The 57671-nt window shown below is 63.4% G+C and carries 48 protein-coding genes and 1 pseudogene; 23 read left to right on the plus strand and 26 right to left on the minus strand.

Annotated features, from left to right (window positions below):
• Window positions 1-215: 215 nt before the first annotated feature.
• Window positions 216-3020 (minus strand): DNA gyrase subunit A, encoded by a 2805-nt coding sequence (gene gyrA / locus AC788_RS12810; RefSeq protein ID WP_049860977.1) that lies wholly within the window; start codon window positions 3018-3020, stop codon window positions 216-218.
• Window positions 3021-3333: 313 nt separating this feature from the next.
• Window positions 3334-4410 carry an S-methyl-5-thioribose-1-phosphate isomerase gene (mtnA, locus tag AC788_RS12815; RefSeq protein ID WP_049860978.1) on the minus strand — a complete coding sequence of 359 codons (1077 nt, stop codon included), beginning with the start codon at window positions 4408-4410 and terminating at the stop codon, window positions 3334-3336.
• Between the two features lie 105 nt (window positions 4411-4515).
• Here mtnA and AC788_RS12820 point away from each other — a divergent pair, with 105 nt between their 5' ends.
• Genes AC788_RS12820 through AC788_RS12835 form a run of 4 tightly spaced genes read left to right on the plus strand, consistent with a single transcriptional unit; the run spans window position 4516 to window position 8039 of the window.
• Window positions 4516-5844 carry a TRZ/ATZ family hydrolase gene (locus AC788_RS12820; protein ID WP_049860979.1) on the plus strand — a complete coding sequence of 443 codons (1329 nt, stop codon included), beginning with the start codon at window positions 4516-4518 and terminating at the stop codon, window positions 5842-5844.
• 58 nt (window positions 5845-5902) lie between these two features.
• A complete protein-coding gene (ubiG, locus tag AC788_RS12825; RefSeq protein ID WP_049860980.1) occupies window positions 5903-6601 on the plus strand; it encodes a bifunctional 2-polyprenyl-6-hydroxyphenol methylase/3-demethylubiquinol 3-O-methyltransferase UbiG in 699 nt (232 codons plus the stop codon).
• Between the two features lie 2 nt (window positions 6602-6603).
• Window positions 6604-7275: an N-acetylmuramic acid 6-phosphate phosphatase MupP gene (mupP, locus tag AC788_RS12830; protein WP_049860981.1), complete on the plus strand. Its 672-nt coding sequence runs from the start codon at window positions 6604-6606 to the stop codon at window positions 7273-7275.
• 23 nt (window positions 7276-7298) lie between these two features.
• The gene (locus tag AC788_RS12835; RefSeq protein WP_049860982.1) at window positions 7299-8039 is read left to right on the plus strand and encodes a YciK family oxidoreductase; all 741 of its coding nucleotides are present in this window, start codon (window positions 7299-7301) and stop codon (window positions 8037-8039) included.
• A 115-nt stretch (window positions 8040-8154) separates the two neighbouring features.
• Here AC788_RS12835 and AC788_RS12840 read toward each other — a convergent pair whose 3' ends face one another.
• The 7 genes from AC788_RS12840 to AC788_RS12870 all read right to left on the minus strand — a co-directional run bounded on the left by AC788_RS12840 (window position 8155) and on the right by AC788_RS12870 (window position 16021).
• A complete protein-coding gene (locus AC788_RS12840) occupies window positions 8155-8937 on the minus strand; it encodes a TenA family transcriptional regulator (RefSeq protein ID WP_043187704.1) in 783 nt (260 codons plus the stop codon).
• 46 nt (window positions 8938-8983) lie between these two features.
• Complete coding sequence (locus AC788_RS12845; protein ID WP_049860983.1) at window positions 8984-11446, minus strand: EAL domain-containing protein; 2463 nt, start codon at window positions 11444-11446, stop codon at window positions 8984-8986.
• A 149-nt stretch (window positions 11447-11595) separates the two neighbouring features.
• A complete protein-coding gene (locus AC788_RS12850) occupies window positions 11596-13422 on the minus strand; it encodes an ABC transporter ATP-binding protein (RefSeq protein WP_049860984.1) in 1827 nt (608 codons plus the stop codon).
• The gene (locus tag AC788_RS12855) at window positions 13415-14050 is read right to left on the minus strand and encodes a DsbA family protein (RefSeq protein ID WP_049860985.1); all 636 of its coding nucleotides are present in this window, start codon (window positions 14048-14050) and stop codon (window positions 13415-13417) included. The genes AC788_RS12850 and AC788_RS12855 overlap by 8 nt, the downstream gene beginning before the upstream one ends.
• 3 nt (window positions 14051-14053) lie before the next feature.
• Window positions 14054-14992, minus strand: a complete 939-nt coding sequence (gene trhO, locus AC788_RS12860; protein WP_049860986.1) for an oxygen-dependent tRNA uridine(34) hydroxylase TrhO — start codon at window positions 14990-14992, stop codon at window positions 14054-14056.
• Window positions 14993-15170: 178 nt separating this feature from the next.
• The gene (locus tag AC788_RS12865) at window positions 15171-15467 is read right to left on the minus strand and encodes a BolA family protein (RefSeq protein ID WP_049860987.1); all 297 of its coding nucleotides are present in this window, start codon (window positions 15465-15467) and stop codon (window positions 15171-15173) included.
• Between the two features lie 14 nt (window positions 15468-15481).
• On the minus strand, window positions 15482-16021 hold the full coding sequence (locus tag AC788_RS12870) for a DUF2059 domain-containing protein (RefSeq protein WP_049860988.1): 540 nt from the start codon (window positions 16019-16021) through the stop codon (window positions 15482-15484).
• Between the two features lie 223 nt (window positions 16022-16244).
• Here AC788_RS12870 and AC788_RS12875 point away from each other — a divergent pair, with 223 nt between their 5' ends.
• On the plus strand, window positions 16245-17621 hold the full coding sequence (locus AC788_RS12875) for a class II fumarate hydratase (RefSeq protein ID WP_049861130.1): 1377 nt from the start codon (window positions 16245-16247) through the stop codon (window positions 17619-17621).
• Window positions 17622-17717: 96 nt separating this feature from the next.
• Window positions 17718-17912, plus strand: coding sequence for a DUF6316 family protein (locus tag AC788_RS12880; RefSeq protein WP_049860989.1), 195 nt, complete (start codon window positions 17718-17720; stop codon window positions 17910-17912).
• Between the two features lie 7 nt (window positions 17913-17919).
• Here AC788_RS12880 and AC788_RS12885 read toward each other — a convergent pair whose 3' ends face one another.
• Complete coding sequence (locus AC788_RS12885; protein ID WP_236690519.1) at window positions 17920-18747, minus strand: substrate-binding periplasmic protein; 828 nt, start codon at window positions 18745-18747, stop codon at window positions 17920-17922.
• 204 nt (window positions 18748-18951) lie between these two features.
• Here AC788_RS12885 and AC788_RS12890 point away from each other — a divergent pair, with 204 nt between their 5' ends.
• Entirely contained in the window at window positions 18952-19494 is a 543-nt protein-coding gene (locus AC788_RS12890; protein WP_049860990.1) for an exonuclease domain-containing protein, read from the plus strand.
• Between the two features lie 72 nt (window positions 19495-19566).
• Window positions 19567-19848, plus strand: a complete 282-nt coding sequence (gene ppnP / locus AC788_RS12895) for a pyrimidine/purine nucleoside phosphorylase (RefSeq protein ID WP_049860991.1) — start codon at window positions 19567-19569, stop codon at window positions 19846-19848.
• A 34-nt stretch (window positions 19849-19882) separates the two neighbouring features.
• Here ppnP and AC788_RS12900 read toward each other — a convergent pair whose 3' ends face one another.
• On the minus strand, window positions 19883-21640 hold the full coding sequence (locus AC788_RS12900) for an ABC transporter transmembrane domain-containing protein (protein ID WP_049860992.1): 1758 nt from the start codon (window positions 21638-21640) through the stop codon (window positions 19883-19885).
• 141 nt (window positions 21641-21781) lie between these two features.
• Here AC788_RS12900 and AC788_RS12905 point away from each other — a divergent pair, with 141 nt between their 5' ends.
• The gene (locus tag AC788_RS12905; RefSeq protein ID WP_049860993.1) at window positions 21782-21961 is read left to right on the plus strand and encodes a PA1571 family protein; all 180 of its coding nucleotides are present in this window, start codon (window positions 21782-21784) and stop codon (window positions 21959-21961) included.
• Window positions 21962-22042: 81 nt separating this feature from the next.
• On the opposite strand, the gene pdxB is transcribed toward AC788_RS12905, so the two are convergent.
• Together pdxB and AC788_RS12915 are read right to left on the minus strand one after the other, a co-directional pair.
• Window positions 22043-23185, minus strand: a complete 1143-nt coding sequence (gene pdxB, locus AC788_RS12910) for a 4-phosphoerythronate dehydrogenase PdxB (RefSeq protein WP_049860994.1) — start codon at window positions 23183-23185, stop codon at window positions 22043-22045.
• Window positions 23186-23314: 129 nt separating this feature from the next.
• On the minus strand, window positions 23315-23794 hold the full coding sequence (locus tag AC788_RS12915) for a DUF1289 domain-containing protein (protein ID WP_049860995.1): 480 nt from the start codon (window positions 23792-23794) through the stop codon (window positions 23315-23317).
• Between the two features lie 381 nt (window positions 23795-24175).
• Between AC788_RS12915 and acnB the strand changes: the two genes are divergently transcribed.
• A complete protein-coding gene (gene acnB, locus AC788_RS12920; RefSeq protein WP_049860996.1) occupies window positions 24176-26785 on the plus strand; it encodes a bifunctional aconitate hydratase 2/2-methylisocitrate dehydratase in 2610 nt (869 codons plus the stop codon).
• 144 nt (window positions 26786-26929) lie between these two features.
• Here the strand turns inward: acnB and AC788_RS12925 are convergent, their stop codons facing one another.
• Window positions 26930-31789 carry an NAD-glutamate dehydrogenase gene (locus tag AC788_RS12925; RefSeq protein WP_049860997.1) on the minus strand — a complete coding sequence of 1620 codons (4860 nt, stop codon included), beginning with the start codon at window positions 31787-31789 and terminating at the stop codon, window positions 26930-26932.
• 267 nt (window positions 31790-32056) lie between these two features.
• On the opposite strand from AC788_RS12925, the gene AC788_RS12930 reads away from it, so the two are divergent.
• From AC788_RS12930 to AC788_RS12960, 7 genes are all read left to right on the plus strand, one after another.
• Window positions 32057-32407 (plus strand): hypothetical protein, encoded by a 351-nt coding sequence (locus tag AC788_RS12930; RefSeq protein ID WP_049860998.1) that lies wholly within the window; start codon window positions 32057-32059, stop codon window positions 32405-32407.
• A gap of 251 nt (window positions 32408-32658) precedes the next feature.
• Window positions 32659-33618: an AAA family ATPase gene (locus AC788_RS12935; protein WP_043187645.1), complete on the plus strand. Its 960-nt coding sequence runs from the start codon at window positions 32659-32661 to the stop codon at window positions 33616-33618.
• Window positions 33619-33622: 4 nt separating this feature from the next.
• Window positions 33623-34567, plus strand: a complete 945-nt coding sequence (locus tag AC788_RS12940) for a DUF58 domain-containing protein (RefSeq protein ID WP_049861000.1) — start codon at window positions 33623-33625, stop codon at window positions 34565-34567.
• A complete protein-coding gene (locus tag AC788_RS12945; protein WP_049861001.1) occupies window positions 34564-35061 on the plus strand; it encodes a DUF4381 domain-containing protein in 498 nt (165 codons plus the stop codon). The genes AC788_RS12940 and AC788_RS12945 overlap by 4 nt, the downstream gene beginning before the upstream one ends.
• Window positions 35054-36130, plus strand: a complete 1077-nt coding sequence (locus tag AC788_RS12950; protein ID WP_049861002.1) for a vWA domain-containing protein — start codon at window positions 35054-35056, stop codon at window positions 36128-36130. The genes AC788_RS12945 and AC788_RS12950 overlap by 8 nt, the downstream gene beginning before the upstream one ends.
• Window positions 36127-37869 (plus strand): VWA domain-containing protein, encoded by a 1743-nt coding sequence (locus AC788_RS12955; RefSeq protein WP_049861003.1) that lies wholly within the window; start codon window positions 36127-36129, stop codon window positions 37867-37869. The genes AC788_RS12950 and AC788_RS12955 overlap by 4 nt, the downstream gene beginning before the upstream one ends.
• Window positions 37866-39500 (plus strand): BatD family protein, encoded by a 1635-nt coding sequence (locus AC788_RS12960; RefSeq protein ID WP_049861004.1) that lies wholly within the window; start codon window positions 37866-37868, stop codon window positions 39498-39500. Before AC788_RS12955 ends, AC788_RS12960 begins: the two co-directional genes overlap by 4 nt.
• A 161-nt stretch (window positions 39501-39661) precedes the next feature.
• On the opposite strand, the gene AC788_RS12965 is transcribed toward AC788_RS12960, so the two are convergent.
• The 7 genes from AC788_RS12965 to AC788_RS12995 all read right to left on the minus strand — a co-directional run bounded on the left by AC788_RS12965 (window position 39662) and on the right by AC788_RS12995 (window position 44809).
• On the minus strand, window positions 39662-40705 hold the full coding sequence (locus AC788_RS12965; protein ID WP_049861005.1) for an AI-2E family transporter: 1044 nt from the start codon (window positions 40703-40705) through the stop codon (window positions 39662-39664).
• A 25-nt stretch (window positions 40706-40730) separates the two neighbouring features.
• Complete coding sequence (locus AC788_RS12970) at window positions 40731-41543, minus strand: DUF4892 domain-containing protein (protein WP_049861006.1); 813 nt, start codon at window positions 41541-41543, stop codon at window positions 40731-40733.
• Window positions 41544-41656: 113 nt separating this feature from the next.
• A complete protein-coding gene (locus tag AC788_RS12975; protein ID WP_049861007.1) occupies window positions 41657-42511 on the minus strand; it encodes an alpha/beta fold hydrolase in 855 nt (284 codons plus the stop codon).
• A 3-nt stretch (window positions 42512-42514) separates the two neighbouring features.
• Window positions 42515-42958: a hotdog fold thioesterase gene (locus tag AC788_RS12980; protein WP_049861008.1), complete on the minus strand. Its 444-nt coding sequence runs from the start codon at window positions 42956-42958 to the stop codon at window positions 42515-42517.
• Window positions 42959-42976: 18 nt separating this feature from the next.
• A complete protein-coding gene (sixA, locus tag AC788_RS12985; RefSeq protein ID WP_049861009.1) occupies window positions 42977-43432 on the minus strand; it encodes a phosphohistidine phosphatase SixA in 456 nt (151 codons plus the stop codon).
• Window positions 43429-43773 carry a DUF4389 domain-containing protein gene (locus AC788_RS12990; protein ID WP_049861010.1) on the minus strand — a complete coding sequence of 115 codons (345 nt, stop codon included), beginning with the start codon at window positions 43771-43773 and terminating at the stop codon, window positions 43429-43431. The genes sixA and AC788_RS12990 overlap by 4 nt, the downstream gene beginning before the upstream one ends.
• A 10-nt stretch (window positions 43774-43783) precedes the next feature.
• Window positions 43784-44809, minus strand: coding sequence for an NAD(P)H-dependent glycerol-3-phosphate dehydrogenase (locus AC788_RS12995; RefSeq protein ID WP_049861011.1), 1026 nt, complete (start codon window positions 44807-44809; stop codon window positions 43784-43786).
• A 192-nt stretch (window positions 44810-45001) separates the two neighbouring features.
• Between AC788_RS12995 and AC788_RS13000 the strand changes: the two genes are divergently transcribed.
• The 4 genes from AC788_RS13000 to AC788_RS13015 all read left to right on the plus strand — a co-directional run bounded on the left by AC788_RS13000 (window position 45002) and on the right by AC788_RS13015 (window position 49474).
• Window positions 45002-46906 carry an ATP-binding protein gene (locus tag AC788_RS13000; RefSeq protein ID WP_049861012.1) on the plus strand — a complete coding sequence of 635 codons (1905 nt, stop codon included), beginning with the start codon at window positions 45002-45004 and terminating at the stop codon, window positions 46904-46906.
• A gap of 271 nt (window positions 46907-47177) precedes the next feature.
• On the plus strand, window positions 47178-47693 hold the full coding sequence (gene fabA, locus AC788_RS13005; RefSeq protein ID WP_049861013.1) for a 3-hydroxyacyl-[acyl-carrier-protein] dehydratase FabA: 516 nt from the start codon (window positions 47178-47180) through the stop codon (window positions 47691-47693).
• Window positions 47694-47704: 11 nt separating this feature from the next.
• Window positions 47705-48925 (plus strand): beta-ketoacyl-ACP synthase I, encoded by a 1221-nt coding sequence (gene fabB, locus AC788_RS13010; protein ID WP_049861014.1) that lies wholly within the window; start codon window positions 47705-47707, stop codon window positions 48923-48925.
• Window positions 48926-49066: 141 nt separating this feature from the next.
• Window positions 49067-49474, plus strand: a complete 408-nt coding sequence (locus AC788_RS13015) for an OsmC family protein (protein WP_049861015.1) — start codon at window positions 49067-49069, stop codon at window positions 49472-49474.
• A 92-nt stretch (window positions 49475-49566) separates the two neighbouring features.
• On the opposite strand, the gene AC788_RS13020 is transcribed toward AC788_RS13015, so the two are convergent.
• The gene (locus AC788_RS13020; protein ID WP_049861016.1) at window positions 49567-50295 is read right to left on the minus strand and encodes a dienelactone hydrolase family protein; all 729 of its coding nucleotides are present in this window, start codon (window positions 50293-50295) and stop codon (window positions 49567-49569) included.
• Between the two features lie 69 nt (window positions 50296-50364).
• Entirely contained in the window at window positions 50365-52269 is a 1905-nt protein-coding gene (gene htpG, locus AC788_RS13025) for a molecular chaperone HtpG (RefSeq protein ID WP_049861132.1), read from the minus strand.
• A gap of 293 nt (window positions 52270-52562) precedes the next feature.
• Between htpG and AC788_RS13030 the strand changes: the two genes are divergently transcribed.
• The gene (locus AC788_RS13030; protein WP_049861017.1) at window positions 52563-52859 is read left to right on the plus strand and encodes a hypothetical protein; all 297 of its coding nucleotides are present in this window, start codon (window positions 52563-52565) and stop codon (window positions 52857-52859) included.
• A gap of 139 nt (window positions 52860-52998) precedes the next feature.
• Here AC788_RS13030 and AC788_RS13035 read toward each other — a convergent pair.
• A pseudogene (locus tag AC788_RS13035) lies at window positions 52999-54697 on the minus strand (DEAD/DEAH box helicase).
• Window positions 54698-55050: 353 nt separating this feature from the next.
• Here AC788_RS13035 and AC788_RS13040 point away from each other — a divergent pair.
• Entirely contained in the window at window positions 55051-55842 is a 792-nt protein-coding gene (locus tag AC788_RS13040) for a crotonase/enoyl-CoA hydratase family protein (RefSeq protein WP_049861019.1), read from the plus strand.
• 27 nt (window positions 55843-55869) lie between these two features.
• On the opposite strand, the gene AC788_RS13045 is transcribed toward AC788_RS13040, so the two are convergent.
• Window positions 55870-56571 carry a spermidine synthase gene (locus AC788_RS13045; protein WP_049861133.1) on the minus strand — a complete coding sequence of 234 codons (702 nt, stop codon included), beginning with the start codon at window positions 56569-56571 and terminating at the stop codon, window positions 55870-55872.
• A gap of 171 nt (window positions 56572-56742) precedes the next feature.
• Window positions 56743-57492: a sulfite exporter TauE/SafE family protein gene (locus tag AC788_RS13050; RefSeq protein WP_049861020.1), complete on the minus strand. Its 750-nt coding sequence runs from the start codon at window positions 57490-57492 to the stop codon at window positions 56743-56745.
• Window positions 57493-57671: the final 179 nt, after the last annotated feature.

Consider the following 57671-nt stretch of genomic DNA (forward strand, 5'->3'; position numbering starts at 1 on the left):
GGGGACTCGCGGGCGGGGGTGCACTCGTAGTGTGAGGCTTCACTCTGCCCAGCGTCCCACGTCTTCGCGTGGTGCGGTGACCCGGCGGGGGGTGCTCGGCGGACAGGCGCCGTCGGTCCCCGGCCGCGCCCCCCCCCCCCCAAGGGTCCGCCATATGTTGGGGGCGTGCGGGCGCGCCCCGCGAAGGGCGCACCGCCGATCTACTGCCCTACAGCTTACTCCTCGGGCGTTTCGTCCGCGGCATCTGGCTCGACGTCACCCTGAGCCAATTCGGAATCGTCCGGCTCTACAGCTTCGACACCTTCAACGCCTTCGACACCTTCTTCCAGCTCATCTTCCTCGACTTCCGATGGCTCCTGAACCCGCTCCAGGCCCACCAGCTTCTCGTCGGTGATCAGCTTGATCAGGGTCACACCCTGGGTGTTTCGGCCAAGGCTCGACACTTCACCGACGCGGGTACGCACCAGCGTGCCCTGGTCGGAAATGAGCATGATCTCTTCGCCTTCCTGGGACTGGATGGCACCGATCAGCTTGCCGTTACGTTCCTTGGTGACCATGGCGATCACGCCCTGGCCGCCGCGACCGCGACGAGGGAACTTGCTCAGCGGCGTGCGCTTGCCGAAGCCGCGCTCCGAAGCGGTGAGGATCTGTGCACCGGATTCGGGGATCAGCATGGAGATCAGTTGCTGACCCTTGCCCAGACGCATGCCACGAATACCGCGAGCGCCACGGCCCATCTGGCGCACGACGCCTTCGGCGAAGCGGATCACCTTGCCGGCATCGGAGAACAGCATGACTTCCTTGGCGCCGTCGGTGATGGCAGCGGCGATCAGGGTGTCGCCTTCCTTGAGCTTGAGCGCGATCAGACCGCTGGAGCGCGGACGGGCGAACTGGGCCAATGGGGTCTTCTTGACGGTACCGAATGCGGTCGCCATGAAGATGTAGGCACCAGTCGGCTCGGCCACCAGCTCGGGGGTGTCGCCGTCTTCGCCTTCGGCGGCCTCGACGACTTCCTCCGGCTCGACGATCTCGCCTTCGAGCACGGTGTCGTCGGCGTCATCCAGCTCTTCGTCGGCACCGGCGGTGGCCTGCAGGGCCTCGAGGTCGATCTGCAGCATGGTGGTGATGTACTCGCCATCATCCAGCGGCAGCAGGTTGACCAGCGGACGGCCGCGGGCGGCACGGGAGGCCTCGGGAATTTCGTAGGTCTTGAGCCAGTACACCTTGCCCTTGCTGGAGAACAGCAGCAGCGTGGCGTGGCTGTTGGCGACCAGCAGGTGCGAGATGTAGTCCTCGTCCTTGACGCCGGTGGCCGACTTGCCCTTGCCCCCACGGCGCTGGGCCTGGTAGGCGGACAGTGGCTGGGTCTTGGCATAGCCGCTGTGAGAAATGGTCACCACGCGCTCTTCTTCCGGGATCATGTCACCCAGGGTCAGGTCCAGACGCGAATCGAGAATCTCGGTACGGCGCACGTCGCCGTATTCGGCGCGGATCAGTTCCAGCTCCTCGCGGATCACTTCCATCAGGCGCTCGGCGCTGTTGAGGATGCGGATCAGCTCGGCGATCTGGTTGAGGATCTCCTGATACTCGGCCAGCAGCTTCTCGTGCTCCAGACCAGTCAGGCGATGCAGGCGCAGCTCGAGGATGGCCTGGGCCTGTTCCGGCGAGAGGAAATACTTGCCGTCGCGCAGACCGTACTGCGGATCGAGGTTTTCCGGACGCGAGGACTCGGCGCCGGCACGCTCGACCATCGCCACCACGGCGCTGGATTCCCACGGCGTGCTGACCAGCGCTTCCTTGGCTTCGGATGGGGTCGGCGAGGCCTTGATCAGGGCGATGACCGGATCGATGTTGGACAGCGCGACCGCCTGGCCTTCGAGAATGTGCCCACGCTCGCGCGCCTTGCGCAGCTCGAACACGGTGCGACGGGTGACGACTTCGCGGCGGTGGCGCACGAAGGCTTCGAGCAGGTCTTTCAGGTTGAGGATGCGCGGACGGTTGTCGATCAGGGCGACGATGTTGATACCGAACACGGCCTGCAGCTGGGTCTGTGCATAGAGGTTGTTGAGGATCACCTCCGGCACTTCACCGCGGCGCAGTTCGATGACGATACGCATGCCGTCCTTGTCGGACTCGTCGCGCAGCTCGGAGATGCCTTCGAGCTTCTTCTCTTTCACCAGTTCGGCAATCTTCTCGATCAGGCGGGCCTTGTTCAACTGGTACGGCAGCTCGGTGACGACGATCTGCTGGCGACCACCGACCTTGTCGATGTCCTCGACGTGCGATCGGGCACGCATGTAGATGCGGCCGCGGCCGGTGCGGTAGGCCTCGATGATGCCCTGGCGACCGTTGATGATGGCGGCGGTCGGGAAGTCGGGGCCCGGGATGAACTGCATCAGCTCATCGATGGTGACGTCCGGGTTGTCGATGACCGCCAGGCAGCCGTCGAGCACTTCGCCCAGGTTGTGCGGCGGAATGTTGGTCGCCATGCCCACGGCGATACCGCTGGAGCCGTTGACCAGCAGGTTGGGGATACGCGTAGGCATGACCGCCGGGATCAGCTCGGTGCCGTCGTAGTTGGGCACCCAGTCGACGGTTTCCTTGTGCAGGTCGGCCAGCAGCTCATGGGCCAGCTTGGTCATGCGCACTTCGGTGTATCGCATGGCCGCGGCGTTGTCGCCGTCCACGGAACCGAAGTTGCCCTGGCCGTCGACCAGCAGATAGCGCAGGGAGAATGGCTGGGCCATGCGCACGATGGTGTCGTAGACCGCGGTATCACCGTGCGGGTGGTACTTACCGATCACGTCACCGACCACACGGGCCGACTTCTTGTAGGGTTTGTTCCAATCGTTGCCCAGTTCACTCATCGCAAACAGAACGCGGCGATGCACGGGCTTCAAGCCATCACGTGCATCAGGCAGTGCACGACCCACGATCACGCTCATGGCGTAGTCGAGGTAGGACTGTCTCAGCTCGTCTTCGATATTGACCGGGAGGATTTCTTTGGCCAGTTCGCCCATGAGAAGCCTGATTCCTTTTTCTGGTGAAACTCCGTTGCCTCCCTGTGAGAAGAACGAAGCTTGCCACCGCTGGCCGATGCCAACGGCGACTTACGACAAATCAACGAGTTACGCCTTGGACCGACGGCGCTGGGGGAGCACCTCGATGCACCCCCGAAAACCGCCGGATGTTAGCACAATCGCCGTCAGACACCTATCCCCTTAAACCCTGACAGGACCCTTGATCGAGTCGTATCGAGCCTCTGGCATGGCGCTGCGGCGCTTGCAGACCTTTTTGGAGGAAAAAAGTGAGCGTTTTGCCACTGCGGCGAATTCAATGCAGGCGCCGACGGCACATCAATTGCGCCAGCTTCGCCGCATCGGGTCGTTCGACGATGCCTTTTTCGGTGACGATCACGTCGATCAGATCGGCTGGGGTCACGTCGTGGATCGGATTGAATGCATCGACGTCCGCGCCGACGCGCGTTCCGGCCACTTCCAGCAATTCGCGACCATCGCGTTCGAGCAAGGGAATGTCCTCGCCGCTTTCCAGGGCCAGGTCGATCGCCGCGCTGCTGGCCACGACCATGAAACGAACGCCGTGATGCATGGCGCAGACCGCCAGCTGATAGGTGCCGATGGGGCCGGCGATATCGCCATTGGCGGCAATCCGCTCGGCGCCGACGATCACCCAGGTGATGCCCTTGCTCTTCATCAGGTGCGCCGCCGCCGCGTCCGCGCTCACGGTCACTGGAATGCCTTCGCTGGACAACTCCCAGGCCGACAGGCGCGAACCCTGCAGACCCGGCCGGGTTTCATCGGCATAGACGCGTTCGAGCATGCCTTCATGGAACGCCCCGCGCACCACACCGAGGGCCGTGCCGAAGCCGCCGCTGGCCAGCGCGCCGGCACTGGCGTGGGTCAGCACGGTCTGCAGATTGCCCTGGTGCCGGCGGATCACGTCGACGCCCAGCTGGGCCATGGTCAGGTTGGCTTCGCGATCGCTCTGGTGAATGGCCAGGGCTTCGGCTTCCAGGGCCGGCACCGGGTCTTCGTCGGCGCGCACTCGGCCCAGACGTTCGCGCATGCGCTCCAGCGCCCAGAACAGATGGGCCGTGGCCGGGCGGATCGCCGCCAGCAGGCGCAAATCCTGGTCCAGCGCGGCACGCCAGTCGGCTGCGGCGGTGCGGTGCAGTCGCGCGGCGAGCACCACGGCATAGGCAGCGCAGATGGCGACCGCCGAAGCTCCGGACACCACGCCTGAGCGGATCGCGCCGGCGACGCCGGGCGCATCGACGAAAGCGCGCCAGACTTCCTGACCTGGAAGCGCACGCTGGTCGATCAGGTGCAACGCGTCACCTCGCCAATCAACGGCTTTGACCCGTTCCGCCGCCAACAATCGATCACGCATGCCCCAACTCCGTACTCAGACGCCAAAAGCGCTCGATTATAGCGAGCCCCCGTCCAAGACGCTCGGGTATACTTCGCCACCACCTGCACAAGCCCGGAACTTGCCATGCTCGACGTCGATACCGCCCTGGACCTGCTGCTGCTGCCAACCTGGCTGGTACCGGTCGAGCCCGCCGGTGTCGTGCTTCAGGAGCATGCCTTGGGCATCCGTGATGGGCAGATCGTCTTCATTGGCCCGCGCAGCGCGGCTGCCCGGCTGCAGGCACGGGAAATCCGCGAGTTGCCTGGGCAACTGCTCGCGCCGGGGCTGGTCAATGCCCATGGTCACGCGGCCATGACCTTGTTCCGCGGCCTGGCCGACGATCTGCCACTGATGACCTGGCTCGAACGCCACATCTGGCCCGCCGAGGCCCGCTGGGTCAGCGAGGCGTTCGTGCGCGACGGTACCGACCTGGCCATCGCCGAGCAGCTGCAGGGCGGCATCACCTGTTTTTCGGACATGTACTTCTTTCCCGAAGTGGCCGCCGAGCGGGTGCACGCCAGCGGCATGCGCGCCCAGATCAGCGTGCCGGTGCTGAATTTCCCCATCCCCGGCGCGCGGGATGCCGACGAGGCGCTGCACAAGGGCGTCGAGCTGTTCAACGATCTCAAGCACCATGCCCGCGTGAGCATTGCCTTCGGCCCCCATGCGCCCTACACGGTGAGCGACGAGAACCTGGAGAAGATCCGCGTGCTGGCCGATGAGCTGGACGCCGCCATCCAGATGCACGTCCACGAAACTGCCGGCGAAGTGCACGATGCCCTGCAAAAAAGCGGCGAACGCCCGCTGGCCAGGCTGGCCCGCCTCGGCTTGCTCGGCCCGCGGTTCCAGGCGGTGCACATGACCCAGGTGGATGACGACGACCTCGCCCTGCTGGTGGAAAGCAACAGCAACGTCGTGCATTGCCCGCTGTCCAACCTCAAGTTGGCCAGTGGCTTCTGCCCAGTGGAAAAACTCTGGCAGGCCGGGGTCAATGTGGCAGTGGGCACCGATGGTGCCGCCAGCAACAACAGCCTCGACCTGCTTGGCGACACGCGCACCGCAGCGCTGCTGGCCAAGGCCGTGGCGGGTTCGGCGACTGCGCTGGATGCCCATCGCGCGCTGCGCATGGCCACCCTCAACGGCGCCCGCGCGCTGGGCATGGAAGCGAACATCGGTTCGCTGGAAATTGGCAAGGCGGCGGACCTGACGTCCTTCGACCTGTCCGGACTGGCCCAGCAACCGGTGTACGACCCGGTGTCGCAATTGATCTATGCCAGCGGCCGCAATTGCGTCCGCCATGTGTGGGTGGCGGGCAAACACCTGCTTGACGAAGGCCGACTGACGCGCCTGGACGAAAACAGGCTGTGCGACATGGCCGGCGCCTGGGGCGAGCGCATTGCCGCAGGGCAATGAAGACTGAAGACCCCCGGCACTCTCGAATTCTGGAATCACAACGTTTAGAGGACACCCAATGAGCAACGTCGACCACGCTGAAATCGCCAAGTTCGAAGCCCTGGCGCACCGCTGGTGGGATCGCAACAGCGAGTTCAAGCCGCTGCACGACATCAATCCATTGCGCGTCAACTGGATCGACGAGCGCGTCAACCTGGCGGGCAAGCAGGTGCTGGACGTCGGTTGCGGCGGCGGCATCCTCAGCGAGGCCATGGCCCTGCGCGGCGCCAAGGTGACCGGCATCGACATGGGCGAGGCGCCACTGGCGGTCGCTCGCCTGCACCAGCTCGAATCCGGCGTGGAAGTGGAATACCGCCAGATCACTGCCGAAGCCCTGTCAGCCGAGTGCCCGCAAAAATTCGACGTGGTCACCTGCCTGGAAATGCTCGAGCACGTGCCGGACCCTTCGTCGGTCATCCGCGCCTGTTTCCGCATGGTCAAACCCGGTGGCCAGGTGTTTTTCTCGACCATCAACCGCAACCCCAAGGCGTACCTGTTCGCGATCATCGGCGCCGAATACATCATGAAGCTGCTGCCGCGCGGCACCCATGACTTCAAGAAATTCATCCGCCCTTCCGAGCTCGGTGCCTGGAGCCGCGAGGCCGGACTGACCGTCAAGGACATCATCGGCCTGACCTACAACCCGCTGACCAAGCACTACAAGTTGGCCGCGGACGTCGACGTCAACTACATGATCCAGACCCTTCGCGAGGAATGAGCATGCGCCTTCGAGCGGTACTCTTCGACATGGACGGCACGTTGCTCGACACCGCGCCGGACTTCATCGCCATCTGCCAGGCCATGCGCGCTGCGCGCCAGCTGCCGCCCATCGACGAGCAACGGGTACGCGACGTGATTTCCGGCGGCGCCAAGGCCATGGTCCAGGCTGCGTTCGACCTGTCGCCGCAGGCGCCGGAGTTCGAAACGCTGCGCCTGGAATTCCTCGAACGCTATCAGGACGGCTGCGCGGTGCACAGCCACCTGTACGACGGCATGGCGCAACTGCTCGCCGACATCGAGCAGGCCAGGCTGATCTGGGGCGTAGTGACCAACAAGCCGCTGCGCTTCGCCGAACCCATCATGCAGCAACTGGGCCTGGCACAACGTTCGGCAATACTCATCTGCCCCGACCATGTGACCCGCAGCAAGCCGGACCCCGAACCGCTGCTGCTGGCCTGCAGCAAGCTCGAGCTGGACCCGGCCAGCGTGCTGTTCGTTGGTGACGATCTGCGCGATATCGAATCAGGCCGCGATGCCGGGACCAAGACTGCAGCGGTGCGCTACGGCTACATTCACCCCAACGACAACCCCGATCACTGGGGTGCCGATGTGGTGGTGGACCACCCGTCCGACCTGCGCCGCGTGCTGGACCAGGCCCTCTGCGGCTGCTGAGCCACCTTATTTCAGGAGATCCCATGTTCGATTACTCAGCCCGCCCCGACCTGCTGGCCGGGCGCGTCATCCTGGTCACCGGTGCCGGCCGCGGCATCGGCGCCGCCGCCGCGAAAACCTATGCTGCCCACGGCGCTATCGTGCTGTTGCTGGGCAAGACCGAGTCCAACCTGACGGCCGTGTATGACGAGATCGAAGCGGCCGGGCATCCCCAGCCGGTGGTTATCCCGTTCGATCTGCACAGCGCACACACCCCGCAGTACGCCGAACTGGCGCAGATGATCGAGAAAACATTCGGCCGCCTCGACGGGCTGCTGCACAACGCCTCGATCATCGGCCCGCGAACGCCCCTCGACGTGCTACCCGACGATGAATTCATCCAGGTGATGCAGGTCAACGTGAATGCGACCTTCATGCTCACTCGCGCACTGCTGCCCCTGCTCAAGCAGGCCGAAGATGGCTCGGTGGTGTTCACCTCGAGCAGCGTCGGTCGCAAGGGACGTGCGCACTGGGGCGCCTATGGCGTGTCGAAGTTCGCCACTGAGGGCTTGATGCAGACCCTGGCCGACGAATTGGAAGGTGTCAGCGCCGCACGCGCCAATAGCATCAACCCCGGCGGAACACGCACGGCGATGCGCGCGCAGGCCTACCCGGCCGAGGACCCAGGCCGCAATCCGCTACCCGAACAGATCATGCCGGTGTACCTGTATCTGATGGGACCCGACAGTGCCGGGATCAATGGCCAGGCGTTCGACGCCCAGTGAAATGTGTCCTCAGGACAGGCGCCATCCTGTGCCACGACCGGCCAGCCAGCCTGTCGCGTAACCATGGCGCCGCCTGAGGCGGCCCTGCGAGTGCTGCATCAGGCCGCTACGAGCCTTACGCCACCACTCTGTTGTCCAGTGTGGTGGTACGTTGCTGCTCCAGCGCCATGCAGCGTTCCAAGAACAGGAACATGAAGTCGTAGCTCTTGCAGATGGCGTTGCGCAGTTCGGTCTGCTGCGCTTCGGTGGCGTGGTTGCCGATCAGCGTGCAGATGATTTCCAGGGCTTCCCATGGATGCTCATCGTCGTACTGGGCGTGCAGGCTCAACCAGCGCATGGCGCGCTTGCGGTTCTGCTCGGGAAACGCCTGGGCATAGGTGTCGTCGGCACAGACCACCGCCGACCACTCGCCGGTGGCCCCTTCGATAGCATAGTTGGTCGCCGCCATGGCAACCGCCAGCGAATCGGTGGCGCAGCTCTGCCAGCACCAATGGCTGAGCGCATGCAGCTCGGCCGGCACATCCTGGGCGATGAGGTCCTGCAGGCTGACGCCATGGGCCTGGCTCCAGTGTACCCAGTAATCGGCATGGTTGAGCTCGACGCGAATATTGCGCATCAACCAGCGCCGCGCCATGTCCTCGCCCGGATGCCGGGCGAAGCGGGTCTTGGTCAGGTTCTGCGCCATGTACAGCGAGAATTGCTCCACCACCGGCCAGCCGCCGATCAGGTAGTGGCGCATGGTGCGCGAGCTCAGCTGGTTGTCGCGCATTCGTGCATAGACTTCATGCTCGACAACCCGCCGCTTGTTCGGCGCACAGTCTTCGATGAGTTTCTGTGCCCATTCGGGATAACTCTTTGCGTCCATCAGCGGACCCAGTCGAATAAAAGGATCGTTCACTGGCAAACCTCCATTTAATTGAGTGAAGAACAGCGGCAAATTGCCCTTATCGGAAAGTGTCGGGAACCCCGAATCGCGACGGCCGCAGTCTGCCCAGATGCCGGCGCAGACTGTCACAGGTAAATACCTGCGGTCGCTCGATCAAGTATCCCTGTGCGTAGTCCACACCAATTTCCAGCAAGGCCTGTTCTATCAGAGGCGTCTCGACAAACTCGGCAATGGTGCGCTTGCCCATGACGTGGCCAATATGGTTGATCACTTCCACCATCGCCCGATTGATCGGGTCGTCCAACATATCTTTAACGAAGCTGCCATCGATTTTCAAATAATCGACAGGTAAATGTTTCAAATAGGCAAAAGAGGACATACCGGCACAGAAGTCATCGAGGGCAAAATGACATCCTAAGCTCTTCAATTCATTGATAAATCGGATCGCGCTACCAAGATTTGCGATCGCGCTGGTCTCGGTGATCTCGAAACATATTAATTCGGCTGGAATCGCGTACAGGCGAAATTGTTCTCGCAGGAACTCGAGAAACTCCTCGTCGCCTATGCTGATCCCCGACAAGTTGATGGCGCAGACCGCCAAGGGGCCCTGATCGGGCTGATCCAGGGTCTGGCGTACCACCTTGAATACATTCTGCACCACCCACCGGTCGAGGGCGGTCATCAAGCCGTAGCGCTCGGCGGCTGGAATGAACACGTCGGGCATGATGATGCGACCGGTTTCATCGCTCAGGCGCAGGAGAATCTCGATGTGTCCACCCGGTGGGCCGTCCTGTATGCCCAGCGCGGCGATTTCCTGTGCATAGAGACAGAAGCGGTTTTCTTCCAGGGCCATGTGCAGGCGCTGAACCCAGGCCATTTCGTCGACCCGCACGGTCAGCTCGCTATCGGCGGCATGGTAGACCTGGACCCGATTACGGCCCCGTTCCTTGGCCAGGTAGCAGGCCATGTCGGCGGCGCGCATCGAAGCTTCGAGGGTGATCGGTGCCTGGGTCAGGTGCACCATGCCGACGCTTACGGTGGTCACGAAAGGCCGACCTTTCCACACGAAATGCAGGTTTTGCACGGTCTGGCGCAGCGTTTCGGCGAGCTTCTCCGATTCACTGGTGGAGCAGTTCTCGATGAGAATGCCAAATTCGTCCCCGCCCAGACGCGCCAGGGTATCGCCCTCGCGCAGCCCGGATTGCAGCAACGCGCAGATGTGGCGGAGCAGTTCGTCGCCTGCGGCATGGCCACAGGTGTCGTTGACCAGCTTGAACTGGTCCAGGTCCAGGAACATCAGGGAGTGACAACCCGGATAGCGTTGCAGCGCGGTAAGGGCCTGTTCGAGGCGGAACTCGAATTCGCGGCGATTGGCCAATCCGGTCAGTGCATCGTGGGTGGCCTGCCAGGAAAGGTTGGCGATGTACTGACGTTCCTGGGTCATGTCGTGCAGGACCAGCACGGTCCCGCTGATGTGCTGGTCGGTCTGGATGGGGGCGCCTACCAGCGTCACCGAGACCGTGCTGCCGTCCAGACGCTGGATCAACTTGGCGTGCTCGCTGCCGCCGCGCAGGTCGCCGCTGACGATGTGGTCGATAAGGGTGAAGCTGTCCTTCTCGGCGTTCTCGTCGAGCAGATTGAACAGCGCCGCCAGCGGCAGCCCGACGGCCTGGTCGGCACTCCAATGGGTGAGACGCTCGGCGGCCGGGTTCATGTAGAGAATCGCGCCTTCGACATCGGTAGTGATCACCCCATCGCCGATGGACGCCAAGGTCACTTGGGCACGGTCCTTTTCCAGCTGAAGCGCATAGGCGAAAGCATGGCGCTGATTGAGCAGCTTGTGCGTGCGCCACAGCGCGAGCACGATCAGCAGCAAGGCGACCAGCAGATTGCTCACCACCAACAGGTATTGCACCGCACGCGAGCCTTCGCCCAGGGCCACACTGAAGGCCATGGCGGCGGGTGTGACCGCGTCGTTGATGGTCATGATCTGGTGTTTCCAGCGCGCCATGTCCGCTTCGGTTGCGGTGCCGGCCTGCTGTGCGGCGTGCATGCGCTGCGCCAGTTCGTCGAGCTGGACCAGGTAGGTGTCACCGGTCTTCCAGTGCGCAATGGCCCTGGACATGTAGCTGACATCGCTGAAGTGACGGTATAGCCAGATGATGTTCTGCATGTCGTCGGGGTGATTGTTACCCTTCAGAATGCCCGCCCGCGCCGCTGCCAGATCGGGCTCGGGCTGATCCAGGGCCAGGCGCAGTTGATGACCGCCCTGGGGAATGGCGATGGCCCGCAGGTATTTCTGGAATACGTCCTCGTCACGGCTGTCGGCATACAGGTTGAGGTAATAGATCGCGTCTTTCTGACCCTTGGACCAGAAACTTTCGCCCGCGACATAACTACGCACTGCGGACAGTGCGTAAAGGCTGATGCAACCCAGCATTGCCATCAATCCCACCACGGCGATAAATGGCCAGACGATCCCCAGTAATCTCGGCGTATCGAGAGTCTGCGTGTGCTTCATGAGGTTCCTTGCTTCAGCAATCCAGGCAACGTCCAAGTCAGAACTTCAATCAAGGCTGGCACACTTTAGGCTAGTTTAGGAAAGGACCGGCACCGTTTTCTTCGGTGCCGAATGTTTTTTCCATAGCTCGTCGTGACGCCAGGGGCGAACTAAACCTGTTGCAGATAACCGTACAGACGCGCATACAACCCGCCCTCCGCGATGAGTTGCTGGTGGTCGCCATCTTCGGCGATCCGGCCGCCGTCGAATACGAGTACGCGGTCGGCCTGTTTCACCGCAGACAGCCGGTGGGCAATGATCACTGTAGTGCGTCCTCTCAGGAAGCGCCCGAGGGCCTGATGCAGGTTGTACTCGGTGGCCGCATCGAGTGCCGAAGTGGCCTCGTCGAGGATGACCACCTTGGGCTCGGCGAGCACCATCCGCGCAATCGCAAGACGCTGTCGCTGACCTCCGGAAAGACGCACGCCCGAGCGGCCGACGACGCTGTCCAGCCCCTGCGGCATGTCCCGCACCGTGCCGTCCAACTGGGCGATCCGCAAGGCGTCCCAACACGCCTGGTCACCGGCGTCGCGCCCCATGGTCAGGTTGGCGCGAATGGTGTCGTTGAACAGTGCCGGATGCTGCAGCACCACCGCGACATTATCGCGCAGGGTCTCAAGGCCAATGGCCTGCTGCAGCGCACCACCGAAACGCACTTCTCCTGCCTGCGGCGTGTAAAGCCCGAGCAGCAACTGCACCAGAGTGCTCTTGCCGCCTCCGCTGGCGCCGACGATGGCGACCTTTTCCCCGGCCGCTATGGACAGGTCCAAGCGGTCCAGTACCTTGTCTTCGGCGTAGGCGAAGCTCAGGCCACGAATGTCGATACCCACCGTCTCGCGGTCGCGGAACGGATCGCTGCCGCCCTCATACCTGGGTTCATCGGCACGGGCGAGCAATTCATTAATCCGGTTCAGTGCCCCGCCTGCCGCGTAGTAGGCGTATTGCAGGTTCAGCAGTTGTTCGACTGGCGTGATCATGAACCAGAGGTAGCTGAACACCGCCAGCATCTGACCGATGCTCAGGTCGGAGAACAGCACCGTGAGCATCGCAGCGGCGCGGAAAATGTCGATGCCGAACTGGAACAACAACGCACTGGCACGCCCCGATGCGTCGCTTTTCCACATGGAGGCAACGGCGAAGTCGCGAACTTCGCGAGCGCGCAGACCCAGCCGCCCCAGGAAATAACCCTGGCGATTGCTGGCCCGCACTTCCTGGATGGCGTCAAGGGTTTCGCTGAGTGCCTGGGTAAAGCGCGCCGTGCTGTCGTTCTCGAGTTTTTTCAGGTGCTTGACGCGCTTGCCCAGTACTACTGTGGCGTACACCACCAAGGGGTTGAACAGCAGGATCAGCAGCGCCAGTTTCCAATGCATCCACATCAGGATGCCCGCAGTGCCTGCCAGGGTCAGCATGGCGACCAGAAAGCGACTCAAGGTTTCGCCGACGAATTTGTCGAGGGTGTCCAGGTCGGTGACCAAGTGCGTGGTGACGGTACCGCTGCCCAGACTTTCGTATTCGCTGAGCGAGATGCGCTTGAGCCGCTCGATCAGGCGCAATCGCAAGCGATAGACCACGTCCTTGGCCAGTCCGGCGAACAGCCTCGCCTGCACGACGTTGAACAGCAACGCGCCGCAGCGCAGGGTGAAACTGACCACCAGCATGAGGCCGATGAAGCCGACGGGGATCTGCCAGGCGCTGGGCAGCACCTGGCTCATCCACCGTGTGGCACTGCCGGCGTGGCCGAGCAGCACTTCATCGACCAGCAACGGCAACAGCAGCGGAATCGGCACGCTGCACAGGGTAGCCAGCACCGCCACCCCATTGGCGGTCCATAGTGCCCGCTTGTGCTGCAGGGCCAGGCGGCGAATTTCACCCCAGCTCAGGCGGTCTGCCGCCCCGTGCAATCCTGTCTCCCCGACGGGGCCGGGGCGGTCATGCATGGGCAGCACGTTCCAGCCAGCGGGCCAACAGCGGCGACAGCTCGGCCAGCGGTCGATAACCATTGGTCAGCAAGGCCAGCTGACCCTCCCGCTCGGCGAGCAGCGTCGGGAAACCTGCAATGCCCAACCCCTGCGCCCAGGCGAAATCCGCTTGGGTGGCCCGCACCCTGTGATCGCTGTCGAATGCCTCGACGAATTCGATGCGCGGCACCCCTGCCCGCTCGGCCAGGCTGGCCAGTTGCGCTGGCTGGGTTACGTCCAGGCGCTCGGTGTAGAACGCCTGCTGGATCAGCTGGACCAGCGGCCACACCAGGTCGGGCGCCAGCTCGCGGACCGCCACGATCGCTCGGCACGCCGGCTCAGTGTCGTAGACGAAGCCTGCTGGCAAGGCCCCTTCGAACGTGAAGGGTTGACCGGTGGCCTCATGCACGGCGTGCCAGTGCTCGAGGATGTAATCGCGAGTGGTGGGTTCCAACGCCGCGCCGCCGCTGCGCAGTCCGCCTACCACGATGTGGGTCTTGACCCCTGCGGCCTCGGCCTGATCGATCAGGGCCTGAGCCACGGGGGCGAAGCCCCAGCACCAGGAGCACATCGGGTCCATCACGTAGATCAGGCGGTTGCGCGACATGACTCAGTCCTGAGCGGCTTTGCGGTAATTGTGCCCGATAGGGTGCGGCAGATTGCGCGCGCGAGCCAGTTCGATCTGTTTCTGACGATCAATGGCGCTCTTGCGGGTCTTCTCGCTCAGGCTGTTCCAGCAATGCGGACAACTGACGCCGGGTACATAGTGCTCGCTGGCACGGTCTTCGACACTGATCGGTGTGCGGCAGGCGTGGCATTGGTCGTAGTCGCCTTCGCTGAGGTCGTGACGTACGGTAACGCGATTGTCGAAGACGAAGCAGTCGCCTTCCCACTTGCTTTCCTGCTGGGGCACCTCTTCCAGGTATTTGAGAATGCCGCCCTTGAGGTGATAGACCTCTTCGAACCCTTCGCCCAGCATGTAGCTGGAGGCTTTTTCGCAGCGGATGCCGCCGGTGCAGAACATCGCGACTTTCTTGTGCACGGCAGGGTCGTAGTGGGCCTTGATGTAGTCGGGGAACTCACGGAACGACGCGGTCCTGGGGTCCACGGCGCCCTGAAAGGTGCCGATGGCGACCTCGTAGTCGTTGCGGGTATCGATCAGCAGGACCTCAGGATCGTCGAGCAACGCATTCCAGTCCTGTGGCTCGACGTAGGTACCCACCGTACGATTGGGATCCACACCGGGTACGCCGAGGGTGACGATTTCTTTCTTCAACTTGACCTTGGTGCGATAGAAGGGCTGTTCGTCGCAGTAGGACTCCTTGTGGTCGATGTCGTCCATACGCGGATCGAGCTTGAGCCAGGCCAGCAGCCCGTCGATACCCGCGCGGGTGCCGGACACCGTGCCGTTGATGCCTTCTTCGGCAATCAACAGGGTGCCCTTGATGCCGTTGTCGAGCATGGCCTGCAGCAGCGGCTCACGCATCTCGACGTAGTTTTCCAAGGTGACGAACTTGTACAGTGCCGCCACGACGATAGCTTGGGTCATGGGTAAAACGCTCCAGGTGGTCGACCGCGCAAGGGCCGGACCGGTATGTTTTCAGGGGACAAGCCACGAGACAGGTCGGGGAACTGGTTTCAGGGGTCCCTGAATAAAAAACCCCGCCAGCGGCATGCCGCTGGCGGGGTCTGGGTTCTAGCAAGTTTCGAAGCCCGGTGCTCAGGGCTCAGCGCCCACCGCCGGCGCAGGTGGGCGACGCCGGTGCAGCACCGACCTGCGCCCATTCCTGCGGCGTGTAGGTATGCAACGCCAGGGCATGGAACTCGCCCATCAGCTCGCCGAGCGTGCCATACACTAGTTGGTGGCGCTTGACACTGTTCAGGCCGGCGAAACGTTCGCTGACCAGAACCGCCTTGTAGTGCGTCTCGGTGCCACGGCTGTGCATATGGCTCTCGTCGAGCACGTCAAGATGCTCGGGTTGCAGCATCTGCAGCGTGGACACGATGCGTTCCTTCATCGACATCGCCAGCGACTCCGTTATGGCTTCGCAGGCTTGGCCGCACCGGCAGCAGCCTTGGCAGCGCCCTGTGGGTCCAGTTCCTTGGTCATGTCAGCCAGCAGGTTGTTGACCACGGGTACCGCGCTTTCCAGCTTCTGCTGGGTCAGCTGGGCGGACTGCTGGGTCACGGCCGGCATTTTTTCCAGGACTTTCTTGCCCAGTGGCGACTGGTAGAACTTGACCAGGTCCTTGAGCTCCTGCTCGGAGAAGTTGCTGGTGTACAGCTTGACCATGTCGGGCTTGAGCTTCGGCCAGCCGATGGCTTGATCCAGCGCGGCGTTGGCCTTGGCCTGGTAGGTTTCCAGCGTAGCCTGCTTACTGGCCGGTGCCCTGGTCTGCTCGAAGCGCTGGGCGAACATTTGCTGTACTTGCATGTACACCGGGGTGCCCAGCTTGTCCGCATGAGCCATCATCAGGAAGGCTTCGGCGCTGGCGTTGTGGCTGGCGGTGTCGGCAAGGACCTGGCCACTGGCACAGACGAGAACAGCCGCGGTGCAGATGGCGCGAAAACGAGTCATCGAGTTTCCTTATCTAGCAGGCGAGGTAGAACCCCAGAAACGATCATTCTGCGCTCATGTTCGTGCGTCACTCAACCCCGGGCTACGAACGGCAAGTACAGTTTCATGGAACCTGAAGCTGGGCGCGTACCCTAACAGCCAAGGCTGCCGGTGAACCGCAGCGAGACCCGCCCGTGCATCGTCGGGGTGTGACGCGAGATCGACAACAAGGAGCATGAACAGCATGAGTCGTATCGAAACAGACAGCCTGGGACAGGTCGAAGTTCCTGAAGAGGCCTACTGGGGCGCCCAGACCCAGCGTTCGCTGGTGAATTTCGCCATCGGCGAGGAACGCATGCCGCTGCCGGTTTCGCACGCCCTGGCGCTGGTCAAGAAGGCCGCCGCGCGGGTCAACGATCGCAACGGCGATCTGCCGGCCGATATCGCTCGATTGATCGAACAGGCCGCCAACGAAGTGCTCGCCGGCGAGCATGACGATCAGTTCCCTCTGGTGGTCTGGCAGACGGGCAGCGGCACCCAGAGCAACATGAACGTCAACGAAGTGATCGCCGGGCGGGCCAACGAACTGGCCGGCAAGGGACGTGGCGGCAAGTCGCCAGTGCATCCCAACGACCACGTCAACCGCTCGCAAAGTTCCAACGACTGCTTCCCGACCGCCATGCACATCGCTGCCGCCCAGGCCGTGCACGCCGATCTATTGCCGGCAATCTCCGTGCTGGGTGAGGGCCTGGCCGAACTGGCCGGACGACATATGCAACTGGTCAAGACCGGTCGCACGCACATGATGGACGCCACGCCGATCACCTTCGGCCAGGAAGTCTCGGCCTATGTGGCACAGCTGGAGTACGCACAGAAGGCCATCCGCAACGCCCTCCCCGCGGTATGCGAGCTGGCCCAGGGCGGTACGGCGGTGGGTACCGGGCTCAATGCACCCAAAGGTTTCGGCGAAGCGATCGCCGCCGAACTGGCGGCGCTCTCCGGGCTGCCCTTCGTCACCGCGCCGAACAAGTTCGCGGCATTGGCTGGCCATGAGGCCCTGACCAGCTTGTCGGGCGCACTCAAGACCCTCGCCGTGGCCTTGATGAAACTGGCCAATGACTTCCGTCTGCTGGGCTCCGGACCCCGTGCAGGACTGGCCGAGATCAAGTTGCCTGCCAATGAACCAGGCAGTTCCATCATGCCCGGCAAGGTCAATCCAACCCAGTGCGAGGCGCTGTCCATGCTGGCCTGCCAGGTCATGGGCAATGACGTGGTGATCGGCATCGCCGCAAGCCAGGGTCACCTGCAGCTCAACGTCTACAAGCCGGTGATCATCCATAACCTGCTGCAATCGATCAAGCTGCTTGCCGATGGCTGCCGCAATTTCCAGGAGCACTGCGTGGCAGGCCTGGTACCGGATGCGCAGCAGATGGGCGAGCACCTCGAGCGCGGGCTGATGCTGGTCACGGCGCTCAATCCGCACATTGGCTACGATAAAGCCGCCGAGATTGCCAAGAAGGCCTACGCTGAAGGCCTTACCCTGCGCGAATCCGCATTGTCGCTGGGTTACCTGAGCGAATCCGAGTTCGATCAGTGGGTGCGACCCGAAGAAATGCTTTAAGCTCTCGCCGCCAGCGCCTTCGTACTTCCTCGATGGCGCCAGCGGTGGACACACCTGATCTACGTCAAAGATCGAACCCTACACAGGATTCCCATCATGTTCGGCAAGCGTGCGCAGGACCTCGTTGAAACCACGCACTTTCGTGCCGAACGGTTCAGTACGGTCAACGGCTTCTACTTTTTCAGCACGCGTGAGAACACCCTCGAGGGTCCGTTCGCGACTCGCGAAGAGGCCGAACGCGAGAGCCGGGCTTACGTCATTCGCGTATCAGGGCGTCAATCCTACCGCTAGCCCCCCTTCAGCGCTTGGCTGCCGGATGGCGCACGGCGACTCGAGGGGCGGGTTGCTCCAGCACCGCTACCTTGGCGGGTGTGAAGATGGGCTGCAACCTGCCGCTGGCGTGCATCTGCTGCATCAGCGCGGCGAACTCCTCGGCTGTGATGGGCGCACCGGGGCGCAATAGCGCATAGTGCCGATAGATCTGATCGACTCGTTGGGAGACCAGCAACTGCGCGCCGACCTCCGGATTGTGAGCGATGAAATCCGCCAGGAACGACCGCGTCACCAAGGCGATGTCGGCACGCTTGCGCACGATCATCATCAGGTTGCTTTCATGTGAATACGTCAATACGGCGTTGAAGCGGCGCAACAGGTACTGCGGGTTGGCGTCGAAATCCGCGAACGCATAGTGATAGCCGTAGAACAACGCCATGCGCTTGCCATTCAGGTCGGCGAAGACCTCCTGATCATTGCCGTCCTTGAGTGCCACGAAGACCTCGGCATCCTCCAGCCCCAGATCGACCGCGCTGTGTTTGATGCGCTGCCAGCCCCACAGTGGGTTCTCGAACATCGCCATGTCGACCCTGCCCTTCTCGAAGTCCTGATAACGTCGAGCGATCGAGGTAGGCACCAGAACGAAGTGCCAGTTGGTCTGCACCTGGTTGAGCTGATCGATGAGCAGCGGCAGCAGGCCTTGGTCGCTCCCTTGTTCGGGGTGCACGACATAGGGTGGAAAATGGGCGGCGCCGACACGCACTTCCTGGGCCGCCTGCGCGCCCGGAACCCAAAAGGCCCATCCGGCCAGCAACAGACGTAGCAGGGCCGCCTTAAGATAACCGTACTTCAAGACAGAGAACCCTCACCAGCCGTTTTGCGAAGCACGTACGCTAGGGGTTTTACGTCGGGCTGACAACTGCTAAACCCTGTATATGCGCCTGACACCCTCGACCCCGCCTGCGGCGGCCTGCCCCGCTCTCCTGTTCCCGGATCTCGGAACTCTTTGCATCAAGTTGGGCTCTAGCCTCTAAGCGCATGTGCCTGGGAGCCTGGTATGCCGCATTGGCTGGTCATCGACCTGGAAGCCACCACCGACGAAGGTGGTTGGCCGGTCACTGAAATGGAAATCATCGAGATCGGTGCGAGCCTGGTCAATCGCGACGGGCACGAGGTCGACCATTTCCAGCGCTTCGTCAAACCGGTGCGCCGCCCCAGTCTGACGCCGTTCTGCCGCGAGCTGACGCACATCGGCCAGGCGGACGTGGACACTGCAGCGGTCCTGACCCAGGTCTGGAGAAGCTTCGAGCAGTGGCTGGCGCCTCATCGGGGGCAGCTGCAGGGTTGGGTCAGTTGGGGCGACTATGACCGCCTGCAGTTGCTGCAGGACTGGCAGCAGCACAACCTGGAGAGCGTGCTGGCGCGGGTGCCGCACATCAATCTCAAGCAGCGCTTCGCCAAGTCTCGGCAATTGCCGCGCCCGCTAGGCCTGACCAGCGCCTTGCAACTGGCCGGCCTGCAGTTCAGCGGCCAGCAGCACCGGGCCCTGGAAGACGCGCGCAATACCGCGCGCCTGCTGCCCTTGGTGCTGGCGCCCTAAAGCGGATGACGACCTGCCAGGGCTTGGGCATACTGGCCAGCCCTTTCCACCCCCTTCGCAAGGAACCGACTCATGTTCAAGGTCAACGAATACTTCGACGGCACCGTCAAGTCCATCGCTTTCACCGAAGCTGACGGCCCCGCCACCATTGGCGTCATGGCGCCGGGCGAGTATGAATTCGGTACGGCCCAGAGCGAAGTCATGCACGTGGTATCCGGCGCCCTGACGGTCAAGCTGCCCGATGCCAGCGACTGGCAGACCTTCGCCGCCGGCAGCCAGTTCGATGTACCGGCCAACAGCAAGTTTCAGCTGACCGTGGAAGTGGAAACCGCCTACCTCTGCCAGTACCGTTGATGATTCCGGCCCCCAGCCCTGGGGGCCGTCCGCTCTAACGCCCGAACTGCAGGTGCGCAAGGCGCGCGTACAGAGTATTGCTGGCCACCAGCTCGGCGTGGGTTCCCAGCGCCACCAGACACCCTTGATCAATCACTGCAATGCGGTCGGCGTTCTGCACCGTGGCCAGACGGTGGGCGATGACCAGCGTCGTGCGGCCCTGCATCAACGTAGGCAAGGCCTGCTGGATCAGGTGTTCGCTCTGCGCATCCAGGGCGCTGGTGGCTTCGTCCAGCAACAGGATGGGCGCGTCGACCAGCAAGGCCCGAGCAATCGCCAGGCGTTGGCGCTGTCCGCCTGAAAGTCCCATGCCGGCGTCGCCCAGCGGTGTCTGATAGCCCTGCGGCAGCTGCACGATGAAGTCATGGGCATGGGCAATGCGCGCAGCCGTCTCGACCTGCTCGGCGGTGGCGTCGGCGCGACCATAGCGGATATTGTCCTCGACGCTGCCGAAGAACAACGCCGGCGTCTGCGAAACGATGGCGAAATGTCGACGCAGGTCCTGCGGGTCAAGCTGGCGCAGGTCGATACCGTCGATGAGCAGGCGGCCCTGCTGCGGATCGTAGAACCGCAGCAACAGTTCGAACAGCGTCGACTTGCCGGCGCCGGAGGGCCCGACCAGGGCCAGGGTCTCGCCCGGTCGAACCGTCAGGCTCATGCCCCGGATGGCCGGTGCATCCTCCCGCGTCGGGTAGGCAAAGACCACCTCCTCGAGAGCCAACGCGCCGGTCACTCGCGACGGCAACTGCTGCAAGCCCTCGGTGGGCGGCTGAATCGCGCTGCGCGCCTGCAACAGTTCGGCGATCCGTTGCGCAGCGCCAGCAGCGCGTTGCAGTTCACCGACCACCTCACTGAGGGTGCCGAAGGCGCTACCGACGATCAGGCTGTAGAACACGAACGCAGCGAGTTCGCCGGCCGAAATGCGTCCGCCGATCACGTCCATGCCACCCACCCACAGCATCACTGCCACTGCGCCCAGCACCAGCACGATCACCAGCGCGATCAACCAGGCGCGCTGGACGATGCGCCGCCTGGCCGTGTCGAACGCCTGCTCCACGGTCACGGCGAAGCGTCGCTGGTCCTCGCCCTGGTGGTTGTAGGCCTGCACCGTCTTGATCTGAGTCAGGGTTTCGGCGACGTAGCTGCCGACGTTGGCGATGCGATCCTGGCTCTGTCGCGACAGACGCCGCACCTGGCGACCGAACATCAGGATCGGCGCCAGCACCAGCGGCAAGGCGACCACCACGATACTGGTGAGCTTGGGATTGGTGATGAACAGCAGCACCACGCCGCCGATCACCATCAGCAGGTTGCGCAGAAACATCGACAGCGACGAGCCGATGACCGATTGCAGCAAGGCCGTGTCAGTGGTCAGCCGCGACTGGATTTCTGAGCTGCGGTTGTTCTCGTAGAACGCCGGGTGCAGGTGGACCAGATGATCGAAGACCTGCTTGCGGATATCGGCGACACAGCGCTCGCCGATCCAGGACACCAGGTAGAACCGCGCAAAGGTCCCCGTCGCCAGGGCCAGTACCAACACCATGAACACCGCGATGGAGCGGTTGAGCAGGTGCGTGGACTGGGTCATGAAGCCCTGGTCGACCAGCATCCGAATGCCCTGCCCCATGGACAGGGTGATACCGGCGGTGACCAGCAACGCCAGCAGCGCGCCGATGGCCTGCCATCGATAAGGGCGTACAAAACGCCACGCCAGGCGCAGGCCACGACGTTGACTTGAAGACAATAGCTGCAAGGGGGATGATCCGTATTCAGAGGGTCCACAAGCCTACACCCGGACGCGGGATCGACTACAGTGGAACTCCATGAATCGCACAAAGTCAGCTAGGAAGCAGGCCGTAACAAACGGCGCAAACACCTGAAGAGGAGACAGGCCATGAGCTCGCATGACGACACGCAGAAAAGCATCGAAGTGGTACGGGTGCATCCCCATGAGCCCGTCGGTGGTTCGATCATCGACGAGCAGGGCCGCGAAGTGCCCATTACCGAAGACATGGTGCAGGAAGCCTGTCGCGAGCTGGAAGAGCACGTGGTCAAACCCGCTGGCAACGTCTGATCGAACCACTCGCTTCACTGCCTTTCAAACCCGGCCCTGACAGAAATGACAGACGGCCGGGTTCGTGTTTCTCGGGCTCGGCTAAACCAGGACCGCACCCAGGGCGGCGACGATGCGCTCGAGCACAGGTGCCGGGCCGTCGATACGCACGCGCAGGCCTTCGATCTCGCGGCGTGGCGGGTACTGCTTGCGCAACTGGTCGAAGGCAAGTCGCTGTCGATCGGTATCTGCATCCAGGCTGCGGCGGAAATCGGCATCATCACGACGGGGGTCGTAGACACCGCGGCACAGCATGGCCAGCGCCCAGTCCGGATCGGTGTCGGCGCTCAGGTTCACCTCTCCCAGCCAGGGTTTGGGCAACAGGTCTTGTAACTGCACGTCGGCATTGCGCCCGAGGAACTCGCACAAGGCTTGATAGATCTGCGCCGTGCCACGGCGGCGACCGTCGAGGCTGTAGCCGGCGATGTGTGGCGTGCCGATCACGCAGCAGTCGGCCAGTTCGCGATCGACCGCAGGCTCCCACTCCCAGACGTCGAGTACCGCTTGCAGGTCTTCGCGCGCCAGCAGGACGTGACGCAGTGCGACGTTGTCGATCACCGGGCCGCGCGCGGCATTGATCAGCCAGGTGCCCGGTTTGAGGGCGCGCAGACGCGCTTCGTCGAACAGGTGCCAGGTCGGATGAGCGCCGCTGCGGGTCAGCGGCGTGTGCAGGCTGATCACGTCGCAGTGTTCGACGATGTGCTCCAGGCTGACGAAGTCACCGCCTTCGCTGGTCTCGCGAAAGGGATCACATACCCGCACATCCCAGCCCAACCCGCGCAGTACCTGGACCAGTCGCCCGCCGACCTGCCCGGCACCGACGATGCCGTAGCAACGCCCGTTCAGCGGCAGGCCTTCGACCTCGGCCAGGGTCAGCAGGCTGCCCAGCACGTAGTCGACTACACCACGGGCATTGCAGCCCGGGGCGCTGGCCCAACGGATGCCGGCCTCGGCGAAGTGGTCGAGGTCCAGATGGTCGGTGCCGATGGTGCAGGTGCCGACGAAGCGCACCGGGCTGCCTTCAAGCAAGGCGCGGTCGACCTGGGTCACCGAGCGCACCAGCAGAACGTCGGCCTCGGCAACCGCCGCGCGATCGATCGACCGGCCGGGATAGCGACGGATTTCTCCAAAGCCTTCGAAAAAAGCGTCGAGCAGCGGAATGTTTTCGTCGGCGACTATGAGCATGGGGTATCCAGAAATATAGAGTGATCGGGGTAGCCTGTTCGCGGGCAGAGACCCGCTCCCACACAAGAGCGAGCGCGGTCCCTGTGGGAGCGGGTCTCTGCCCGTGAAGGCATCGCCACGGAGTCAGCTTCAGATAATGCGCTGTTCGGTCAGCTCGCGCACGAACGATGGCGCGATATAGCGCTGGTAATGCGCCTCCGAGAGAATGAAGAATTCCCGATCGATGGCATCGCGCAGTTGTGGCAGATCCCAGTCGCGGAACTCGGGCAGCAGCACCAGGCCATAGGCTTCCAGGTTGTTGATCACCCGGGCTCCACGGGCAATCAGCTGGTAGGCCCAACAGTACTCCGACTGCCGCTCGACGAAACGTATCTTGCGTTGTTCCAGTTGTTGGCGCAGCTTCAAGGGGTCGAACACTTCCAGCTTGGCCACCATGACCTGCACGAGCAACTGCTCCAGCCGCACCCACACCGCGCGTTTCTGCGCTTCGTCGTAGCCGTTCCAGTGAATGACTTCATGGTGGTAGCGCTTGCAGCCACGGCACACGAGGTCCCCGTAGACGGTCGAGCACAGGCCCACGCAGGGCGTCTTGATGGAATGGTTGGACATGGCGGATCAGCACACTGGACGGTGGAACACCGGGCGCATGTTAGTCCTTTGTCTAACAGGGGTCACCCCAGAAATCGTGGGGCTTAACTTAACTTCCTGCGCGAATTAACGTAGAATCATGCAGCCTTTTTAGGCGCCAATGTCCATTGGAAGCTGTTTTCAAAGCGTCACGAGCACAGTCGATCCAGTAGAAGGGTGTTGGCACCGTTCATCCGGTGCCAGCCCTCATCAGCTTTCCCTTCTACAGGCGTAAAACTTTGAAAACAGCTTCTGTAAGGAATACCTGCCCTCCTGGCTGAACGGCCGAAAAGTCCGTGCGCATGGATGCAGGCATTCCCTGGATGAGCGTCCCTTCCGGGACCACTGATGAGGGTAATAACTGTGCTTGAAGCCTATCGCAAACACATCGAAGAGCGTGCCGCCCAGGGTATCGTGCCCCAGCCGCTTAACGCCGAACAAACCGCAGGCCTGGTCGAGCTGCTGAAGAACCCTCCCGCCGGCGAAGAAGCCTTCCTGGTCGACCTGATCACCAACCGCGTACCACCAGGGGTGGACGAAGCCGCCTACGTCAAGGCCGGTTTCCTTTCCGCCGTGGCCAAGGGCGAAGCCACCTCCCCGCTGATCGACAGCAAGCGTGCCGTGGAACTGCTCGGCACCATGCAGGGCGGCTACAACATCGCCACCATGGTCGAACTGCTCGACGACGCCACCCTGGCGCCGGTGGCTGCCGAACAGCTCAAGTTCACCCTGCTGATGTTCGATGCCTTCCACGACGTCGCGGAAAAAGCCAAGAATGGCAACACCCACGCTCAAGGCGTGCTGCAGTCCTGGGCCGATGGCGAGTGGTTCAAGAAGCGTCCGACCCTGGCCGACAAGATCAGCCTGCGGGTCTTCAAGGTCACCGGCGAAACCAACACCGACGACCTCTCCCCGGCGCCTGACGCCTGGTCGCGCCCGGACATCCCGTTGCACGCCCTGGCCATGCTGAAAATGGCCCGCGAAGGCATCGTGCCCGACGTCCAGGGCTCGATCGGCCCGATGAAGCAGATTGCCCAGATGTACGCCGACGGCTACCCCGTGGCCTACGTGGGTGACGTGGTCGGTACCGGTTCGTCGCGTAAATCGGCCACCAACTCGGTGCTGTGGTTCTTCGGTACCGACATCCCGTACGTGCCGAACAAGCGTGCCGGCGGTTTCTGCTTCGGCACCAAGATCGCTCCGATCTTCTACAACACCATGGAAGACGCCGGCGCCCTGCCGATCGAGTTCGACGTGTCGAACATCAACATGGGCGACGTGATCGATCTCTACCCGCACCAGGGTAAAGTCTGCAAGCACGACAGCGACGAGGTGATCACCACCTTCGAACTCAAGACGCCCGTACTGCTCGACGAAGTCCGCGCTGGCGGCCGTATCCCGCTGATCGTCGGCCGCGGTCTGACCGACAAGGCGCGCGCCGAGCTGGGCCTGGGCCCGACCGATCTGTTCAAGCTGCCCGAAGCCCCGGTCGATACCGGCAAGGGCTACACCCTGGCGCAGAAGATGGTCGGCAAGGCCTGTGGCCTGCCCGAAGGCAAGGGTGTGCGTCCCGGCACCTACTGCGAACCGAAGATGACCACCGTCGGCTCTCAGGACACCACTGGCCCGATGACCCGCGACGAACTGAAAGACCTGGCGTGCCTGGGTTTCTCGGCCGATCTGGTCATGCAGTCCTTCTGCCACACCGCGGCCTATCCAAAGCCGATCGACGTGACCACCCACCACACCCTGCCTGATTTCATCCGCACCCGTGGTGGCGTGTCCCTGCGTCCAGGCGACGGCATCATCCACAGCTGGCTGAACCGCATGCTGCTGCCGGACACCGTCGGCACCGGTGGTGACTCGCACACCCGCTTCCCGATCGGCATCTCGTTCCCGGCCGGTTCCGGCCTGGTGGCTTTCGCGGCCGCCACCGGCGTCATGCCGCTGGACATGCCCGAGTCGGTGCTGGTGCGCTTCAAGGGCACCATGCAGCCAGGCATCACCCTGCGCGACCTGGTCCACGCGATTCCGTACTACGCCATCCAGAAAGGCCTGCTGACCGTCGAGAAGAAAGGCAAGATCAACGCCTTCTCGGGTCGCATCCTGGAAATCGAAGGCTTGAACGACCTGACCGTCGAGCAGGCATTCGAACTCTCCGACGCCTCGGCCGAGCGCTCCGCCGCCGGTTGCACCATCAAGCTGCCGGAAAAGGCCATCGCCGAGTACCTGCAGTCGAACATCACCTTGCTGCGCTGGATGATCAGCGAAGGCTACGGCGATGCGCGGACCATGGAGCGTCGTGCCCAGGCCATGGAAGCCTGGCTGGCCAACCCGGAACTGCTGAGTGCCGATGCCGACGCCGAATACGCCGAGATCATCGAAATCGACTTGAGCGACTTGAAAGAGCCGGTCCTGTGCGCACCGAACGACCCGGACGATGCACGTCTGCTGTCCACCGTTCAGGGCGAGAAGATCGACGAAGTGTTCATCGGTTCGTGCATGACCAACATCGGCCACTTCCGCGCTGCCGGCAAGTTGCTCGACAAGGTCAAGGGCCAACTGCCGACCCGTCTGTGGCTGTCGCCGCCGACCAAGATGGATGCCCATCAGCTGACCGAAGAAGGCTACTACGGCATCTACGGCAAGGCTGGCGCGCGCATGGAGATGCCGGGCTGCTCGCTGTGCATGGGTAACCAGGCACGCGTGGAACCCAACTCCACCGTGGTGTCGACCTCGACCCGTAACTTCCCGAACCGCCTGGGCGATGGTGCCAACGTGTACCTGGCGTCCGCCGAGCTGGCTGCCGTTGCCTCCATCCTGGGCAAGCTGCCGACCGTCGAGGAGTACATGGAGTACGCGGCCAGCATCGACAGCATGGCTGCCGATGTGTACCGCTACCTGAGCTTCGACCAGATCGCCGAGTTCCGCGATGCCGCGGCCAACGCGAACATTCCGGTGGTTCAGGCTTGATGCCACGCTGAAATGAGCTGCACAAAAAAACCCGTCATTTGACGGGTTTTTTTGTGGGTGGAGGTAAATGTCGCAGTCAGCAGGTCCGACGCTTTCGCGGGCAAAGCCCGCTCCCACAAGGACCTGCAGAAATCAACGCTGGCCTCAACTGACCTGCACCCCCCCGCTCAACGCCAGGTCCATCAGCTCACGATTCGCCACCGCATACATGGCGTAATCGGTCCCTGTTGCCGCCTTGATCTCGTCGAGCATGGCGCGCCAGCGCTTGACCATCACCTCATGCTGTTCCAGCCACAGATCCAGTCGTTCCTCGACGTCTCCAGGCGCGTCCTGCATCTTCAGCACGGAGATGGTGATCGCCCGCTGCTGCAGGTCGATGTCGTCGCGGAACGCCTCTCGGGCCAGTGCCTGCCAGTTGTTCTCCACCGGCAGGCTGCTGATCTGCTGCAGGTACCAGGTCAGGTCCAGCTTGCTGCCCACGGCGAAGAACGCCTTGGCCACTTCGGCGGCATTCTGACCGGTCACATCCGACGCCTCGATGATCGGCAGCAGCGTGTACAGGTGGCTGGTGCCGGCGACCATGCGCGCCAGCAATTCCGGCACGCCTGACTCGACGTAGCCCTGGTAGCGGGCCTGCCAGCGCTCGCGGGTCGGCCCCTCGAGCAGTTCGTCGAGCTTGAGACCCAAGGCCGCGATGTGAGGACCGAAGTGCGCCACGTCGCGACCGGCGTCCAGCTCGTTGCGGCGGCTGCGCAGGAACCAGCGGGTGGCGCGACGGCCCAGGCGCATCAGCTCGTCCATCAACGCCAACTGCACATCGGCGGAGACCTGATAGTCCAGCGCCTCGATCTGGCGGAACCAGTGCGGCAGGTGGAAGATGTCGCGCACGATGGCGTAGGCGCCGACCACGCTGGCCGGCGTCATGCCCGTGGACTCCTTCAAACGCTGGACGAAGGTGATGCCCATGTTGTTGACCAGGTCGTTGGCGATCTGGGTGCTGACGATCTCGCGCTTGAGGCGGTGGCTGCGCATGGCCTCGGCGTATTTGCTGACCAGCGACGGCGGGAACGCCGTTTCCATGTCGCGGGTCAGGTAGACGTCGTCGGGTACTGGCGAGGCCAGCAGCGCTTCGTTGAGGTCGATCTTGCTGTAGGAGATCAGCACCGACAGCTCGGCCCGAGTCAGACCCTGCTTGTTCGCGACGCGCTCGTTGAGCTGCTCCTCGGTCGGCAGGAATTCGATGGCCCGGTCGAGCTTGCCACGCGCCTCGAGGTCGGCCATCAGACGACGGTACTCGGCCAGGCGCTCATAGGCCTTGCGCGCCGCCAGCGACAACGCCTGGGTCTGCTTGTAGTTGTTGCCCAGCACCAGATGGCCGACTTCCTCGGTCATGCTGCCCAGCAGCAGGTTGCGCTGCTTCTCGGTCATGTCGCCGGCCTGCACGGCTTCGTTGAGCAGGATCTTGATGTTGACCTCGTGGTCGGAGCAATCCACCCCGGCCGCGTTGTCGATGAAGTCGGTGTTGGTGGCACCGCCGTTGAGGCCGAACTCGACACGCCCCAGTTGGGTCATGCCCAGGTTGCCGCCCTCGCCCACCACCTTGCAGCGCAGCTCGTTGCCGTTGACGCGTAGTGCGTCGTTGGCCTTGTCGCCCACATCCGCATGGCTTTCGTCGCTGGATTTGACGTAGGTACCGATACCGCCGTTCCACAGCAAGTCGACCGGTGCCTTGAGCAGCGCATTGAGCAGTTCGGTCGGGGTCAGCTTGTCGGCCTTGATGTCGAAACGCTCTTTCATCTGCGCACTGATGGCGATGCTCTTGGCACTGCGCGAGAAGATCCCGCCACCGGCGGACATGATCGAGGTGTCGTAGTCGCTCCACGCCGAGCGCGGCAGGTCGTACAGGCGCTGACGTTCGGCGAAGCTGCTGGCGGGTTCCGGGTTGGGGTCGATGAAGATATGCAGGTGGTTGAACGCCGCCACCAGTTGCAGCTTGTCGGACATCAGCAGGCCGTTGCCGAACACGTCACCAGCCATGTCGCCGATGCCGATGACAGTGATGCTGTCTTTCTGCACGTTGATGCCGCGCTCGCGGAAATGCCGCTGCACGCCCACCCAGGCACCCTTGGCGGTGATGCCCATTTTCTTGTGGTCGTAGCCTGCCGAGCCGCCCGAGGCGAACGCGTCGCCGAGCCAGAAACCGTAGTCGATGGCGATGCCGTTGGCGATGTCGGAAAAGGTCGCGGTGCCCTTGTCCGCAGCCACCACCAGGTACGGGTCATCATCGTCGTGACGCACGACGTTGGCCGGCGGCACGACGCTGCCGTCCTTGAGGTTATCGGTGATGTCGAGCAGCCCGGAGATGAAGATGCGGTAGCAGGCCACCGCCTCGTTCTGCACCTCGTCGCGGCTGCCGCCCAGAGGCAGGCGGCGCGGGACGAACCCGCCTTTTGCGCCCACCGGCACGATCACCGAGTTCTTTACGTGCTGCGCCTTGACCAGGCCCAGCACTTCGGTACGGAAGTCTTCCTCGCGGTCCGACCAGCGCAGGCCACCACGGGCGACATTGCCGAAACGCAGGTGAACACCCTCGACCCGTGGCGAGTAGACGAAGATCTCGAACTTGGGTACTGGCTTGGGCAGCTCGGGAATCAGCTTGGGGTTGAACTTGAAGCTGAAGTACGACTTCACCTGGCCATTGCTGTCCGGCTGGTAGAAGTTGGTGCGCAGGGTGGCCTTGATCAGGTCCAGGTAGCGACGCAGGATGCGGTCTTCGTTGAGCACCTGAACGTCGTCCAAGGCGGTGAGAATCGCCTGTTCCAGACGCTGCTGCTTGTCGTCCAGGTCGTCGCCGGCCAGCTTGCGTGCCAGGTAGAAGCGGGTCTTGAACAACCGCGTCAGTTCGCGGGCGATATCGGTGTGGTTGTTCAGGGTGCTGGCGATGTAGCCCAGATCGAAGCCCAGGCGAATCTGCTTGAGATAGCGCGCGTAGGCACGCAGCAGGGCGACGTCGCGCCACGGCAGGCCTGCGGTCAGCACCAGCCGGTTGAACGCATCGTTCTCGGCGTCGCCGCGCACGATATGGACGAAGGCGTCCTGCAGGGTGTCGTTGAGTTGCTGGATGTCCAGGTTCAGGCCTTCGCTGTAGGTGAAGGCGAAGTCGTGGATCCAGTACTCGCGGCCGCTGCGATGACGCAGGCGGTACGGGAACTCGCCGAGCACGCGCAGACCCAGGTTCTCCAGGATCGGCAGCACGTCCGACAGCGCCAGCGGCGTGTCGGCGTGGTACAGCTTGCAGTGCAGCTGGCGTTCACCGCTCTGCGCCAGTGGCTGATAGAAACTCATCACCAGCGGGCGGGCTTCGGACAGGGCCAGCAGGTGCTGCATGTCCACCACCGCCGAGTGCGCCGCGAAGCGCTCGCGGAAACCGGCCGGGAAGCCTTTCGGGAAATCGGCCAGCACGTTGGTGCCGGCGGCCTCGCCGAAGCTTTCGATGGTCAGGCTGGCGTAGTCGTCCTGCCACGAGCGGCAGGCCTGGATCACTTCGTTTTCCAGCTGCTGCGGGTCGATGTCGATGCGGTTCTTCGGATCCACACGCAGGATCAGCTGCACACGCGCCAGCACCGACTCGGAGAAGAACGTCCAGAACTCGCAGTCCGTGGCCTTGAGGCGCTCCATCAGCACCTGCTGGATCTTCTGCCGCACTTCGGTGGAATAGACGTCGCGCGGCACATAGGCCAGGCAGTAGCAGAAACGGCCGTAGGGGTCCTTGCGCAGGAACACGCGGATCTTGTTGCGCTCCTGGATCTGCACGATCGACATGACCGTGCTGAACAGCTCGTCGATCGGCGTCTGGAACAGGTCGTCACGCGGCAGCACTTCGACCACCTGGGCCAGTTCCTTGCCCAGGTGTGCCTTGGCATGGAAACCGGAGCGGCGTTCGATCTCGGCGACCTTGCGGCGAATGTAGGGGATCTCGCGCACGCTCTCGCCATACACCGACGAGGTGTACAGGCCCATGAAGCGGCATTCCTTGAGCACCTTGCCGTCGGCATCGATCTGGCGGATCGACACGTAGTCCGGATAGGCCGGACGATGCACGCGGCTTGGATGGGCCGCCTTGGCGAAGGACAGCAGCATCGGCTCGTGCAGGTATTGCACGGCGTAGTCTTCGATGTGCAGTTCTTCGCTGCTCAGGCCGGCGCGCAGCAGCCGGGTCAGGCCGAGGAAGGACGCGGGGTCGTAGCTGAGCTGACCGCCCTGGGCGTCGGCATCGACCACGAATTCCTCGTAGCCCAGAAAGGTGAAGTGGTTGTCGGTCAACCATTCGAGGAAGGCCTTGATCTCGGCCTTTTCCTGCTCGTCGCTGGCGAACGCGGTCTGCTCCACCAGGGTGATCATTTCACGGACCTTGGCCTTCATCGGCTCGAAGTCCTGCACCGCAATGCACACCTCGCCCAGCACCTGCTCCAGCTCGCGAGCGAGCACGTTGAGTTCGGCGGCGTTGGCGCAGCGGTCGATTTCCAGGTACATCAGCGATTCATGCAGGACGTCTTCGCCCTGGGCACCCTTGGCCAGCACTTCGAGCAGCTCGCCCTGGCTGCCTCGGCGCACGCTGAGCACGGTGGTCTGCAGGGTATGAATGCTGTAGCCGCGGCGGTTGAGCTCGGTACGCACCGAGTCCACCAGGAACGGCAGGTCGTGATGCAGCACCTCGACCGCGGTGTGGGTGGACTGCCAGCCGTGACGTTCGTAGTCGGGGTTGTAGACCCGCACCTGCGGCTTGGCATGATCGAAGCGCTGCAGCAGGCGCCACGCCGACAGGGTGCAGCCGGCCAGGTCGCTGAGGCGGCGCTGGGTGAGTTCGTCCAACGAGATGATGCCGAAGAACTGATCGGCGAACAGCGCCACTTGTGGCAGTTGCTGCTCGCTGATGTGCTGAGCCAGGGCCGATTGCAGTTGATGCTGGAAGTCGGCTTTGCTGGCTGCGGTGAAGAACGCCATCTGTGGTACTCCGCTTGGGCTTTGTTATTGGGTGAAGCGTCGCAGGTCACCCCGGTTCGGATCAACCATAGCCAATCCGACGCTGCAGGGCGACATTCAAGAGGTCCAACGACCTAGCTTACCCAGAGCCCGGCATGCACTCTTGCGGTGCGGCGACATATTCGGTCATGCAGGAGTTATCGTACGAGCCCGCTGGCACGGGCGTTCCAGCCACCTTGCAGCTTTACCGGTATAATCACGCCACTTTCCTACAATGGGACCTCCCGCATGCGCATGACCGCCTCTTTGCTGATGGCCAACCCTCGCGACGAAGAAGAAGACGACATGGCCCTGCTCTGCTGCCATGGCAGCGAAGGGGAAATGTTTCTGATGACGCGTTTTCCGGACGAAGAAGAGCTGGAAATCACCCTCGGCGAAGACCCTTACCTGCTGCGTGACCTCAAGGTGACCCTGAGCGCCAACCGCCTGTTGGTGGAGGTGGCCGCTGCAGATGCCGATGTGTTCGGTGGCGATGATCTGCTGGAAATCGAGCATGCCAGCGATGCCGCGGAACTGGCGGAGATCGGGGAGACGTTGAGGATTTTGCTGGCGGGTCTCGGGACATTGGAAATCAACTGACCTCGCTCGCCGCAGCCCTGTCTATCTGCATACGTGTAGGAGCGGCCAGTGGCCGCGAAATGGCCGGCCGACCCAACCGATCTCTCTGGCCGTGCAAGCTTGTTCGCGGCCACTGGCCGCTCCTGCTGGACTCAGAGGTGCCCGGTCGAACACGCCGATTCCTCTCCCACCCCCCAATGCATTAAAGTAGCTGCCCCCGGCCAAGACGCCCTCACCCGCGTACTCGGTCCCTTCTTCAGGAACCGTCAACGATGGAACATCGTGAAGCGCTGATCGCGCTGCGAACCTTTCTTTCCACGCAGATTCTCGGCCAGGAGAAACTGGTCGAGCGCCTGCTGATCGTGTTGCTGGCAGACGGTCACATGCTGGTCGAGGGCGCGCCGGGGCTGGCCAAGACCAAAGCGATCAAGGAACTGGCCGAAGGCGTCGAAGCGCAGTTCCATCGTATCCAGTTCACTCCGGACCTGCTGCCCGCCGACATCACCGGCACCGAGATCTATCGACCCGAAACCGGCAGCTTCGTGTTCCAGCAGGGTCCGATCTTTCATAACCTGGTGCTCGCCGACGAGATCAACAGGGCGCCGGCCAAGGTCCAGTCGGCGCTGCTCGAAGCCATGGCCGAGCGCCAGGTGAGTGTCGGGCGCAGCACCTACGACCTCTCGCCCTTGTTCCTGGTGATGGCCACGCAGAACCCGATCGAACAGGAAGGCACCTATCCCCTGCCCGAGGCACAGCTTGACCGGTTCCTGATGCACGTCAAGATCGGCTTTCCGGATGCAGCCGTGGAGCGGCGCATTCTGCAGCAGGCCCGGGGCGAGGCGCTCAATGGCGAAACCAAGCCGGAGCGGCGTGTCAGTCAGCAGGCGATTTTCGCCGCGCGCAAGGAAATCCTCGGGCTGTACATGGCCGACGCGGTGGAGGAATACCTGGTGCAACTGGTCATGGCGACGCGCACCCCGAGCAAGTTCGACGCCGAGCTCGGCGAGTGGCTGGCCTACGGTGCCAGCCCGCGCGGGTCCATCTCGCTGGATCGTTGCGCACGGGCCCACGCCTGGCTCGCAGGACGTGACTTCGTCAGCCCCGAAGACATCCAGGCCGTGCTCTTCGACGTCCTGCGCCACCGCATCATCCTGTCGTTCGAGGCAGAAGCCGCCGGTGTCGACCAGGATCGCGTGATCCAGCGCATCCTCGACGTCGTGGCCGTCGCCTGAGCCCATGAGCCAGGAGCCGAGGCCAGAGCCTGGCATTCGCATCAGCCTGGCCGAGCTGATCGAAATGCGCCACCGGGTGCGCGAGGTGCAGCTGTTCTCCACCCCGGCCCAGCGCAGCCCATTGATCGGTTTGCATCATTCCAAGCTGCGCGGACGCGGTGTGGATTTCGACCAGGTGCGGGTTTATCAGGCCGGCGACGATGTGCGCAGCATCGACTGGCGCGTCACCGCACGCACCCAGGAGCCGCACACCAAGCTGTTCCATGAGGAGCGCGAGCGGCCGATCTTCATTCTCGTCGAACAGAGCCGACGGTTGTTCTTCGGCTCCGGCCAGATGTTCAAGTCGGTACTCGCGGCCCAGGCGGCCGCCCTGATCGGCTGGGCGGCGCTGGGGCATAACGACCGGGTCGGCGGGCTGGTGTTCGGCGATGGCGAGCACTATGAAATCAAGCCCCGGCGCAGCAAGCAGAGCCTGCTGCAGCTGCTCAATCGTCTGGTCCATGTGAATCAATCACTGCACACCGAAGCGTTGCCGGAGAAGGACGCACTGGGCATGGCCCTGCGCCGGGCACGGGAGGTACTGCGCCCTGGCAGTTTGGCCATCGTCATCTGTGACGAACGGGCGCTCACCGATGGCGCCGAGCAGCAGCTCAGTTTGCTCTCGCGTCACTGCGACCTGCTATTGCTGCCAGTCTCCGACCCGCTCGACCATGCGCTGCCGGCCGCCGGGCTGTTGCGTTTCGCCCAGCGCGGCAGGCAGATGGATATCGATACACTGAATCCGGACATGCGCCTGGCCTATCGCGCCCTGAGCGAGGCACGCATCGCTCGGTGGGAACGCCTGGCGCAGAAACTGCGCGTGCTGCTGATGCCTTTGAGCACTCAAAGCGAAATGATCGAGCAACTGCGTGAGTACCTCAATCCGCAACGGCCGGGCAAACTCAAATGAGCACGCTCGAGCAACTGCAGCCCCTGATCGCGCCGCCGCCGATCGGCCTCTGGCCACCGGCGCCCGGCTGGTGGCTGCTCGCGGTGCTCCTGCCGACGCTGGCATGGGCCGGCTGGCACTGGCGTCACCGCTGGCGGCGCAAGGTCATGCTGCCTGTTGCAGCCGAGCAACCTCTGGATCCTGTGCGCCAAGGCGCGCTGGAAGAGCTGGCCCGCCTGCCCAGACCCTACGACGGCGCCCCCGCAGGCGCCTGGTTGCAGCAGATCAACGGGCTGCTCAAGCGCCTGTGCCGCAACCATTACCCGAACGCCAACAGCCATGTGCTCAATGGCCGCCAGTGGCTGGCATTTCTCGACAACCGCTGCCCCGCCGCCGGCCTCACGCGCTGGATGGTGCTGGTGGAAGGGGTCTACAAACCCGAATGCAAGCTTGACGACAAGGCCATCGCCGGCCTGCAGCAGTCGGTCGAAACCTGGATACGCAAGCATGTTTGAGTTTGCCTGGCTGTGGGTCTTCGCCCTGCTGCCGCTGCCCTGGGTGCTGCGCGTGCTGTTGCCGCCAGCCGACAGCGGCGAGGCGGCGCTCAAGGTCAGCTTTCTCGATGAACTCGAAGGGCTGGCCGGTCGCCGTGCACGGATCAGCCTGCCGACCTGGCCGCAACAGGCACCCTACGTATTGCTGTGGCTGTTGCTGCTGATCGCCGCGGCACGCCCGCAGTGGCTGGGTGATCCCCTGCCCATCGCCGCCAGCGGTCGCGACCTGCTCGTGGCGGTGGATGTGTCCGGGTCCATGGATTACCCCGACATGCGCTGGCAGAACGAGGACGTCAGCCGGCTGGAGCTGGTCCAGCGCCTGCTGGGCGACTTTCTTGAACATCGCCAGGGCGATCGGGTCGGCTTGATCCTCTTCGGCAGCAAGGCGTATGTGCAGGCGCCGCTGACCTTCGACCGACGCACGGTGCGTAGATGGCTGGACGAAGCGCGCATCGGCATCGCCGGCAAGAACACCGCGATCGGCGATGCGATCGGCCTGGCGCTCAAGCGTCTGCGCCAGCGCCCGGCGCAGAGCCGGGTATTGATTCTGGTCACCGATGGCGCCAACAACGGCGGTCAGATCCACCCCATCACGGCGGCGCGCCTGGCGGCTCAGGAGCATGTGCGCATCCATACCATCGGCATCGGCGCCGACCCCAGCGCCGATGGCGCGCTGAGCATGCTCGGCCTCAACCCCAGCCTGGATCTGGACGAGCCGAGCCTGCGAGAGATCGCGCAGATCACCGGCGGTCAGTACTTCCGTGCCCGCGACGGCGACCAGCTGCAGGCCATCGGCGCCAGCCTGGATACGCTGGAACCGGTCGACCAGCAGCCCACCCAGGCCCGTCCGGCGCAGGCCCTGTACATCTGGCCGTTGAGCGCGGCGTTGCTGCTCAGCGTATTGCTGGTGGTGCGCGAGAACTGGCCGAACAATCCGCTGCAACGGTTTCTGCGCCAGCGCCGGTTTCTGCCGACCGCACCGCAGTGGCGCGAGCGCCTGGAGCGGCTGCAGTTGCGGAGGCGCAAATGATCGAGGCGTGGCCGCATTGGTTCCGGCCCTGGTGGCTGCTGGCCTGGCCTGCGCTGGCCTGGCTACTCTGGCAACTGTGGCACCGGCAGAAACGCGCCGGGCGTTGGCAGTTGCTGCTGCCGCGCCACTTTCACGCGGTATTGCTGGGCGGTGGCAGCGGTCGCCAGAGCAAGGCGCCGTGGATCGTGCTGGGCCTGGCCTGGCTGTTGACGGGCGTAGCCCTCTTGGGCCCCAGCTGGCAGCGCATCGAGCAGCCCGGCCGAACGGTCGTCGACCCGCTGGTGGTGGTCCTGGCGCTGAATCCCGAAATGCTTGCCACCGACGTGGCGCCCAATCGCCTGGAACAGGCCCGGCGCAAGCTGCTGGACCTGCTCAACGCACGTCGCGATGCGCAGACGGCCCTCATCGTCTACGCCGGCAGCGCCCACGTGCTGGTGCCGCTGTCCGACGACCTGGGCACCAGCCGCAACCTGCTGGAGGCGATCAAGCCTTCAATCATGCCGGTCGAAGGCCAGCGCGCCGACCTCGGCGTACAACGAGCCCTCGAGCTGCTCGACCAGGCCGAACAGGGCCAGGGACGCATCCTGCTGCTGACGTCGCAATTGTCCGAAGCAGAGCGCAGGGGTATTGCCCAGCGTCTGGACAACCACTCGCCACAGTTGTTGATCCTGGGGATCGGCACCCGCGACGGTGCGCCGGTGAAGCAGGAAAACGGCGACTTCCTCAAGGACGAACAAGGTGCGATCCGCCTGTCCCGCCTCGACGGGGCCGGGCTGCGCAGCTTCGCCGCCGACGTCGGCGGCCTGTACCGCCAGGCACGTATGGATGACCTGGATCTGCGCAACCTCGGACTGTTCGATCGCCCAGCAGTGTTGCGCAGCAATGGCACCACGCAACAGCTGGACAGCTGGGCCGATCAAGGTCACTGGTTGCTGCTGCCCCTGCTGTTTCTAGCCGCCCTTGCTGGCCGTCGCGGCTGGCTGTTCTGCCTGCCGCTGTGCTTGATGATGGCGCCGCAGCCCGGCTATGCCTTCGAGTTCCAGGACCTTTGGCTACGCCGTGATCAGCAAGGGCAGGCCTTGCTCGAACAGCAGCGTCCGGCCCAGGCCGCGCGGCGTTTTACCGATGCGCAGTGGCAAGGCATGGCGCTGTACGAGGCCGGCGACTACGAGGCGGCCGCCGAGCGTTTCGCTCAGGGCGACAGCGCCCGTGACCACTACAACCGCGGCAATGCCCTGGCCCGCAGCGGCGAGCTGGAAGCGGCGCTGGACGCCTACGACCAGGCCCTGGAGCGTCAGGCGGACCTGCGGCCAGCACTGGAAAACCGTGCGCTGGTGGAACAGTTGCTGCGCCAGGCGCCGACCGAGCCTCCTGCAACTTCAGCCAGCCCCCCCGACAAACCGCAGGCACCGGGCGCCACGGCGCCAGACGGGCAGGAGCCGAATTCGTCCGCCACGGCCGACGAGCACGCCCAGGACACCGAGACCCAGAGTGGTCAGGAAAGCCCTGCCGGGCAAGCCGGGGGGGATCAGAATCAGGCACAATCCTCGCCACCGACCCAACCGCCAGACGACGATTCCACGACCCGACCACCGCCACGCCCGGCCCAGACCAGCCTGGATGCCGAGCAACGCCAGGCACTGGAGCAATGGTTGCGGCAGATTCCGGACGATCCGGCCGAACTGTTGCGGCGTAAATTCTGGTACGAACAGCAACAGCATCAGGACAAGATTCGATGAGTCGCCTCAGTGCCCTCTGCATCAGTGCAACCCTGGCCGTGCTGGCCCAATGGGCGCAGGCCGCCACGTTAGTAGCCAGCGTCGATCGCTCGCGGCTCAACTCGGGGGAAACGGTCGAGCTGACCCTGGAAACCAACGATGTCACGCAGTTCGGCAAGCCCGATCTGACGCCGCTCGAAGGTCCGTTCGAGGTGCGCGACACACGTCAGGTCAACCGCCTCACCAGCCTGGATGGCGACCACCAGGCCACGACCCGCTGGATTATCACCCTGCTTCCGCGCCAGACCGGCAGCGTGACCATCGCCCCCCTGCAACTGGGCGAACTGCGCAGCCAGCCGATCCTCTTGCAGGTGCTGCACAGTGACCAGCCGCCGCGGGCGAACATGGCGCCAGTGTTCATCGATGCCAGCCTGGATGGCGACAGTGTCTATGTGCAGGCCCAGGCGGTGTTGACCGTGCGCATCTATCACTCGGTGCCGCTGTACGACGACAGCAACCTGACGCCGCTGCAGTTGGCCGATGCACGCGTCGAGCCGCTGGGTGGGTCGCGAACGTTCGAGAAGATCATCAACGGTGTCCGCCACGGCGTCATCGAGACGCGCTATGCCATTTATCCGCAACGCAGTGGCGAGGTGTCGATTCCGGCGCTGGTGTTCACCGCCACCACGGTCGAACAGGCCGCACCGGGCGAGAGCGGCAACAACGCGCCGCAGCCAGGCAAGCAGATCCGGGTGACGTCTGCACCGATGTCGTTGACCGTGAACGGTGTCCCTGCTGCCTACCCTGCCGATGTGCCCTGGTTGCCGGCACGCAGCTTGAGCCTGACTGAAAGCTGGAACCCCGATCCGCCCAGCAGCCAGGTCGGCGATTCTCTGACCCGTACGTTGGAGGTCAAGGCCGAAGGCCTTTCCAGCGCGCAACTGCCGGACCTGCCGGATACCCAGGTGGAAGGCCTGCGCCGCTACCCGGATCAGCCCCAGCTGAGCAATCGGACCGATGAGCGAGGCCTGACCGGCACCCGCCAGGAGCGTGAAGCGTTGGTACCCGCACGCAGCGGCACCCTGCAATTACCGAGCGTCGAGGTGGTCTGGTGGAATACCCACGAAGACCATCTGGAGCGTACCGCTCTGCCGGCGCGCAGCCTGGAGGTCGCTGGCAACGCCGGCCTGATGGTCGATGCGCCGGTCGGCAACGGCGATGCCGAGCCGGACGTGGCCTGGCCTTGGAAACTGGCCAGCGTGATGCTGCTGTTCACCACGATGATTGGCTTTGCACTGTGGTGGCGGGCCCGGGGACAGCCGGCGGTGCTGCGCACAGCGCAAAGCGGACCGAGCCCGCGCACCTTGCTCGATGACCTCAAGCGCGCGTGCCAGGCCAATGACCCTCAGGCTACTCGTCAGGCCCTGGACGCCTGGGCGCGTCAGCAACCGGAGACACTGGCCGACATGGCGGCGCGCTTCGTGCCGTTGTCAGACGCCCTGGATGGACTCAATGGAGCGCTCTACAGTGAAAGCGGCCAGTATTGGCAAGGCGAGGAACTGTGGCGCGCGATCGGCAGTATCCTGCGCAGCGGCCCGGCCCTGGATCCGGCCGCTGACAACGCCGGGTTGCCGCCGCTGTATCCAAAATGATCCCCACCGGGTGGGGATCTAGGGTCTGTGTGAAAAGTCTTGAGACGAAGGTCAGGCAACGCGAAAACAGCCGAGGAAGCGGAGTTTACGGGTTGTAAATGAGCATTCCGAGGCTGTTTTCAACGCAGCATCACCGAGTATCAAGGCTTTTCGCACAGAGCCTAGAGCGGTTTGTGTTCGGTGTGGGTCCAGTCGTGCAACAGGCTATAGGCCACTGCCAGCAAGGTGGGGCCGATGAACAGGCCGATGAAGCCGAACGCCAGCAGCCCGCCGAACACCCCCAGCAGCACGATCACCAGGGGCAGGTTGCCGCCGCGACTGATCAGGTAGGGCTTGAGCACGTTGTCCACGCCACTGATGACGAAGGTCCCCCAGATGCCGAGGAAAATCGCATAGCCATAGTCGCCATGCCACACCAGCCAGGCCGTGGCTGGAATCCAGGCCAGTGGCGGTCCCATGGGAATCAGGCTGAGCAGGAAGGTGACGATGCCAAGCACCAGGGCCCCCGGCACACCGGCAATGAGAAAGCCGATCAAGGCCAGGATCGCCTGGGCGGCGGCAGTGCCGATCACCCCGTTGACCACCCTTTGCACCGTGGCGGCCACCAGGTCGATGTAATACCCCGCACGTTCGCCGATCAGGCGTTCCAGCAGCCTGAGCACGAAGGCCGCCATCCGCGGCCCGTCGCGATAGAAAAAGAACACGAAGACCAGACTCAGGGTAAGTTCGAGAATCCCGCCACCGATCTGCGCGCTACGGGCCAGCAGAAAGTTGCCGACCTGCCCCAGGTACGGCCGCACGCTGGCCAGAAGCGCCGCGCCTTGCTCGTCGAGGGTGTTCCACAGGCCGACCAGGCTGCCACCGACCAGAGGAATGCCCGCCAGCCAATCGGGCGCATCGGGTAGCCCATCGACCTGGACATCACGGATGAAGGCCGTCGCATCACGCACATGGTCGGCCAGGTTGAAACCCAGCCACACCAGCGGCAAGACCACCAGCAACATCCAGCAGCCGGTGAGAATGCCCGCGGCCAGCGACTCGCGGCCGTTGAGCCAGCGGGTCAGCAGACGCATCAGCGGCCAACTGGCATAGGCCAGGATCGCCCCCCACAGCAACGCCGAGCAGAACGGCGCCAATACCCAAAGGCAGGCACCGAGCAAGGCCAGCAAGACGATCTGTACCAGCAGGCGGTCGTTACTCAGCATTCAGGCTCCAAAGGCCGAAACAGGCTCAACGAATGATTTCCAGGTGCAGCCCCTTGACGCTCTCGCTACCGGTTTCAAGGCGGGCCGCACGCACGCCCTTGGCTACCAGGGCATCGCGCCACGCAGCCGCCGAGGCAGGCGAGACGCCGGAGACGCTCGCGCGAATCGAACTGTCGAGTTGCAGACTGCGGGCCAGCAAGGCCACCCAGGTATCGTCAGGGGTTTCGCCAAGGGCGGGATAGTCGAGATCGCCGGTGCTGCGCAGTTCGTGCAGCACCGTGGCCGGCGTAGGCAGCAAGGTACCCAGCGGCGCGTCGGCGACGAAGGTTTCGACATGCAGATAGGCGCGACGGTTACCGCGGGTGATGGCGTAGAGGGCGGTCAGGGTGTTGTCGTCCGGAGCGGCCTGGCGCAGCAGCACGAACGCCTGCTGATCGTCGGCCCCCGACAGCCGTGCGCCGTCGAAGACATCGTTGACCCACAAGCTGCTTTCTCCACAGTCGCGCGCCTGGCACCAGTACAGCGTATGCGCCCCACCCTGCTGCAAGGCCTCGCGTGCGTCGTTGAACGCCTGAGCCGCCGTCTGGGTTTCGGGAAGCTCGTAAGTGGTGGAACTGACCTGTCCCTTGGCGTTGACCTGGCCATCCATGCGCAGCTTGCCGCTGATCTTGCGCAGCGACCCCAATGGATAGATGCGTTCCTTGTCGACCGCAGGGCGCTGGTCGACGACCTTGGCGTCGACCAGCGCCGGCGCCTGGGCCGCAAACGCGGCGGTACTCAGCGCTGCGGTGCACAGCAAACCGGCGAGTACCGGCAGCAGCCGCTTGGAGGCGTTCATGAGGGCAGCAGGGCGTGGAGGGCCAAAGGGCCGTAGACGAGCGTAGCAGCGAGTTCCATCGGGGGTCTTCTCCTGTTTCAACCTGACAAGCCTCGGCAGTTGACCGCTGCAAGTCAAGGTATCGCAAAAAAGCGATTGAAACAGTCTGCGACAAGCTCGGCCCCGGTGTCGTCATTCAGGTGCAGGTGATGGCCTCCGGGCAACTGCTGCACAGGGAGCCCCAACCGGGCCAGCAGCGCGGTTTTGTTCACCAGCAGGCCCTCCTGTGCGAGGATCAACAGGCTGGGGCAGCGAATCCCCTGCACGTACGCCAGTGCCTGCTCTTCGCTCAGGCGGACCGGCGACGGTAGGGTCAGGCGACTGTCGCTGCGCCAGCTGAATCCACCGGCCACGACTTCAAGCCCTCGCGCCGCCAACAACTCGGCCGCCTCGTGGCTGACGGCGATACGCCCATGCTTGCGCGCTGACACCGCCCGGTCGATGTCGGGATACACAGATTTGCGCTTATGAGCCAACGCCTGTTGCGCCTGCAGGGCTTCGCCGAGGCGCAGTGGCCCCTCCTCGGCAGCACCGAGCGGCGGCACCACACCGTCGATCAGCGCCAGGCGCTCTATTCGCTCGGGCATGGCGCTCGCGAGCAAGGTGGCGACGATCCCGCCCAGCGAGTGCCCCATCAAGGAAAAGCGCTGCCATCCAAGCTGGTCAGCCGCCTGCAGCACGTCGTGGGCGTAGTCCCACAGGGCATAACCGGCGCCGATCGGGCGATGCCCGGAGTAACCATGCCCGGCCAGGTCGAGGGCGACGATGCGCAGCCCGGTCAGCTTCGGCGCCAGGCGGGCGAAGCTGTTGGCGTTGTCCAGCCAGCCATGCAGCGCCAGCACCGGTCTGCCGTCTTCGGGTCCGTAGACCTGGGCGGCCAGCTCGATATGGGGCAGCGACAGGCGGATTTCGCGGACCGGCGCAGACACGACTCAGCGGGCCGGAGGGTTCTGCCCCAGCGGCACGACGGCCACCGTCAGGCGTGAAATGCAGCTGGGCTTACCGTCGTCGCCTTGCAGGCGGATGTCCCATACGTGGGTGGTACGGCCGATGTGCACGGCACGAGCCACGCCTGTCACGCGGCCACTGCGCAACCCGCGCAGATGGTTGGCGTTGACCTCCAGGCCCACACAGTAGAAACGCTCGGTATCGATGCACAGAAAACTGGCCATCGACCCCAGGCTTTCGGCCAGCACCACCGAGGCGCCGCCATGGAGCAGGCCGAACGGTTGGTGGGTACGTGCGTCGACCGCCATGCTGGCGGTCAGGGACTGGCCATCGAAGCTTTCGAAGCGGATGTCGAGCAACTCGCCGATGGTGTTTTTCTGCGCGGCATTCAAGCGTTCCAGATCCGGTTCGGTGCGCCACAGGCTCATGGGTGTATTCCTGACAGGTTAGGGATGACGAACCGCTTGCAGGGACATCAGCCCCGCGAGCGGCCAGTCGCCGTGCAACTCGGCCAGGCTGGCCGTCTGCATGGGCTCGGGGTGACGCAGGTTGCCGTGCACGAGCAGGCTCAGCAGGTTGCCTACCAGCGGCTGATGGCTGACCAGCAGGACGTTGTCCAGACCCAGCGCCTCCAGGTGGCCGATGACCGCCAGAGGATCGCTGTCGGGCGTCAGCCAGGGCACGGTCTGTATCGGTGGAGCCGCCTGCAGGGCGCCATGAACCAGGGTTGCGGTCTGTTGTGCGCGCACATAGGGGCTGGCAAGGATGGCGTCCAGCGCTTGATCGTGCAGGTGCGCAGCGCTGATCAGTGCCTGCTGCTGGCCGAACGAAGTCAGGGCACGCTCGGCATCGCTGCGGGCATGGCTGACGGCCTCACCATGACGCAGGACCCAGAGCTTCATGGTTTGGGCTCGTCATCGGCCAGCGGGCGACCCGCGCCTGCCGGGTGGGCCGTTTCGCCGTCGGCTGGACGCGCTTGGGGCCAGTCGGAAAACGGCCAGGGTTTGTGCTCGGTGTGGAAGCTGCCAAAGCGGCCGATCTGGGCCAGGTATTGGCTCAGGCTGTCGCCGAAGGCCATCATGCCCGCGTTCGGCGCGCCATAGACCAGACGATAGATCAGCTGCACCAGCACCAGCGCGCCGAGCAGGAACTGGGCGACCTGCCAGACCAGCACGAACACCACCATCCAGAGCACACGCAGTACGATGGCCTCGCGGTCCGGATCGTTGAAAGAACGGTTCATGAATTGCTCCTCAGTTGAAGCCGCTGGTGGAAATGAAGTCGACATCGGTTTTGGGTTCGGCTCTCATCAGCAAGTCGATGACCTGATTCAGGGTACGCCCTTCGAAGAGGATTGCATGCAGGCCCGCCACCAGCGGCATGTACACCTGCAGCTCTTGCGCCTTGGCCTTGAGCACCTTCAGGGTGTTGACCCCTTCGGCCACTTCGCCCAGGCGCGACACGGCGTCTTCCAGGCTCAGGCCTTCGCCCAGCGCGAACCCTACCTGATAGTTGCGGCTCTTGGGCGAGGAACAGGTGACGATGAGGTCACCGACTCCGGCCAGACCCAGGAAAGTCATGGGGTTGGCACCCTGGCTGACGGCGAAGCGGGTCATTTCGGCGAGCGCGCGGGTGATCAGCATGCTCTTGGTGTTCTCGCCCATGCCCAATGCCACGGCCATGCCGGCAATGATCGCGTAGACGTTCTTGAGGGCGCCGCCCAGTTCGACGCCGAAGCGGTCACTGCTGGCATAGACGCGAAAGGTGCGCCCATGGAGAACGGCCTGGACGCGTTCGCAGAGGGCTTCGTCGGCGCTCGCCACCACGGTGGCGGTCAAGGCATGCTCGGCGATCTCGCGGGCCAGGTTGGGCCCGGACAGCACGCCGATGCGCGCGCCCGGCGCGACGTCTTCGAGGATCTCGCTCATCAGCTTGAAGGTCTGCGCCTCGATGCCCTTGGTCAGGCTGACCAGCATCTTGCCCGTCAGTTGCTCGGCGTGCACGGCCAGTACGCTGCGCAGGGCGCTGGAAGGCAGCGCGACGAAGATCAGCTCGCTGCCGGCGATAGTCGTGGGCAGGTCCGTGACCGGCGTCACCCCCGGCAGGATCTTTATACCTTTGAGGTAGCGCGGGTTTTCCCGGTTCAGCCGAATGGCCTCGGCCTGCTCCGGATCACGCATCCATTGCCGGACCGAATGGCCGTTCTCGGCCAGCAGGTTGGCCACGGCGGTGCCGAAACTACCTCCCCCCAGCACGGCTATCGGCTGCTCTTGAGTCATATCCCATCCATTTGGTCGAGTTGAAGGCGATTGACGAGATTATACGGAGGCGCCCCGACACGACCAGTCCCGGCCTGCTCCCCGGCAACATTACGACTGGAATTGTCGCCCTGACCGGTTAACATGCCTGACTGTTCAACTCGAATCAGGCCCTGTCGTGTTCGCCATTTTCCCATTGCCTCGCGCCCTGACATGAAGTTGCGCCTGAACCGCGACATTCATACGCGCACCCAGATTATCAGCGTCGGGCCGGCGCTGCTGCTGACGCTGTTGCTGATCGGCTTCTTTACCTTCGTGCGTCTGCAGGACCTGCGCCAGGAACTCAACCACACGGGCCAGTTGATCGCCAACCAGCTCGCCCCCGCGTCCGAGTACGGTGTGGTCACTGACAATGCCGCAGTGCTCGAAGGCTTGCTCGGCGCCACTCTGGCCACTCCACATGTACGCTTTCTGGAGATCCAGGACCAGACCGATCAGCGCCTGGCCTACGTCGAACGGCGTGTTGGCGACGAGCATCGCTCGGCCCATGTCGAGGTATTCCAGGCGCCGATCCAGATCCGCGGCGCGTTCATGGAAGACCATCGGGCACAGGTGCAGCAACACCTGGTGAGCGCCAGCAGTGGCGACTATCTGGGGCGGGTCATCGTCGGCATGTCCGACGATGCCTTCAGTCAGCGCCAGCAGGAGATCGTGCTCAAGGCCGGCGTACTGGCGCTGTTCGCCCTGCTGTTCACCTACCTGCTGGCCCGGCGCCTGGCGCGCAGCCTGGCCCAGCCGATCAGCGAAATGAGCCGGGTGGTCAAGGCCATCGGCCAGGGCCGCTTCGACACGCCGCTGCCGATCGTCGACGACAGCGAACTGGGTCATCTGGCCGGGCACATCAACAACCTGGCCAGCGCCTTGGCCAAAGCCAGCGACGAACAGCATCAGGCCATGCAGCAACTGATCCAGACCCGCGAGGAGGCCGAGCGCGCCAACAGCGCCAAGTCGGACTTCCTGGCGATGATGAGCCATGAACTGCGCACGCCGATGAATGGTGTGCTGGGCATGCTCCAGTTGCTTGAAACCACCACCCTGAGCGACGAACAGCGCGACTATGCCCAGGTGGCTACCGAGTCTACCGAGCACCTGCTCAAGGTCATCAACGACATCCTGGATTTTTCCCGTATCGAACGGGCAGCGATGGAACTGGAGCACATCGGCTTCAGCTTGCATGAACTGATCACCAGTTGCGTGCAGGCCTTCCAGCACACCGCACGACAGCGAAAACTGACGTTGGAGCTGGCGCTGCCCGAAGGCATTGCAGGGCTTCAGGTCGAAGGTGATCCGACCCGTATCCGACAGATTCTGGTCAACCTGATCGGCAATGCGCTGAAGTTCACCGACGACGGCGGCGTGCACGTCGGCGTGCAGTGGCAGGTACTGGATCACCAGTTGATCTGGCTGACCTGCACCGTGCGCGACACGGGCATCGGCATTGGCGAAGATCGCCTGGAAAGCATGTTCGTCGCCTTCGCCCAGGCCGACAGTTCGATCTCACGGCGCTACGGCGGTACCGGTTTGGGCTTGCCGATCGCACGCACGCTGGCCGAACGCATGGGCGGCACGTTGCGGGCTCAGAGCCAGGAGGGTAAAGGCTCGCTGTTCACCCTGGAGATGCCCTTGGCCCTGAGCCAGCAGAGTCTGGCGCGTCCGGCACCCGTGCCCAACACGTGCGCCCACGACGATGGCACCGGTCACCGCGTTTTGCTGGTGGAAGACAACCCGGTCAATCAGACCGTGATCGAAGCCATGCTGCGCAGCCTGGGGTACGACGTCGATGTGGTGAGCGACGGTGCCGAAGCAGTCGACCAAGTGCGTGAACGGCTCTATTCGGCGGTGTTGATGGACTGCCGCCTGCCGATTCTGGACGGCTATGGCGCTTCGCGGCAGATCCGCCAGATACCCGACAGGGCCGAGTTGCCGATCATCGCCCTGACGGCCAACGCTTTGCTCGGCGACCGCGACACCTGCCTGGAAGCGGGAATGAACGATTACCTGGCCAAACCGTTCAAACGTGCAGACCTGCAACAGGTACTGCTGCGCTGGACGAGCTGAAAACGCGCCGCTGAATGACCACCCGATACCCTCCAGATAACGCCCGTTGCTGGCAAGAAATGTTAAAGTGCGGCAGTCTTGTACATCCATTCGGACAAAGCCTGTCGTCTGGCATTATAATTTCAGTGAACAAGTGTACTTCCGTATCGCTTGCGCTGTGACTTTCACTACAACGCAATAGTCTATGTGTAGGCTGCCGACCCAGGCTTTGATCCTTCTGGTCGGTCGGGAAGATCTGCCCCCTGCCACCAGGGACTATTGAGGAGCTCGCATGACCAAACAAAACGCCTTTACTCGGGAAGATCTGCTGCGCTGCAGTCGTGGCGAGCTGTTCGGCCCAGGTAACGCGCAATTGCCCGCCCCCAACATGCTGATGGTGGACCGCATCACCCATATCAGCGCCGAAGGTGGCAAGTACGGCAAGGGTGAATTGGTCGCCGAGCTGGATATCACCCCGGACCTGTGGTTCTTCGCCTGCCACTTCGAAGGCGATCCGGTGATGCCGGGCTGCCTGGGCCTGGATGCCATGTGGCAGCTGGTCGGTTTCTTCCTGGGCTGGCAAGGCCTGCCGGGCCGCGGCCGTGCGCTGGGTTCGGGCGAAGTGAAGTTCTTCGGCCAGGTACTGCCGACCGCCAAGAAGGTCACCTACAACATTCATATCAAACGCGTGCTCAAGGGCAAGCTGAACATGGCCATCGCCGATGGCTCGGTCAGTGTCGACGGTCGCGAGATCTACACCGCCGACGGCCTTCGGGTTGGCGTCTTTACATCCACCGAAAATTTCTAAGGGTTATCCGCATGCGCCGCGTTGTTATCACTGGTCTGGGCATCGTTTCGTGCCTTGGCAATGACAAAGACACCGTCTCCGCAAACCTGCGGGCAAGCCGCCCTGGCATCCGCTTCAACCCGGAATATGCCGAAATGGGTCTGCGTAGCCAGGTTTCCGGCTCCATCGACCTCAATCTGGAAGAGTTGATCGACCGCAAGGTGTACCGCTTCGTCGGCCACGCCGCCGCGTACGCCTACCTGGCCATGCAGGATGCCATCAAGGATTCCGGCCTGACCGAAGAGCAGGTCTCCAATCCTCGTACCGGCCTGATCGCAGGTTCGGGCGGCGCCTCCACCTTGAACCAGATGGAAGCACTCGACATCCTGCGCGAAAAAGGCGTGAAGCGCGTCGGCCCGTACCGTGTCACCCGGACCATGAGCAGCACCGTGTCGGCCTGCCTGGCCACCCCGTTCAAGATCAAGGGCCTGAACTACTCCATCGCCTCGGCTTGCGCCACCAGCGCGCACTGCATCGGTACGGCTATGGAACAGATCCAGATGGGCAAGCAGGACGTCGTGTTCGCCGGTGGCGGTGAAGAGGAGCACTGGAGCCAGTCGTTCCTGTTCGATGCCATGGGCGCCCTGTCCAGCAAGCGCAACGACACGCCTGAGAAAGCTTCGCGCGCCTACGACAGCGACCGTGATGGCTTCGTCATCGCCGGTGGCGGTGGCATGGTGGTGGTCGAGGAACTGGAACACGCCCTGGCCCGCGGCGCGCACATCTACGCCGAGATCGTCGGCTACGGCGCGACCTCCGATGGGTACGACATGGTCGCGCCAAGCGGCGAAGGCGCCATCCGCTGCATGCAGCAGGCCCTGTCCACCGTCGACACCCCGATCGACTACCTGAACACTCACGGCACTTCCACGCCGGTGGGCGACGTAGCCGAGATGAAAGGTGTGCGTGAAGTCTTCGCTGGCAAGTATCCGGCCATCAGTTCGACCAAGAGCCTGTCCGGTCACTCCCTGGGCGCCGCTGGCGTGCACGAAGCGATCTACTGCATGCTGATGATGGAAGGCAACTTCATCGCAGGCTCCGCCAACATCGACGAACTGGACCCTGCCGTGGCCGATCTGCCGGTGCAGACCGTTACCCAGGAAAACGTCGAGATCAACACTGTGATGAGCAACAGCTTCGGCTTCGGCGGCACCAACGCTACCCTGGTGCTCAAGCGCTGGACCGGCCAGTAAGGCTCATAGCCTTGCTTGAAGACGGCGCCTGCGGGCGCCGTTTTTTTTTGCCTGCAGTCGGTCGGCTGACGACAGTTGAACCCCTTTGGCGGTACCAGCCTCTATACAGTGTGGTTTGTGCACTCAAACGAAGGGATCTCCATGTCTATCACCGTGACTACCGAACCCGGCGACGGATTTCGCCACCGCATCGACATCGATGGCCGCCACTCCTTCCATACCGACCTGCTCGAAGCCTTGGGTGGCGCAGATTCGGCCCCCTCCCCCCACGACTATTTCGACGCCGCACTGGGCGCCTGCAAGGCCTTGACCCTCAAGCTTTATGCGCAGCGCAAAAACATACCATTGACCGGGGTGAACATTGAGGTTAAGCGCGACAACAGCGAAGAGCCAACCGGCAAGTACAGCCTGCGGGTCAAACTGACGCTACTGGGCAATCTGACGGAAGCACAGCGCCATGACCTGGACCGGGTGGCCGATCATTGTCCGGTGCACAAACTGATGACCAGCGCGGTGATCGATATCGAGACGTATCTGGCGGAGGCCTAAACCAGGGTTGTTCGCGGCCGCTGACCCCTCCTACGGAAATGGCGCAGGAGCGGCCAGTGGCCGCGAACAGGCATTCCTAGTCACATGCTGACTCAGGCCTGGAACACTTCGTCGAGCAGGTTGTGCATGGCCTGGAAAGCGCGCGCCGAGACCTTGGCATCGTACATCTGCACACCTGGGTTGTTGGCCTCGGTGTCGGTGAATGAATGGTAGGCACCGCCGTAGCTGGTCAACTGCCAGTCCACACCTGCCGAGTTCATTTCGGAACGGAACGCAGGCAGTTGCTCGGCCGGCACCAGTGGGTCGGCGTCGCCGTGCAGCACCAGGACCGAACCCTTGATGTCATGAGCATCGGCCGGATTGGGCGTGTCCAGCGTGCCGTGGAACGACACGGTGGCTTTGAGCGCTGCGCCGGTACGTGCCAGCTCCAGAGCACAGCAACCGCCGAAGCAGAAACCGAAGGCTGCGGACTGTGCGGGATCGACAGCTGCGTGGGGTTGCTCGTGCAACTGCTGCAACGCCACCTGCATGCGCTTGCGCAGCAGGGCGCGGTCGTTCTTCAGCGGAGTCATGGCCGCTGCGGCTTCGTCGTTGTTGCTCGGGCGCACGCCCTGCCCATACAAGTCCACCAGCAGCACCACATAGCCCTTGGAAGCCACGGCATGGGCGATGCGCTCGGCACCCTCGCTAACACCCATCCAGTTGGGCGCCATCACCAGCCCCGGACGTGGAGAAACGATATCGGCGTCGTACACCAGACGGCTTTCGTACGCCTGCCCGTCGATCTGGTAGACCACGGATTGAACGGTCAATGTGCTCATGCTTGTACCCCCAAAAGGTCGTGACTGAAAACGAAAAAGCCCGCCGAAGCGGGCTTTTACCTGGACTGCTTAAACGGACAACTCGACCAGCAGCTTGTTCAGCCGCCGCACGTATCCGGCAGGATCTTTCAAGCTGTCACCGGCTGCCAGCGCCGCCTGATCGAATAGGATGTGGGAGAAGTCGGCGAAACGATCTTCGCTCTGCTCCACGTCCAGCTTGGCGATCAGCGGGTGGTTGGGGTTGAACTCGAAGATCGGCTTGGAATCGGGCACCTTCTGGCCGCTGGCTTCCAGGATCTGGCGCATCTGCAGGCCCAGGTCCTGCTCACCGATGGCGAGGATCGCGGGTGAATCGGTCAGACGGTGGGAAACCCGCACTTCGCTGACGGAATCACCCAGAGCCGCTTTCAGGCGCTCGACCAGCCCTTCCTTGTCCTTGGCGATTTCTTCCTGGGCTTTCTTGTCCTCCTCGGAGTCCAGCTTGCCCAGGTCGAGGTCGCCACGGGCAACGTCGACAAAGCCCTTGCCATCGAACTCGGTGAGGTAGCTCATCAGCCACTCGTCGATGCGATCGGTCAGCAGCAGCACTTCGATGCCTTTCTTGCGGAAGACTTCCAGGTGCGGGCTGTTCTTGACCTGCGCATAGGACTCGCCGGACAGGTAGTAGATCTTGTCCTGACCTTCCTTGACCCGTGCCAGGTAGTCGGCCAGGCCGACGCTCTGCTCGCCGCTGTCGTCGCTGGTAGAAGCGAAGCGCAGCAGGCCGGCGATCTTTTCCTTGTTGGCGAAATCTTCGGCAGGGCCTTCCTTGAGGACCTGGCCAAAGTTCTTCCAGAAGCCTTTGTATTGTTCGGGCTCGTTCTTGGCCAGTTTCTCCAGCATGTCGAGAACACGCTTGGTCAGAGCCGTTTTCATCGAGTCGATGATCGGATCTTTCTGCAAGATCTCACGCGACACGTTCAGGGACAGATCGTTGGAGTCGACCACACCCTTGATGAAACGCAGGTACAACGGCAGGAAGGATTCGGCCTGATCCATCACGAACACGCGCTGCACGTACAGCTTGAGGCCACGCGGGGCTTCGCGCTGGTACAGGTCGAACGGTGCACGGGCCGGCACGTACAGCAGCGAGGTGTATTCCAGCTTGCCTTCGACCTTGTTGTGGCTCCAGCTCAGCGGGTTCTCGTAGTCGTGACCGACGTGCTTGTAGAACTCCTGATATTCCTCGTCCTTGATCTCGGTACGCGGACGGGTCCACAGGGCGCTGGCGCGGTTGACGGTTTCCCACTCCTGCGCCGGAGCCTCTTCGCCTTCGGCCGGCGCGCTTTCCTTGGGCAGCTCGATCGGCAGGGCGATGTGGTCGGAGTACTTCTTGATGATATTGCGCAGACGGTAGCCGTCGGCGAATTCGTCTTCGGCGCTTTTCAGGTGCAGCACGATACGAGTACCGCGCTCGGCCTTCTCGATGTTGGCGACTTCGAACTCGCCTTCGCCCTTGGACGACCAGTGCACACCTTCGCTGGCCGGGGTGCCGGCACGACGGCTGTAGACATCGACCTGATCGGCGACGATGAAGGCCGAGTAGAAGCCCACGCCGAACTGACCGATCAGATGCGAATCCTTCTTCTGATCGCCGGTGAGGTTCTTCATGAAGTCGGCAGTGCCGGACTTGGCGATGGTGCCCAGGTGGGTCACGACATCGTCACGGTTCATGCCGATACCGTTGTCTTCGAGGGTGACGGTCTTGGCGTCCTTGTCGAAGCTGACACGGATCTTGAGCTCACCACCGCCTTCGAGCAGCTCAGGCTTGGCAAGCGCTTCGAAACGCAGCTTGTCGACGGCGTCGGAGGCGTTCGAGATCAATTCGCGAAGGAAGATTTCCTTGTTGGAATACAGCGAATGGATCATGAGGTGCAGCAGTTGCTTCACCTCGGTCTGGAAGCCCAGGGTTTCCTTTTGAGTTTCCACACTCATGGTCATCAAACTCCAATCAGATGGCAGGTGCCGCCGATGAGCGGCGGGATGACAAGGAGATGGGGCCACCGATCGGTATTTCAAGGGTGGCGTCGGTAGACGAATGAGCCAGCACCCGTGAACGGCTTCTTTCACCCAGGGCCACCGTGAAAACCGGACGAGTGCTTGAACGGTACAGCACGCCTGCGGAAAAACCTCATTGCGATCCGACACTTATATATAACCGCAGTGACGGAACTTATATCCGGGGCACACCCTCTTAGCCTCGTAGATACCCAATAAGGAGAAACACCATGCGCAAGACACTCGCTTACTCCCTGATGCTGGCTGCCACCCTTGGTTTGGCTGCTTGCGACAAGAAATCCGAAGACAAGGCTCAGGACGCTGCAGAGCATCGTCAGGAAGCGCAGGAAAAAATGGACTCGGCTCAAGAAAAAATGAACGACGCCGCCAAGGAAAACGCCAAGGCCAACGAAGCGGCTGCCGAATCGAACAAGGCTGCAGCTCAGGAAGCGACCAAGTCCGACTCGAGCATGCCCGTAGCCCCAGGCACCACCCCTGCTACCCAGGTGCCGCCTGCCAAGAACTGATTGATCGGCGGCGCCTGCTTCGCGGGCAGAGCCCGCTCCCACGGGAGCGAGCTCGACCTGGCGATGAACGCGCCGCAATCAAGACAAAAAAAATCCCCGAACCAGTCGGGGATTTTTTATGCCTGAAGACTATAGGCAATCAGTCTTCGCGATAGCGACGCAGCTTCAACTGCTTGCCAGCGACGCGGGTGTCTTTCAGCTTGCTCAGCAGACCTTCCAGACCTTCTTCCGGCAGCTCGACCAAGCTGAAGCTGTCACGCACCTGGATGCGACCGATAGCTTCGCGGGCCAGGCCGCCTTCGTTGAGGATGGCGCCCAGCAGGTTCTTCGCGGCGATGCCGTCACGAGCACCCAGGGCAGTACGGCAGCGTGCGCGGCCTTCACCCAGTGGCATGGGAGCGCGACGCTCGCGGTCACCACGGTCAGGACGATCACCGCTGCTGCGTTCGCGTGGAGCGCTGGTCGGAACCAGTGGCTGCTCTTTGTTGACAGCATCCAGGGTCAGCGCCTGGCCATTGGTGGCCTTGCGCAGCAGGGCCGCGGCCAGGGCACGCGGGCTGCAACCGATGTCGGCGGTCAAGCGATCCAGCAACTCGCCGTGGGTGCTTTCGGCATCACCCACCAACGGCGCGAGGCTGTTGGTCAGCTTGCGAATGCGCGCATCCAGCACGGCCTGGCCATCTGGCAGGCGAACTTCAGCGACCTTCTGGCCGGTGACACGCTCGATGACCTGCAGCATGCGACGCTCACGTGGAGTCACCAGCAGCAGCGCACGGCCTTCGCGACCGGCACGGCCGGTACGGCCGATACGGTGCACATAGGACTCGGGGTCGTACGGCATGTCGACGTTGAACACGTGAGTGATGCGCGGTACGTCCAGGCCACGAGCAGCGACGTCGGTAGCGACGACGATGTCCAGGCGACCATCCTTGAGCGAGTCGATGACGCGCTCGCGCTGGTTCTGGGCGATGTCACCGTTGAGTGCCGCAGCCTTGTAGCCTTTGGCTTCAAGGGCGCTGGCCAGGTCGAGGGTGGCTTGCTTGGTGCGCACGAAAGCGATCAGCGCATCGAACTCTTCGACTTCCAGCAGGCGCAGGACAGCCGAGGTCTTCTGGTCGGCGTGAACCAGCAGGTGAGCCTGCTCGATCGCGGTGACGGTCTGAGTCTTGGTCTGGATCTTGACGTGCTTGGGGTCTTTGAGATGACGCTCGGCAATGGCACGGATCGACTGCGGCAGGGTTGCCGAGAACAGTACGGTCTGGCGAGTCTCGGGCATGGCCTTGAAGATGACTTCCAGGTCATCCATGAAGCCCAGCTTGAGCATTTCGTCGGCTTCGTCGAGCACCAGGTGGTTCACCGTGGCGAGGACTTTCTCGTCGCGACGCAGGTGGTCGCAGAGACGGCCGGGGGTAGCGACGACGATTTGCGCGCCGTTGCGGATGGCTTTCAATTGCGGGCCCATCGGGGCACCGCCGTACACGGCCACTACGGTAACGCCAGGCATCTGCTTGGCGTAGGTTTCGAATGCAGTGGCTACTTGTAGCGCCAACTCACGGGTTGGCGCCAGGATCAGGGCTTGCGGCTCGCGCTTGCTCGGGTCGATACGATGCAGGATCGGCAGAGCGAAGGCGGCGGTTTTACCGGTGCCTGTCTGCGCCTGGCCGATCATGTCATGACCGGCGAGAATGATCGGGATCGATTGTTGCTGGATAGCCGAAGGCTCTTCGTAGCCGGTAGCGACCACAGCAGCAACAATGTTCGGATGAAGTTCGAGAGCGGCGAAGCCGCCGGTTTCCTGGGTCATGGGTCTGCCTCTAAGTGCATCCGCAAAGACCCATGCTCCAAAGCTGCGCATGCCTTGTAAGACTCGAGAGTCACCCTGGCAGCTTTGTCGGCGGGGATTTGCGAAAACGATTGAATGAAAGAATCGTTAGGGAGAGTCCGCGGAACGGACATGCAGCCGAAGCTGTCTTCGGGGGATTGCGCTACCTAAACGTGGCCTGGTTAAAGACCGGCGCGCACTATACCTGAAAACGGCCGCAAGGTGAGACTTTTTTGTACCTTGGTGCCGCATGCACGGCAGAGCCACGCGGGCTTTGCGCGAATCGGCATCACGGTCTATTTTAGCGAAGGCGCCTGCGCAGGTGCGGCGGCTGAAACCTTTCATCCAAAACCTTCGGAGAACGCCGTCATGCCCACCCCCTGCCCCGGCAAGGTCAGCTGCGAGCTGCGCGAACACGTCATGCTCATCGGCCTTGACCGCCCTGCCAAACGCAATGCGTTCGACCTGCCCATGCTCGATGCCCTGAGCCTGGCCTACGGCGCGTTCGAGCGCGAGCCGATGGCGCGGGTGGCGCTGGTGTATTGCCACGGTGACCATTTCACCGCAGGGCTGGATCTGACGGCGGTGAGCACGCGTCTGAGCCAGGGTTGGCAGGTACCGCCCGGCGGCTGCGATCCCTGGCGGGTGTCCGGGGGGCCGGTGGTCAGCAAACCGGTCATCGTCGCGGCGCAGGGGTACTGCCTCACCGTGGGCATCGAACTGATGCTCGCGGCCGACATCAACCTGTGCGCCAGCAATACCCGCTTTGCCCAGATGGAGGTGCAGCGCGGGCTGTTCCCGTTCGGCGGTGCCACTCTGCGCCTGCAACAGATCGCCGGTTGGGGCAATGCGATGCGCTGGCTGCTCACCGGCGATGAGTTCGATGCTCACGAGGCACTGCGCCTGGGCCTGGTGCAGGAAGTCATGGCCAGTGAGGACCTGCTGCCCAACGCGCTCGCCCTGGCCCAGCGGATTGCCCGGCAGGCGCCGCTGGGCGTGCAGGCGACCCTGGCGTCGGCGCGCCTGGCGATCAGCGACGGCGAAGTGGCCGCCAGCCGCCAATTGGCAGCGACCACGGGACGGCTGTTCGCCAGCGAGGACGCGCACGAGGGCCTGGCGGCGATGCAGCAGCAGCGCCCTGCCGTGTTCGTCGGCCAGTAGCAGGGGGCATCGGGTCGACGCGGCGTGTCAGGTCGCCGGGCGGATCAGGTCGATCAGGCTCTGCAGGGAATAGCCCAACTGCGGCGCCAGGGCATCGGCACGCTGGCGCAGACCGGGCAGGTCCAGCTGCTGCTCAATATCGGCCGGTACCATCACGATCACGTTGCCCTCCTTCACCGGCAACTCCCAGTAGTGGCGCTGGTAGAGCCCGCGCAGCAACGCAGCGCCGAGCGGCTTGCCATCGTTGCCGGCCCACTGGTTGATGATCAGCCAACCGTGCGGGTTCAGGCGCTGCTGGCACTGTTCGAGAAAGCGCCAGGCCAGGTGCGCGGGAGCCGGGCCGTGATCGGTATACAGGTCGACGAAGATCAGGTCGGCGGTTTCGGCGCTGGGCAGCAGTTCCAGCGCGTCGCCGACCCGGATGTACAGCCTGGGATCGTCTTCCAGGCCCATGTATTCGATGGCCAGCCGGGGCACGTCGGGGCGCAGTTCGATGCATTCGACGTCTTCGAGTGGCAGGAACTTGAGGCAGGCCTGGGTCAACGTGCCTGCGCCGAGGCCCAGGAACAGGGCGCTTTCGGGTTCGGCATGGCACAGTGCGCCCACCAGCATGGCCCGTGTGTAGTCGTACTCCAGCCAGCTGGGGTCGGCAGTGAAAGTGCAGCTCTGCTCGATGGCGTCGCCGAACTCCAGGAAACGGTAGTCCGCCACTTCCAGCACGCGGATCATGCCCCAGGCGTCGTGCACCTCGGCCAGTACGTGCTCGGTGCGTTCGCGGGGTTGCAGGGTGTCTTGATCTTCCACCTGAGGGCTCGTCGCGGCGAATTGAAGCGCCGATTGTGGCATTAATCCACCGAAACCGGGCACCCCGTGCGGTCGATTCGAGCTAGACCCTGAACACTAAACCTTGAACAGCAGCAGGACCGCGCAGAGCAGCAGGAATACGCAAAAGCTGCCACGCAGGACTTTTTCCGACAGGCTGTAGGCGATCTTCACGCCCCAGCTGATGCTCAGCAGGCCGCCCACGGCCATCGGTATGCCCATGGCCCAGTCGACGTGATCGTGCACCGCGTAGGTCAGCAGGGTCACGCTGGTACTCGGCGCAGCCAGGGCCAGCGACAGACCCTGGGCCATGATCTGGGTGGTGCCGAAGACGCTGGTCAGCACCGGCGTGGCCAGCACGGCGCCCCCGACGCCGAAGAAGCCGCCGATCACCCCGGAAAAGCCGCCCAGCACCCCCAGCCATGGCCAGGCATGACGCATCTCGCCCGTGCCACTGACCGGCCGCAAAAACATCTGCGCGATGTTGTAGACCACCAGCGCCAACAGGAACACCACGAAGCCCACCCGCATCGATCCCGGGTCCAACCCGGACGCGAGCATGGAGGCGAGCCAGGCGCAGACCAGGCCGCCAACCGCCAGGGGCAAGGCGTGTCGCCAGGGAATGGGACGACGCTGGTGATAGCGCCACATTGCCAGGAGCACGTTGGGCACCACCATCACCAGCGACGTACCCTGCGCCAGTTGCTGGTCCACGCCGAATAGCAGGCCCAGGGCCGGAATCGCGATCAGGCCGCCGCCGATGCCGAACACGCCGCCCAGCGTGCCCATCGCCGCACCCAGTGCAATGTAGAGCAATGTTTCGAACATACCGCCTCTCTCTATCCGGGGTGCACCCTCAAGCCGTGCATCCTACCAGTGTGACCGTCGTCGATGGGCATGCACGTCGGGCACAACCTCGAACGAACTATGGGCGATGTTTGTAGCTCGAAATCAACAGCAGCCTCATCACGGAACGAGCGAGCCGCCAGCCCTGCCATCGGCGAATC

Origin of the sequence: Pseudomonas sp. RIT-PI-a, from assembly GCF_001187875.1 — a bacterium.
Lineage (GTDB): Bacteria > Pseudomonadota > Gammaproteobacteria > Pseudomonadales > Pseudomonadaceae > Aquipseudomonas > Aquipseudomonas coleopterorum.

Excerpts from the sequence above, each read along its gene's own strand:
- gyrA (WP_049860977.1), bottom strand. The coding sequence starts at position 3,020 with ATGGGCGAACTGGCCAAAGAAATCCTCCCGGTCAATATCGAAGACGAG.
- mtnA (WP_049860978.1), bottom strand. The coding sequence starts at position 4,410 with ATGCGTGATCGATTGTTGGCGGCGGAACGGGTCAAAGCCGTTGATTGG.
- AC788_RS12820 (WP_049860979.1), top strand. The coding sequence starts at position 4,516 with ATGCTCGACGTCGATACCGCCCTGGACCTGCTGCTGCTGCCAACCTGG.
- ubiG (WP_049860980.1), top strand. The coding sequence starts at position 5,903 with ATGAGCAACGTCGACCACGCTGAAATCGCCAAGTTCGAAGCCCTGGCG.
- mupP (WP_049860981.1), top strand. The coding sequence starts at position 6,604 with ATGCGCCTTCGAGCGGTACTCTTCGACATGGACGGCACGTTGCTCGAC.
- AC788_RS12835 (WP_049860982.1), top strand. The coding sequence starts at position 7,299 with ATGTTCGATTACTCAGCCCGCCCCGACCTGCTGGCCGGGCGCGTCATC.
- AC788_RS12845 (WP_049860983.1), bottom strand. The coding sequence starts at position 11,446 with ATGAAGCACACGCAGACTCTCGATACGCCGAGATTACTGGGGATCGTC.
- AC788_RS12850 (WP_049860984.1), bottom strand. The coding sequence starts at position 13,422 with ATGCATGACCGCCCCGGCCCCGTCGGGGAGACAGGATTGCACGGGGCG.
- AC788_RS12855 (WP_049860985.1), bottom strand. The coding sequence starts at position 14,050 with ATGTCGCGCAACCGCCTGATCTACGTGATGGACCCGATGTGCTCCTGG.
- trhO (WP_049860986.1), bottom strand. The coding sequence starts at position 14,992 with ATGACCCAAGCTATCGTCGTGGCGGCACTGTACAAGTTCGTCACCTTG.
- AC788_RS12865 (WP_049860987.1), bottom strand. The coding sequence starts at position 15,467 with ATGTCGATGAAGGAACGCATCGTGTCCACGCTGCAGATGCTGCAACCC.
- AC788_RS12870 (WP_049860988.1), bottom strand. The coding sequence starts at position 16,021 with ATGACTCGTTTTCGCGCCATCTGCACCGCGGCTGTTCTCGTCTGTGCC.
- AC788_RS12875 (WP_049861130.1), top strand. The coding sequence starts at position 16,245 with ATGAGTCGTATCGAAACAGACAGCCTGGGACAGGTCGAAGTTCCTGAA.
- AC788_RS12880 (WP_049860989.1), top strand. The coding sequence starts at position 17,718 with ATGTTCGGCAAGCGTGCGCAGGACCTCGTTGAAACCACGCACTTTCGT.
- AC788_RS12890 (WP_049860990.1), top strand. The coding sequence starts at position 18,952 with ATGCCGCATTGGCTGGTCATCGACCTGGAAGCCACCACCGACGAAGGT.
- ppnP (WP_049860991.1), top strand. The coding sequence starts at position 19,567 with ATGTTCAAGGTCAACGAATACTTCGACGGCACCGTCAAGTCCATCGCT.
- AC788_RS12905 (WP_049860993.1), top strand. The coding sequence starts at position 21,782 with ATGAGCTCGCATGACGACACGCAGAAAAGCATCGAAGTGGTACGGGTG.
- pdxB (WP_049860994.1), bottom strand. The coding sequence starts at position 23,185 with ATGCTCATAGTCGCCGACGAAAACATTCCGCTGCTCGACGCTTTTTTC.
- AC788_RS12915 (WP_049860995.1), bottom strand. The coding sequence starts at position 23,794 with ATGTCCAACCATTCCATCAAGACGCCCTGCGTGGGCCTGTGCTCGACC.
- AC788_RS12925 (WP_049860997.1), bottom strand. The coding sequence starts at position 31,789 with ATGGCGTTCTTCACCGCAGCCAGCAAAGCCGACTTCCAGCATCAACTG.
- AC788_RS12930 (WP_049860998.1), top strand. The coding sequence starts at position 32,057 with ATGCGCATGACCGCCTCTTTGCTGATGGCCAACCCTCGCGACGAAGAA.
- AC788_RS12935 (WP_043187645.1), top strand. The coding sequence starts at position 32,659 with ATGGAACATCGTGAAGCGCTGATCGCGCTGCGAACCTTTCTTTCCACG.
- AC788_RS12940 (WP_049861000.1), top strand. The coding sequence starts at position 33,623 with ATGAGCCAGGAGCCGAGGCCAGAGCCTGGCATTCGCATCAGCCTGGCC.
- AC788_RS12945 (WP_049861001.1), top strand. The coding sequence starts at position 34,564 with ATGAGCACGCTCGAGCAACTGCAGCCCCTGATCGCGCCGCCGCCGATC.
- AC788_RS12950 (WP_049861002.1), top strand. The coding sequence starts at position 35,054 with ATGTTTGAGTTTGCCTGGCTGTGGGTCTTCGCCCTGCTGCCGCTGCCC.
- AC788_RS12955 (WP_049861003.1), top strand. The coding sequence starts at position 36,127 with ATGATCGAGGCGTGGCCGCATTGGTTCCGGCCCTGGTGGCTGCTGGCC.
- AC788_RS12960 (WP_049861004.1), top strand. The coding sequence starts at position 37,866 with ATGAGTCGCCTCAGTGCCCTCTGCATCAGTGCAACCCTGGCCGTGCTG.
- AC788_RS12965 (WP_049861005.1), bottom strand. The coding sequence starts at position 40,705 with ATGCTGAGTAACGACCGCCTGCTGGTACAGATCGTCTTGCTGGCCTTG.
- AC788_RS12970 (WP_049861006.1), bottom strand. The coding sequence starts at position 41,543 with ATGAACGCCTCCAAGCGGCTGCTGCCGGTACTCGCCGGTTTGCTGTGC.
- AC788_RS12980 (WP_049861008.1), bottom strand. The coding sequence starts at position 42,958 with ATGAGCCTGTGGCGCACCGAACCGGATCTGGAACGCTTGAATGCCGCG.
- sixA (WP_049861009.1), bottom strand. The coding sequence starts at position 43,432 with ATGAAGCTCTGGGTCCTGCGTCATGGTGAGGCCGTCAGCCATGCCCGC.
- AC788_RS12990 (WP_049861010.1), bottom strand. The coding sequence starts at position 43,773 with ATGAACCGTTCTTTCAACGATCCGGACCGCGAGGCCATCGTACTGCGT.
- AC788_RS12995 (WP_049861011.1), bottom strand. The coding sequence starts at position 44,809 with ATGACTCAAGAGCAGCCGATAGCCGTGCTGGGGGGAGGTAGTTTCGGC.
- AC788_RS13000 (WP_049861012.1), top strand. The coding sequence starts at position 45,002 with ATGAAGTTGCGCCTGAACCGCGACATTCATACGCGCACCCAGATTATC.
- fabA (WP_049861013.1), top strand. The coding sequence starts at position 47,178 with ATGACCAAACAAAACGCCTTTACTCGGGAAGATCTGCTGCGCTGCAGT.
- fabB (WP_049861014.1), top strand. The coding sequence starts at position 47,705 with ATGCGCCGCGTTGTTATCACTGGTCTGGGCATCGTTTCGTGCCTTGGC.
- AC788_RS13015 (WP_049861015.1), top strand. The coding sequence starts at position 49,067 with ATGTCTATCACCGTGACTACCGAACCCGGCGACGGATTTCGCCACCGC.
- AC788_RS13020 (WP_049861016.1), bottom strand. The coding sequence starts at position 50,295 with ATGAGCACATTGACCGTTCAATCCGTGGTCTACCAGATCGACGGGCAG.
- htpG (WP_049861132.1), bottom strand. The coding sequence starts at position 52,269 with ATGAGTGTGGAAACTCAAAAGGAAACCCTGGGCTTCCAGACCGAGGTG.
- AC788_RS13030 (WP_049861017.1), top strand. The coding sequence starts at position 52,563 with ATGCGCAAGACACTCGCTTACTCCCTGATGCTGGCTGCCACCCTTGGT.
- AC788_RS13040 (WP_049861019.1), top strand. The coding sequence starts at position 55,051 with ATGCCCACCCCCTGCCCCGGCAAGGTCAGCTGCGAGCTGCGCGAACAC.
- AC788_RS13045 (WP_049861133.1), bottom strand. The coding sequence starts at position 56,571 with ATGATCCGCGTGCTGGAAGTGGCGGACTACCGTTTCCTGGAGTTCGGC.
- AC788_RS13050 (WP_049861020.1), bottom strand. The coding sequence starts at position 57,492 with ATGTTCGAAACATTGCTCTACATTGCACTGGGTGCGGCGATGGGCACG.